This is a genomic window from Fusobacterium varium (assembly GCA_021531615.1).
Classification (GTDB): domain Bacteria; phylum Fusobacteriota; class Fusobacteriia; order Fusobacteriales; family Fusobacteriaceae; genus Fusobacterium_A; species Fusobacterium_A varium_C.
This window is the reverse complement of sequence record JADYUE010000006.1, coordinates 1-57,671: the sequence shown is the minus strand read 5'-3', so window position 1 is coordinate 57,671 and position 57,671 is coordinate 1. Positions and strand designations below refer to the sequence as shown.

The following is a 57,671-nucleotide window of genomic DNA, read 5'->3' as shown; positions in this document are numbered from 1 at the left end:
AGCAGAAAAAGAAGTTGTAGCTGTTGATTCAATAGCTGACTATCTAATATTTGAAATGCAAAAAAATGGAGCTTATCTATTAAAAGATGAAGCAGTTATAGAAAAACTTGTAGGAATGGTATTAACAAATGGATCTCCAAATAGATCTTATGTTGGAAGAGATGCAAAAGTTATCTTAAAAGACTTAGGAATTGAAGTTGGAGATGAAATAAAAGTTATAATAGCTGAAACTACAAAAGAACATCCATTTGCACAAAAAGAATTATTAATGCCAATATTACCAATAGTTAGAGTAAAAAATGCTCTAGAGGGAATAGAAGTTTCTAAAGAGTTAGAACATGGATTAAGACATACAGCTATGATTCATTCTAAAAATATAGATATTCTTAGCAAATATGCAAGAGAAATGGAAACAACAATTCTTGTAAAAAATGGACCTTCATATGCAGGAATCGGTGTAGGTGGAGAGGGACATACTACATTTACAATAGCAGGACCTACTGGAGAAGGATTAACTTCTGCAAGAAGTTTTGCAAGAAACAGAAGATGCGTTCTAGTTGGAGCTTTGTCTATAAAATAAAAGTATTTTAGTATGGGTGACTTTTTTTAAAGTCACCTATATTAAAAAATACCAGTATATACAATTTTAAAAAAGTTTTGAAATTATATATACTGGTATTAAGAAGGGAGGAGAAGATGAAAAAATCACTTGTTTTATTAGAATTAAAAAATATAAGTACAGGATTTTTAGTTTTTGATGAGATAACTAAAAACTTTAATGTAGATATAGAAGTATCAAAACTTCTCTGCCCAGGTAGATATATGATAATATGTAGTGGAAATCAAGGGGAAATTGAGAGTTTAAGAAGGCATATTCTCTTTTTAAAAGAGCAAGAGGAGTACAAATATATCACTGAAAGACTTGTAAGTGGAGTAGATGCAGATCTTGTAAAAAAATTAAATAAAACAATAAAATTCCCAGAAAGAGTAAGAAGTTTAGGAATGTTAGAGTTTTCTAATACAGTTCAAGCAATAGAAACTGCTGACTTTATAGAAGACGAAAGTCCAGTGGAGGTTTTAACAATAAAGATAGGTATAGGAATGTGTAACAAGGGAGTAGTTTTATTTGAAGGGGATACTTCAGCAGTAAAAAATACAGTTGTAAAAGTACAAAATTTAAAAATTAAAGAGCTTATAGCTGCAACAAATATAAATTCACCAAATGAAGATTTTTTAAGCAATTTTCATTTATAATTAAAAGGGGCTGAAAAAATGGACTTAGAAAAAGTAAATGAATATATAAAAAGATTTGATGAAACAATAGAAAATCCAGTTTTAGATTTTGATAAAGAGGAGTACTATGTGGGAGTTGACTTAGGAACTGCCAATATAGTAATGAGTATAGTAGACAAAGAGGGAAATCCAATTGGTGGAGCAACTTATCAATCATCAGTAGTTAAAGATGGAATTGTAGTTGATTTTAGAGGAGCTATTGATATTGTAAGAGGAATGAAAGAGAAGCTTGAAGAGGAACTTGGAATAGAGATAACAAAAGGGTTTACAGCTATACCACCTGGGGTAGAAAGTGGAAGTGTAAAGGCAATAGTAAATGTTATAGAGTCGGCTGATATAGATGTTGTAAAAGTAGTTGATGAACCTTCAGCAGCAGCTCATGTTTTAAAAATAAAAGATGGAGCAGTTGTTGACGTTGGAGGGGGAACAACAGGAATAAGTATTTTAAAAGATGGAAAGGTTATATTTACAGCTGATGAACCAACAGGTGGAACTCATATGTCTTTAGTTATTGCAGGAAACTATGGGGTATCTTTTGATGAAGCTGAAAAGATAAAGAAAGATAAAAGTAGAGAGAAAGAGGTTTTCCAAATAGTTAGACCAGTTGTAGAAAAGATGGCTACAATAGTAAAAAGATTTTTAAAAGATTATGATGTTGATGAGGTTTATGTAGTTGGAGGGGCTTGTACTTTTAGTGAGTTTGAAGCAGTTTTCCAAAAGGAATTGAAGAAAAAAGTAATAAAAACTTATAAGCCACTACTTGTAACACCTTTAGGTATAGCATTGACAGGAATAATGGGAGAATAGAAAAAAGCTATTATAGAGCAATTAACGCTTTATAATAGCTTTTTTGTTAATTGAGTAACAAAAAATTACTTATTATTAAAAATATATTTATGTTATAATAGAATAATAAAAAATATTTTTAATATATAATTAAGAGGATGATATATGGTAAAGTTTTTTAAAGAAAATAAAAAAATATTTATAATTCTTTTTATTCTATTACTTTTTATTTCTTGTTTTAGAGTACTACCAATTTATTTCATAGAAAAAATAATTGATATAGCTAATACAAGTTTTAATCAAGAAAATATTTATACTATTATTAAAATAGGATTATTTTTTATTCTTGCAAATATTTTTAAAAGTTTTTTATTTGCACTTACAAAATGGTTTTCTGAAAGTAATCAAGCTAGAATATCAACTAATTTAAAGATTTTAATATTTGAAAAATTTTCAAAAATTAAATTTGAGTATTTAAATAAAATTAATATTTCATCTCTTTCTTTATCTATTATAGAAGATTCGGAAAAAATAGGAGAAAATATAATAACTTTATATTCAGAGATAATATTATCTTTTTTTACTTTTTTATTTGGAATTTATTTTTTTAGTAGAATAAATTTTTTATTAATTATTTATGTATTTCCTCCAGTATTAATATTAATTTTAATAGTTAATAAAATATCTCAAAATATTAAATCGATTATTTTTTTGTCAAAAGCAAAATTGATAAATATTTTAGGACTATTTAACGATGGAATATTAGGAATAAAAACTTTAAAAGTTCATCAAATTGAAAAAGAATTTTTAGAAAATATAAAAAAAGATTCTTTTTCATTACAAGAAATCAAAATAAAACAAACAAAATTAAAAAGTATAAATTTCTTTTTTTCAGATATAACTTTTATTATCTCTTTTGGTATTACTTTAATAGTAACTTCTATTTTTGTGAAAAAAAATTATTTAACAATTGGAGAATTAACAGCTATTTTGATGTATAATCATTTATTGACAGACCCTATTTTAAAATTAATAGAGCTTTATCCTAAAGTTATAGAGATTTTAAACTGTTTAAAAAGAATAGAAGAAATCAGAGCTTTTCCAGAAGAGGAGAAAAAGATATATGGAAAAGTTGATAAAATAGAATTAAAAGAGATAACTATTAAATTTGAAAAAAATATAGTACAGTCTAATATTGACTTAGTTATAGATTCATCATTTGGTATTTTTGGAGAAAGTGGAAAAGGTAAAAGTTCACTATTAAATATAATTTCAGGTTTAATTAAGCCTCAAATAGGTAATGTTTATTATTATTTTAATGATAAAAAAGTAAATTATTTTCCTAAAATTTCATATATGATGCAAGATGATTTTATTTTTAATATGAGTCTAAAAGATAATATATTACTTGGAAATAAGAATCTTATTGAAAATGAATATAGAGAAATTTTAAAAATTTGTAATTTAGAATATTTAGATTCAAGATATAAAGAGAAAAATATAGGGAAAAATGGTGGAACTTTATCTGGTGGAGAAAAAACAAGAATAAAAATAGCAAGAGCTTTAGCAAATAAAGAGGCTGATATATATTTGTTTGATGAAATTTCTTCTGGAATAGACAGTGATAATTTGTGTAATATTTTTAATAATATTGAAAATTTTTTAAAAAAGCAAAACAAAATAAGAATCTATGTTGATCATAGCAATTATATTAGAGAGCAACTACAAAATTATATTTTTATTAATTAAAGGTTTAAGTTATATTCAAGTAATATTATTTTAAAAATTAAAAAGAATATTACTTGAACTTTTTTGCTAATTGATATTAAAATAAAGATGCTAACAATGGTAATAAGATAGGAACAATAAATGTTAGTATAGTTCCAGTCAATAAAGTTACCATTCCTAATCTAGCTCCAACAAATTTAGTTACAGGCATTAACATAGTATCCATATTTCCTGCTCCTCCACCAGCGATAGGACTTCCAAGACTTATTTTTATCAGAATAGGCATCAATAAAATGGTAAAGACTTCTCTAAGTATATTAACAATAAAACCATATGTTCCTACTTCTAGTCCATATGTATTAGTCATAAAAGCTCCTGTAATACTATAATAACACATTCCACTAGCAGAAATTACAGATATGTTTAAAGGAATATTTAATAATTTTCCTGCGATGAATCCACCTGTTATACTTCCTATAAGAATTGCAAAAGATAACCAAATTATCTTAATTCCTAATAATTTTAAATAATTAAAAATATCTTTGTCACTACCTTGAGAAATACCTACACAAATATAAAGAATTGTTAAAAAAATAGAAAAACTTATATCTATAAATTTAGATGAAATATTACTTTGAAATAATAAACCTAATAGAAGTCCAAATATTAAACTTCCAGGCATAATCCAAACAAGTTTAGAATCACTATCTAATACTTCATTTGTTTCTTCTTGGTTTTCAACTGAATTAGTAGAGAAAGTAATATTTTTTTTCTCAAGTTCTTCATCAAGTTGTTTAAGAGGAAGAACAGTTTTTTCACATATTATAGTAAAAATAACACTAAAGATAATAGCTGAAAGAGAAATAACTATACAGTTAAATCCTATTTTAAAAAAGTTTTCCATTATTGAATTATCAATTCCAATTCCCAATCCTATAGAAATCATTAATAAAGAAAGAGCAATTGTTGATAATTTTCCAGAGTAAATAATGAAATATTTATTTTTAATAAAAATTCCTAATAAGATTCCAATGCTTAAACAGATGAAAGGCAGAATGGGCATTTTAACCTCCTATAATAATACTATTTTATATTTTTTCAGTTTTTAAGGAAGAACAGTTTTATAGTAAAGTTGTAAAAAATTGAAAAGTATTTTTTATTTCTCGTATAATTTATAATAACATGATTTAAAGTTGAAAATCAACACTTTGGATATAATATGTAATAAAAAATGTACCTAAAATCTTGGTTATTTTCTAAGATATTAGGTACATTTTATTTTAAAGATAAGTTTCGCCAGAATAAGTCTTAATATTAAATCTCTTCATCTTTCTATATAGAGTTGTAAGCCCTATATTCATTTTTTTAGCTATTAACTTCTTCCCTTCAGTATCTTCTCCATATTTAATAAGAGCTTTTTCAATATACTCTTTTTCAATCTTTTCAAAATCTTCAAGTTCAGTATTATCAATCTTTAAATCTAAATTTTTAAAGTAAGATTTAGAACTAGGAACTTGATTTAAAATATTATCAGGTAGAAGATCAGCAGTTAAAACATCGTTGTTTTCACACATATTAATCATAAGTTCAATAACATTTTCAAGCTCTCTTACATTTCCAGGCCAATCATAATTTAGTAGAGCAGTTTTTACATTCTCATCAAAAGAGTGGACATATTTAGCTGAAAGAACATTATATTTCTTCATCAAATTATTAACAATTGGGATAATATCCTCTTTTCTCTCTCTCAATGGTAAAAGTTTTATAGGGATTACATTTAATCTATAATATAAGTCTCTTCTAAATTTCTGCTCTGTTATTTTTTTCTCCAGATCAACATTAGTTGCAGCAATTATTTTAATATCTAAATCTATACTTTTATTAGATCCAATCCTCTCTATTTTTTTCTCCTGTATAACTCTTAAAATTTTTGCTTGTAGGTATAGAGGCATATCTCCTATCTCATCAAGGAAGATAACCCCACTATTAGCAAGTTCAAACTTTCCTATACGTCCATTTTGATTAGCTCCAGTGAAAGCTCCCTTTACATATCCAAAAAGTTCACTCTCTAATAGGGTATCAGGAATAGCTGAACAGTTGATAACTACAAAAGGTTTATCTCTTCTATCCCCTTGAGAGTGAAGAGAACGGGCAACTAACTCTTTTCCAGTTCCACTCTCTCCAGTAATCAATACAGTTGAATTGGTAGTAGCAATCTTTTTAATATCCTCTTTTAAAGTTTTAGTAGCATTGGAACATCCTATTATACTATCAAGGGTGATAATGTTGTTATTTCCAGTAAATTCTACTATATTTTTACTTATTTTTTTTACATCTTCAAAGATAAAAGCATTGCTTTTTACCTTGTTAAAAGATTTTAGAGGGATGATTTTTCCAGCAACATTATATTCATTGTTATTAATTTTAAGAGTGAAAATCTCCTCGTTCATCAGAGAATCATTTTGGCTAATAAGCTCCATAGACTCTCCTAGGATATTTGAATTTATCTTTAACTTTCTAGATGCTATACTATTTATCCTTGTAATTTTATTGTGACAATCACTGATTATTACCCCTTTACTCATATTATCAATAATAGTATTTAAAGTTAGCTCTCTATCTTTTTGCATTAGATTTTCTTGATATTCATAAAATTTAATTCCAATAAATTCGGCAATCTGTTTTGTTAAATTCAGGTAAGCATCAATATCCTTGAGAATCTTTTCTTTTTGCTCATCGTTAAAGCAAACAAGTCCAATAACTCCAACAATCTCTTCATTACAATATATAGGAGTTGCAATTTCAAGCTTTTCACAACATCTATTTTTATCTAAACACTCACTACATAGAGCATGGTAACGAGGATTCTCAATAATATTAGTTTTTCCAGTTAAAAGAGTATTTTTATACACACTTCCTAAGGCTGATACACCTTCTATATTCTTGTATAACCCTGTTCCAGTAACTCTTACCATATTTTTATCCACAACACCTACATCAACGTTTACAAGGCTAGATATAGCTCCAGCATATTTTTTAACATGATCTTTTATATCTAATAGAGAAATATCCATCTCTTCCTCCATTCTATTCAAAATAAAGTGTAAATATTAAAAATAAAGTTAAAGCAGTACAGATAATATCAAGTATAAGATAAAATATTTTTATATTTCTAAGAGGATTTTTGTCAAACCAGTGAATTAAAGAATCAGGGGCTATTATTAGAGATCTATCTTTTATATAAAGTTTTATTGTAGCTTTAGTAAGGATAAAATAAAAAGCTAAACTTAAAAATAAAGTAAATATAAGTAAAATAATTAACAAGTTAAAAGACACAAAAAACTCCTCCTTGGATAAAAAAATATTGAATTTCTCTGTATTATATTATAAAGTAAAGAACAAAAAAAAGCAAAAATAAAAAAATTTTAAAAATAAAAAAAGAAAATGAAAATTCTTTTAGAACAATGTATTTAAGAAATTAGAGAGGTGACTAATATGAAAGAGATAGAATTTTTAAAACTCTATAAAGAGAAGAGAGGACTAAAAAATTTAAATGATGCTAAAAAAAGAATGGATATTTTTTGGGACACTTTTTTTGAGGCTTTAGAGTTAGAAGGAGAGTTAAAGTTTAAAGATTGGGGAGTTTTTGAAGTAAAAGATGTAGCTGCTAGAAAGGTAGTATCTCCAAAAGGTGGGCTTTCTTATACTGAACCTAAGAAAAAATTAAAATTTAAAACAGGGTTAAAATTTAGAGATGAAATAAATGGAAAGAGGGATATAGATGAATAAAAGAGGATTTGGAAAATTATATCAAAAAAACTTTGATGAAAAGATATCAGTAAATGAGGCTATAAAAGAGATTGAGTGTTTTTTAGAGACAATATCAGAGGCTGTAATTAAAGATAATAAGGTAAAATTTATGAATAGAGGAACTTTTGAAATTCTAGATAAAAAACCTAGAAGAATAGCTGATCCAGTTACTAAAGAGCCAAAAATAATATATCCAAGAAAAGATGTAAGATTTAAATTGTCTGAAAATGCCAAAAAAAGCTTATGGGAAACTCGTTAATTGAGTTTCCCATTTTTTAACTAATTAAATTTATTATATCCATATTTTAAAATCCAATTAGCAAAATCACTACCATAAATAATAGAAATATTTTTTTGAAATTTTTCTTTAAGATTATCTAATTCATTATAAAAATTATCACTTACTTGTGTTGCAGTAGTCATAATAACACCAGTAGTAATGCTAGGATCATAATTAAAAATATTTTCTAAATCTTTAATTGCTTGAGTACTATCAATAGTTTCTACATATGATTTAACTTGAATAGCAACTTTCTCATTTCTTTCAAAAGATAAAAGATCACCTAATTCATTTCTATACTCAAATATAATATCCCCACCTTTATCAGATACTCCAGATTTTATTTGAACATTTTTTATATTGGGAATAGTTTTTAAAATATTTGCAATTAACCCTTCTAAATGTTTTCCATTATGTGCTTTTTGTAATTCTTCACAAATTTTACTTAAATATGGTTTTACATTTGAATTGATACAAGTAGTTAGTCTACTTTCGACAGTAGCATTTTTTCCACTTAAATTTCCATTTTTGAGATCATCTAGTAATTTAAAAAATTCGTTTTCTAAATAAATTTTCCAGTATTTTCCTTGTAATTTAAACCTTCTTGATAAATTAGAAGAAATTCCTTCATCATTTCTATTAAAAGTTTGTATAGAATCTTTATCTATATATAAGCAGTGACTTCCATCCATTTTATATCTATTCCAACCCCAAAAATATTTTTCAGTAACTTTGGCAATAGTACATTTTCCATAATTAGGAACATTGATATAAACAATATAATCATCAGGATTTATATCTAGCATAAAATTAGCTTTCCAACATTCTTTTTGGTCATCATTTAAACTATTCCATCCTTCATTGTTTATTTGTTTCTTGATAGATAAAAGATTACCATCTTCTATGTAAGACCAAGTAAAACGTGCTATTCCTTCTTCTTTTAATGATTTAAAAATAACATCTCTCATATCTTCAGAAACTTTTAATGCGAATATACTCATGATAAATCCTCCTATTATTTTAAATTTTTTTACTTCAATATTACCTTAAACGTAATGAAATAGAGTTTTAAGCTATCTTAATCTTCTTCAGGATTTACATGAACCATGCAATGTTTAACTTTAGGGAAATGTTTTTCAATAGAGTCGTGAACATTGTGAGCAATATCATGAGCCTCTCTTAAAGAGATATCTCCATTTACTTGAATCTCAACATCTACATATATTTTATCTCCAAAAAGTCTTGTTTTTAGTTGATCGATTTTTATAACTCCTTTTTGGTTTAAAATTATATTTTTAATCTCCTTTATAACCTCTTCATCACAAGCAGCATCAGTCATTTTATTAATAGAATCCATAAAAATTTCAAAGGCTGCTTTTAAGATAAACCCACAAATAATAACACTGGCAATAGGATCAAGTATAGGATATCCCATTCTAGCTCCAAGAATACCAGCAAAACTTCCCACAGATGATAGAGCATCTGAACGATGGTGCCAAGCATCAGCCATTAAAGCTCCAGAATCAATTTTTTTTGCAGCAGCTCTTGTATACCAAAACATTCCCTCTTTAATAAGAATAGATATAACAGCTGCAATTAGGGCAAGAAGCCCAGGTACAGTAAGATGGCTATAATCTCCTCCCATAATGATAAGAATTCCTTTATAACCTATACCAAGCCCTGTAATGAATAGTATAACAGCAAGTATAATAGCAGCTACACACTCCATTCTTTCATGCCCATAGGGGTGTGAATCATCAGACTCTCTATTAGCTATTTTTACACCTATAATAACAATAAAGGTACTTAAAACATCAGAAGCTGAATGAATAGCATCTGATATCATAGCTCCAGAATGAGCAAAGATACCAGCAAAAAGTTTAAAGAATGAAAGAATAACATTCCATAAAATAGAGACAGCAGAAACTCTCATAGCAATTTGTTCATTTGAAGAATTTTTCATTTTTTCCTCCTCTAAGATTTTATAAAAAAAACATCTATGGAACTTTTTCTGTCCCACAGATGTTGAAATTCAAAATTCATCTGCTGCTGTATACAGCCCGGAATAGATTTTTAAATCTATCTCCTGTCAGATTGTACTGTAGATATTTATTCTTAATTTAAGAATATTGTGCAGTGCAAAGAGATCTAAAAATATTATAAAATATTTAAGCAGAACTTGTCAAGAAATAAAGAAAAAACCTGTGTTTAGGGACACAGGCTTTCTCATTATATGAAATTAAAACGTTTTTGAGGCTAATTAATTATTTTGATAATTTGTCATTATCACAAAACTTTTCAATTATATCTAAATTAGTTAAATCATTATTTTCTAAGTTTTTATCAACTTTGAAGTTGATGTTATCTTTCATTACTTTTTTAGTGATATTTTCAATTATATCAAGATTACTTTTTTCTACAGTTTTGTTACTCATAATACTCCTCCAAGATTATTTCAAAGTGAAACATATAAATAAAATATGTACTGAAAAAAGTTTTTTAAGTAGAGGATTATGTTTTTATTTTTTCTCTTTCTTCTGTATAAATGTATTATATTAGAATATTGTAAAAAAGTAAAACAGTTTTTTATATATGTCATTACAAGTATAAACTTGTATAAGAAAGATCTTTATGATATATTATAATAGAAAGTCTAATATAGGGGGTATATGGATGACACCTAGTTTAAAAATGTTTTTGGTTGTAGCAGAAGAGATGAGTATAAGTAAAGCAGCAGCTCGTTCTTTCGTTACTCAACAGTGTGTAAGTGATCATATAAAGCGGCTAGAAGATGAATATGGTGTTGTTCTCTTTAAAAGAAGACCTCGATTGTCTTTAACACAAGAAGGAAAGGTTATGCTAAAGGTTGTTAAAGAGATGGAAAATTTAGAGGAAAAGTTAAAGATGCAACTTGAAAATATAAAGGAAAATAGGATAGAAAAGCTTGTGATAGGGATAAATGCTACAAGAATAAATATACTTTTACCAAAGTTGCTTCCAATTTATCATAAACTATATCCAAATGTTATAATATCTTTTGTTAGACATGAAACAAGAGAATTAGAGCAGATGCTATTAAAAGGTGGAATTGATATGTTTGTAGGAGTTAATACCCATACAAATCCTCAGTTTAGAACAGTAGCATTGGGAAATGATAAACTACATATTTTACTTTCAGCAAAAATGGTAGAAAAATATTTTTCATTAGATGAAGAAACTATAAGAAATATGAGAAAAGGATTGAATTTTTCACAGCTGAAAGATATTCCTTTTGTAGGAAATTTTGAGGGGAGTACTCTAAATGAACTTGTAAACTATTATACAGAAAAAAGTGGAATAGAATTAAATAATCTATATTATACAGGAGATTATGATACACAAATTGCTCTATGTTCAGCAAATTTGGCAGCAGTAGCATGTCCAACAATGATATTAAATAAGGTTTTAGAATATAATAAAAAAGTACCGAAAGATGAAAAAATATATATTTTCCCTTTAAATAACCAAAGTGAAGAGCTAAAAATTGAGTTAATCAGCAATAGAGAGGTAGAAACTACACCTCATGGAGAGAAATTTGCAGAGCTTTTAAAAGATGAGATAGAAGATAATATTGACACATTAAAAGAATATCTAGATTCTTTATAAATTAGATACTCTATAAATGTAAAATAAAAAATAATATTCGTTTAGAAATGGAAATAAAAGATATTTTTTATTGACAGAACAGGTTTAAAAAGTTAAAATAAACTATCAAATAAAATGATAAAAAAGAAAAAAAACATAATTTTAAGAAATAATAAACAAAGGGAAATAACAAATTTTAAATAAGGGAGATTAAAATGGGAGAAAAAGAATTTTTGAAATATTATATGGAAAAGAGAGGGCTAAACTCAACTAAAGAAGCTAAAGAAAAAATAGATCTATTCTGGGAAACAATGTTTGCTGCCTTAGAGGAAGATCAAAAAGTTAAAATTAAAGGTTGGGGAAGCTTTGCTATAAAAGAAGTTAGAGAAAGAGATATTGTTGAATTAAGAACAAAAAAACTTACTAAGATCCCAGCAGGAACAAAATTAAAATTTAAAGCAGGTAAAGAGCTTTTGGCAATTATTAATCATGAAGTTGTAGCTAACGAAGTAGAGGTAGATGAATAATGGATAAAAAAAGTTTTATAAATTTATATTCTAAATTATCAGAGAAAAAAATGTACAAACAAGAAGCAAGCAAAGATGTTGAAGTTTTCTTAGAAACTGTAACTGAATTATTAGAAAAAGGAGAAACAGTAAAATTTCTTAATGTTGGAAGTTTTTCAGTTTTAGAAAGAAAACCTAGAGTTATAAGTAACCCAGCAACAAGAGAGAGAATGGAGATCTATCCAAAGAAAACAGTTAAATTTATCCCTAGTAAAAAAGTTCAAGAAAAATTAAAATAAACAATTAAACTACACCTAAAATCTTATAATATTAGATGGATGGTGTAGTTTTTTATTTTTAAAGATTTCATAAAATATGAATGAAAAAATATAAAGACTTCTTGAGAAATTAGATAAATTATTAAAGAGTATGAACAAGATTGTAGATAATTTGGTAAATGGAAAAAAGCTGTTAATATGATAGAATATCTGTGTATAACTATAAAATAATATTAATCAAGAGAGGGAGAAATGATAAAAAAAGTTCTTATATCAACTATAACAGCAGCATTTATTTTAAATGGATGTAGTAATATTTCAACAGTGCCAACAATTTCTAAGGAAGATAAGCAACCAAAAGCTGTAAAAGAGTTTGTTCAAGCAGATATATTAGAGTATGGAAATTTTAGTTTTTATGCTATTGATTTAAAAAGTAGAGAAAGTATAGCTAACTATAAAGGTAAAGTTCCTTTGATTCCAGCCTCTGTAATGAAAATAGTAACTTCAGCAACAGCTTATGAAGTTTTAGGAGAGGATTTTAAATTAGAAACAAAACTACTTTATCAAGGTAAAATATCAGATAAAGGAGTATTAAATGGAGATCTTTTTATTCAAGGTGGTGGAGATCCAACTTTAGGTTCTAATGGCATAGCTAAAAAGCAGGATGAATTTTTAAAAGAGTGGATTTTAGCAGTAAAAAAAGCTGGAATAAAAGAGGTAAAAGGTGATATAGTTGTTTTAGATGATCTGTTTGGCTATGAGGGAATATCAGGAAAATGGTTATGGGAAGATATGGGAACTGATTATGCACCTATTACAAATGGAATAAGTATTTTTGATAATCTGTATAAAATATATCTGAAATCAGATAATAAAAAAGTTGCAATTGAAAAAATTGTTCCTAATGTAAAAGGAATAACTTTTGATAATAAAGTAGAAGTTTCAGAAGATGGAAAAAAGGATATCTATGTAAGAGGAATTCCATTTGATAATGCTAGAATATTAAGAGGAGTTATACCTAAGAATAAAAGTATTATCATAGATAGTGATATTCCAGATCCAGGAATGTTTTTAGGTGAATACTTCAAGGAAAATTTAATAAAAGATGGAGTAAAAGTATCAGGTAAAGTGGTTACTTCAAGAATTAGCAATAAACAACTAAAGAATGGAGAAATTTTGGCAGTTACACAATCAGCACCACTATCAGAGATATTAAAAGTTTTATTAACAAGAAGTGACAATCATTATGCAGAACATATTTTTGAAATATTGAAATTAAAAGATATAGATATCATTGAATTTTGGAAAAATAAAGGAATTAATATAGGTTCTCTTGTAATGTATGATGGAAGTGGACTTTCTTGTGCAGATAGATTATCAACAAAATTTTTAACAGAAGTTTTAATGTATATGGATAAAACAAATAAAGGATTTGCTAATCTTTTACCAATAGCAGGTAAAGAAGGAACTGTAGCTAAATTTTTAGTAGAAACTCCACTATCAGGAAATGCAAAAATAAAAAGTGGAAGTATGAGTGGAGTTCAATCTTATGCTGGATATTTAGATAAAGATGGGAAAAAAATAGCTTTTGCTCTTGTTGTGAATCATTGGAATGGAACACGTCAACAATTAAGAGCAGAGATGGAAAAACTTTTAAATGGAATGATTAAATAAGATAAAAAAGGTTGGCTTAGATATTAAAGACTCTATTGTCAGCCTTTTATTCTAATATTGTAAATAATAGAGGAGGTTACTATGATAGGAGAAAGATTGAGAAAAGGTGCAACAATTGGAATGATAGCCCCTGCAAGTTGTACTTCACTAGAAAATTTAGAGAGTGCAAAAAAGAATTTAGAAGATATGGGATTTAAAGTAGTTTTAGGTGAGAGTACAAAAAGTCAATGGTTTTCTTATGCAGGAACAGATGAATTGAGAGCAAGAGATATTAATGATTTTTTTGCAAATCCAGAAATAGATGCAATCATATGTATGAGAGGTGGATATGGTTGTAATAGATTAATAGAGTTAGTTGATTTTGAAATTATAAAAAATAACCCTAAAGTTTTTATTGGATATAGTGATATTACAACACTACATATGGCAATTCAAAGAAAAACAGGATTGATAACTTTTCATGGACCAATGGCAGTAAGCAATTTTTCTGGTGAATATAATTTAGATACATATGAAAATTTTGTAGATGTTTTAATGGTTGAACATGAAAATTATGAATTAAAAAACTTTTCTAAAGAATTAGTAGTATTGAGTGAAGGAGAAGCTACTGGAGAGATAGTTGGAGGAAACTTAGCAACTCTTATAGCTACTTTGGGAACAGAGTATGATTTAGATTATGAGGAGAAAATACTATTTTTAGAAGAGATTGGAGAGCCAACATATAAGATAGATAGAATGTTAAATCAACTGAAGAAATTTAAAGTTTTTGAAAAAGTTAGTGGGGTAATTTTAGGAGACTTTAGAAACTGTCCGCCAGCATCTGAAGAAGATATGTCTCTATTGGATGTTTTTAAAGATTATCTTTCAGGAATAAATAAACCAGTAGTATATAATTTTGAGTCTGGACATAGTGAACCTATGCTTACTTTACCTTTAGGAGCAAAGGCAAGATTAAATACTTTAGAAAAGAGAATAACAATTGTTGAAAGAGTAGTAAAATAAAATTTAATTAAATTGTAGGAGAAAAATATGGATATTACTAATATAAAAAAACTTGTTGAGGATGAAAAACAATGGCTTATTGATGTAAGAAGAGATTTTCACTCTCACCCTGAATTGGGGCAACAAGAGTTTAGAACAATGAATAAAATATGTGAATATTTAGATGAGATGGGAATAACATATAAAAAAGAGGTTTTTAAAACTGGAGTAATTGCAGAGATAGAGGGAGAGAATAAAGATTATACAATAGCTCTTAGAGCTGATATTGATGCACTTCCAATAGAAGATAAAAAAACTTGTGATTATTCATCGAAAAATCAAGGAGTTTGTCATGCTTGTGGACATGATGCACATACAACAATAGCTTTGGGAGTAGCAAAATATTTTGCTAAAAATAAAATTGTTCCCCCATGTAATTTAAGATTTTTCTTTCAACCAGCTGAAGAGACAGTTGGGGGAGCAAAACCTATGATAAAAGAGGGAGCTTTAGAAAATGTAGACTGTGTTTTTGGTTTACATGTAGATGAATATCTTCCTACTGGAGAGATAGGTATAAAATATGGAGCTATGAATGCTTCTTCAGATACTTTAAAAATAAATATCTATGGGAAGTCTTGTCATGGAGCTTACCCTAGTGATGGTGTAGATGCTATTCTTGTAGCCTCTCATGTGATGATAGCTCTTCAATCAATAGTAAGTAGAAATTGTGATGCTAGAGATAGTGCAGTTGTAACTATTGGAACAATAAATGGGGGAACTCAAGGGAATATTATAGCTGATAAAGTGCAATTAGTAGGAACTTTAAGAACTTTAAATCCAGAAGTTAGAGCCATGGCATTGAAAAGAATAGAGGAGATAGTCACTAATATTCCAAAAGGATTTGGTGGAAGTGGAGAGTTTATAAGAGAAGAGGGATACACTGCCTTGATAAACCATGATAAAGAGGTAGATATAATTAAGGAAAACGCAACTAAACTTTTAGGAGAAGATAAGATATATGAGAAAAAAGTTGCTAATATGGGAGTAGAAGATTTTGCCTATTTTATAGAAAATACTCCAGGAGCTTTCTTTACTTTAGGAGTTAAAAATCAAAGTAAAGGAATAGATAGTCCAGCTCACAATGGACTTTTCGATATAGATGAAGATGCTCTACCTATTGGAGTAGAGATGCAAATAATGAATATCTATTCTGCTTATAATAAGAAATAAATATTTATCATTCTAATAGTTAAAGTAAAAATATATTATCTCTAACATCAAGTTGACGTAATTTGGAAGTGAATATTAGAAGCCCTCAGTGAAATGCAGTTAAGAAAATGCAACGTGTTTGAGACGAAGTCGAGTTTTGCATTTTCAACGGAATGAGCAATAGGGATTCTTTATTCACTGACATGGAGTCAAATTGATGTTAAAAAAGAAATAGTGATAACTTAAATTGAATAGTAATCGCTAGAAGCAAAGGTACTTTGCTATAAAACTAACGATATATTAGAAAACCTAGCTTAGCTAGATAAATATAAGTTTTGAAAACTGAACTTTAGACTAGTTAACCTTATATAAAATTTAAGTAACTACTCACCTATTGAATATAAAATATATAAAAATCAAAATTTTATCCCAATATCAACTAAAGCCGTAATTTCCAAAAGTAAAGGAGTGTAGACGACTATTACTTTTGAGACACAGGCGAAGTCCTGTGCTACATTAATTTTTTAGAATCCCTCAGCGAAATGAAGTTAAGAAAATGCAACGTGTTTGAGACGAAGTTGAGTTCCAAAAATAGAGGAGCTTTAGTGACTGCTATAAGCTAGCTAATTTTTTATAGAATTTGATCAGCTGAGCAGATACAAATTTAATTAGCTGAATGAAAAAATACCCCTAAAATCTTATATTTAAAATTTTAGGGGTATTTTATATCTACTATTTTACAGCTACAACTTCAATTTCAACTTTAACATCTTTAGGTAGTCTTGCAACCTCTACACAAGCTCTAGCAGGCTTAGCATCTCCTAGATACTCATTGTAGATCTCATTTATAAGAGCAAAATCTTCCATATTTTTAATAAAAACAGTAGCTTTAACAACATTATTTAAACTATATCCAGCAGCTGAAAGGATAGCTTTTACATTTTCTAAAGATTGTTTAGTTTGATCTTGTACATCTTCAGAAATAAGCTCCATTGTCTCAGGAACAAAGGGAATTTGTCCAGAAACATAAAGTATTCCATTTACCTCAATTCCTTGTGAATAAGGTCCTAAAGCAGCAGGTGCTTTTTCAGTATGAATAATTCTTTTCATTAATCTCCTCCTATTGATTGGCTAATAAACTTTGAAGTTTTTCTTTTAAAGCTTTAGATTTTTTAGGTTCTCCTTTAGCAGAGATTCCAATAGTGTAATCTTCAATTTCTAATACACTGGCAAATCTACAATTCATATGGATTTTAGAGGTAATATTATTGACTAAAATTCCCCTTTCCTCACATAGATTGACAATTTTTTTATTAAATTCACTATTATCTGTTGCAGCAACAACAAGAAATTTATTATTGAGCATACTCTCTTCAAAGGGGTGAAAATTTAATTTGATATTTTTTAGTAGGTTAAATTTCTCTTCTGCTATCTCAAGAGTAACTACTTCAATATCTGCTCCTTGCTCAAGAAGAGTTGTAACCTTTCTATAAGCAATTTTTCCAGCACCTATAACTAAAACTTTCTTTCTATTTAGATCAACAAAGAGAGGGAAAAAGTTTTTATTTTCCACTGTTTTTTTCTCCAATAGCAATAAATGCTTTCTCTATAATTTCAAGAGTTTTGTCCATATCCTCTTTTGTATGAGCCATTGATACAAAATGAGCTTCAAATTGAGAAGGTGGGCAAACAATTCCATTTTCTAGCATAGTATTAAAGTAGATAGCAAAGTTTTCAGTATTTGAAGAAAGAGCATCTTCAAGATTATTTACTTCAGGTCTATCAGTAAAGAATATTGTAAATAGAGAACCTATAGAGTTTACACATACAGGAACACCATGTTTTTTAGCTAGTTCTCTAATATTTGATACTAAGTATTGAGTTTTTTCAGAAAGCTCTTTATATAGAGTTTCTCTGTTGTTGTATAGGTAACTTACAGTTTCATAACCAGCTCTTACAGATACAGGGTTTCCAGAAAGAGTTCCAGCATGGTAAACTCTTCCAACAGGAGCAACTAGATCCATTATTTCAACTTTTCCACCAAAAGCTCCAACAGGATATCCTCCACCTATAATTTTTCCTAAAGTTGTCATATCAGGAGTAATTCCAAAGTATTCTTGAGCTCCTCCTAAAGCAAGTCTAAATCCAGAGATTACTTCGTCAAAAATAAGAATAGTTCCTGTTGAAGAACAACTCTCTCTCATAGCTTTTAAAAACTCTACATCTGGAGATATCATACCCATGTTAGCAGGTACAGGTTCCATAATTAAACAAGCTATCTCTTTAGTTTCTAGAACTTTTTTAACAGCTTCTAAATCTCCAAAAGGAACTGTCATTGTATCTTTTAAAACTCCCTCTGTAATTCCATTACTATCTTGGTAACCATCTGTAAGTAATCCAGATCCAGATTTTACAAGAAGAGAATCAGAGTGTCCATGATAACAACCTTCAAATTTTAATATTTTATTTCTTCCTGTATAAGCTCTAGCAAGTCTAACAGCAGACATTGTAGCCTCAGTTCCTGAAGTAGTAAGTCTTACTTTCTCAATTGAAGGGCAACATTTTGTAATAAGTTTAGCAAGTTCAACTTCCATTTTAGTAGGTAGTCCAAAAGAACTTCCCATCTCAATAGCTTCTCTTACTCCTTTTATTACATTTTCAGGATTGTGTCCTAAAATTAGAGGACCCCAAGAGCAGATATAGTCTATATACTCATTTCCATCTTCATCCCAAATTCTAGCTCCTTTTCCTTTACAAGCAAAAATAGGTGCTTTTCTATTTACAGATTTAAATGCTCTTACAGGGCTATTAACTCCACCAGGTATATATTTTTCAGCTTTTTGAAAGATCTCTGTTGAAATTTTATGTTCCATTTTTTTTCCTCCACTAAAATTCTACTTCTTTATTTTTATACCATTTAGCTATATCTTTAGCATGGTAAGTAATTATAATATCAACACCAGCTCTTTTCATAGCAAACATATTTTCCATTACAATTCCTTTTTCATTTATCCAACCATTTTGAGCAGCGGCTTTAACCATTGAATACTCTCCACTTACATTGTAAGCTACGACTGGAAGATCAATATTTGAGATAGCTTGAACTACATCAAGATAAGCAAGAGCAGGTTTAACCATTATAAAGTCAGCACCCTCTGCAATATCAGCTTCAACCTCTCTAAAATACTCTTTTGAACTTCTAAAATCCATTTGATATGTTTTTCTGTCTCCAAAACTAGGAGCAGAATCAGCAGCTTCTCTAAAAGGACCATAATAGTTAGATGAGTATTTAGCACTATATGCCATTATAGGAGTATTTACATATCCATTTTCATCTAAGATATTTCTGATAGCTAAGATTCTTCCATCCATCATATCTGAAGGAGCAACAATATCAGCTCCAGCTTTAACGTGAGAAAGAGCAGTTTTAGCTATATATTTTAAAGTTTCATCATTGACAACTTCACAACCATCAAGTATTCCACAGTGTCCATGAGAAGTATATTCACACATACAAACATCTGTAACAATTAGAAACTCTGGGAAGTTTTTCTTAATGTATCTAATAGCCTCTTGAACTATTCCATTATCAGCATAAGCTCCAGAACCTACTGGGTCTTTATGAGCAGGGATACCAAAAAGTAAAATAGAAGTGATTCCTAACTCTTTAAGCTCTGTTAACTCCTCTCCAACTCTATCAATAGACCATCTATATTGTCCAGGCATTGAAGAGATCTCCTCTTTTATATTATTTCCCTCTTCAATAAAAAGCGGATAGATAAAATCACTTAATTTTATTGAGACATTTCTAACCATATCTCTCATAGCTTTTGAACTTCTTAATCTTCTAGTTCTTGTAAACATAAATTTTCATCTCCTATTTTAAGGCATCTAAGATACCATTAATATCATAAACTTTTGCTTCATAATCTACTGAGAAACCATATTTTCTCATAGTTTCACTTGTAACAGGACCTATTGAGGCAAATTTTATATTTTTAACACATTCTAAATCTCCATCTATACTTGCATAAAAAGCATCTACTGTAGAAGAACTCAAGAAAGTAACTACTTCAACTTTATTTAAAACCTTAATAACTTCATCTTTTTCTCTGATTATTTTCTTAGTATTATAAGCAACTATTTTATGAAACTCTCTATCATACATAGAGTTAAATTTATCAGTATCACAAGGAGAGATATCAGAAGTTATAATAAGAATCTTTTCTCCAGCTTTTGTATATTCAAGAGAAAGCTCAGCTAATTTTGATACCATATACTCTTCAGGCATAAAGTCAGCTTTTATCTTATACTCTTCTAAAAGCTCCTTTGTTTTACTTCCAACTGCACCAATTTTAAGATGAGCTAGAGATCTAATGTCATCTATTTTTTTCATAAACTCTCTAACTCCATTAGGTGAGTTAAATAGTAGAGCAGAATATTCTTTTAAATCTTCAGAAGTAACTTTAGATAGAACAGATTCTATCTCTATAAAAGGAAGTTCCACTGCAACTCCACCCATTTTTTCTATCTTATTTGAAAACTCTCCAGCTTGATTTTTATCTCTAGTAACAAGAATTTTTTTACCAAATAGATTTTTATCTTCAAACCATTTAAAAGTTTCTCTAAGATTAACTACTTCTCCAATAATAGTTATAGCAGGTGGTACAATTTTTCTCTCTTTAGCTTTTTCAATTATATTTTCTAAAGTACCAACAGTAACTCTTTGATCAGCAGTAGCTCCTTTTTCTATAATAGCAACAGGAGTTTCAGGATTTTTTCCATTTTTAACTAAGTCACTTACAATAATTGGTAAAGTTTTTATTCCCATTAAGAAAACTAATGTTCCTTCAAGTTTTGCAATAGCCTCAAAATTATGCCATGTTCCATCTTCCATAGTATGTCCAGTGAAGACATGGAAAGATCTAGCTACACCTCTATGAGTTACAGGGATTCCAGCATAAGCAGGAACGGATATAGAAGATGTGATTCCAGGGATAACTTCAAAAGAGATTCCATTATCAAAAAGAGATTGAATTTCCTCTCCACCTCTTCCAAATACAAAAGGATCTCCACCTTTAACTCTAGCAACTGTCTTTCCTTCAAGAGCTTTAGTTACAATAGTTCTATTGATTTCATCTTGAATAACTCCACCCTCTGTGTTTCCTTTACCTAGATATATCATCTCAGCATCTTTTTTAGCAAAATCAAGAATACGAGGATTGATAAGTCTGTCGTAAACTATACAATCAGCCTCTTCAATAGCTCTTTTTCCTTTTAATGTAAGAAGTTCAAGATCTCCAGGACCAGCTCCCATTATATAAACTTTTCCTTTATTAGCCATTTATTTTCTCCTTTATCTCTCCAGCTAGTTTTTGAGCAATTTTAATTCCCTCATTGATATTTGCAGTTATAGAGTCACAATAACCTTTGTCCCCATCAAAGAAGATACCATTTAATGTTACTAAATCTCCATTTAATTCACAGTTGCAACCCATAGGAGTGTGACAACCACCATCAAAGATTTTTGAAAATTCTCTTTCAATAGCAACTACTTTAGCAATTTCTTCATTGTGAATAGATTTTAAAATATTTTTAATCTCTTCATCGTTTTCTCTACATTGAATATATAAAACTCCTTGAGCAGGAGCAGGAAGAAATTTATTAGGATCAAGATATTCAGTTATTTCACTTTCTAACCCTACTCTTTTTAAACCAGCAGCTGCAAGAAGAATAGCATCATAATCATCATTTTTCAGTTTATTTAATCTAGTGTGAATATTTCCTCTAAGTTGTTTTATTACAAGATCATCTCTTAAATTTTTAAGATTCATAGTTCTTCTTAAAGAGCTTGTTCCAACAATAGCTCCAGCAGGAAGTTCCATCAAAGTTTTCCCACTTTTAGAAACTAAAACATCTCTATTATCTTCTCTATCAGGAACAGCTCCACAAATTAATCCAGCAGGAGAAACAGCAGGCATATCCTTCATAGAGTGAACTGCTAAATCAATAGTTCCATTTAAAAGTTCAACTTCTATCTCTTTAGTGAAGAAACTTTTAAGAGACTTATCACTGTTATTCCAGTTACTAACTAAGTCAGTATCTCCACTTGTAACAATTTTTTTTATTTCAAATTCTATTTCAGGGAAGTTAGCTTCTAATCTCTTTTTTATCATTTCACTTTGAGCCATAGCCAAAATACTTCCTCTACTACCAATTACAATCTTTTTTGCCATTATTAAATTTTCCTTTCTTCATAATATTGAAACCATTTTTTTAAGTTAACCATCTGTTTATCAATTAAAAAACTATAACTTTCCATAAGTTCATCTCTAGTTTTTAAATTTTTGTTGTACACTTTCCAAATATCATCAAGATTAAATAGATCTATATTTTCTTCTGAAGAAAGTTCAGGATCAATATCTCTAGGCATAGCTAAATCAAGGAAAGTATATTTTTTATCTCTGTTTAAAAGTGGAAGTAACTCCTCTTTAGTTAATACTAGATGAGGTGCTGAAGTAGCACTGATTATTACATCATTTTCAGCAGCAGCAAGATATTTTTTCTCAAAGTTTATTACATTTACATCAAAGACACTTTGAACTTCAAGAGCCTTATGATAAGTTCTATTTGTAATAGTGATATCTTTTACACCCTCTTTTACTAAAAGATAAAGAATAGCTTGAGCTAAATCTCCAACTCCAAGAATTAATATCTTTTTATCATTTAAAAATCCAATAGACTCTTTTATAAATTTAAGAGAGATAGCTTCTAATGATAAAGCATTGTGACATATCATACTTTGAGTTCTGAATTTTTTACCTAAATCAATAGCTTTATTGAAAACAATATTCAATATTTTTGAAGTTGTTTCTTGCTCCATAGCTAAGGCATGAGCTTTTTTTATTTGAGCTAAAATTTGATCTTCTCCCTTTATAACAGAAAAAAAGCCACAACTAACTTTAAAAAGATAATCTGCAGCCTCTTCCCCATGTTTTATAAAAATACCTTTTTTTAAAGAAAATTTATCTAAAAGTTCATCCATAGAAAAATTTTCATTGATATCAAGATAAAATTCTACTCTTAAACAAGTAGAAAGATTAACATATCCATTTAATTTTTTCTCTTGAAATAGTTCATGTATTATAGTTTCAGGCATCTGTTGAATAAAAGCTTCTCTCTCATTGGTATTTAATTCATGATGAGAGATCCCAAAAACTACAAGATCATTTAATTCCATCTTATTCTCCTTAAATATTTTATTTTAACTAACTATCAAAAATTTTCCCCTATACTATATTATATAATATAATAGATGAAAATTTAATAAGATTATTAGTTTTTGAAGGGAAACCACATTCAAATTATAAATTTAAGAAATTAATTATATTGATATATTCAATTTATAGAGAAAAATTTTATTAATCAGAAATAATTTAATTGGGAAGAGTTGTTAAAGATATTATTTATCTTTTTTAGCAAATATAGTAAAATATAAATAAAACCATAGAATAATGAAAGGAAGTTTATGAAAAAATTTATAATAGAACCTGAGTATGATGGATATGAGATAGGAACATATTTAAAGGAGACAAAGGGATATTCAGGAAGAGGATTAAGAAATTTAGAGATATATCTAAATGGAAAAAGAGTAAAAAATAATAGTAAGAAAGTTAGAAAATTAAATAGAGTTTTAATAAAAGAAAAGGATAAAGAAACAGGGATAAAACCTATGGAGATTCCTATCAAAGTTGCTTATGAAGATAAAAATGTGCTTTTGATAGATAAAGATCCATATATAATTGTTCATCCTACTCAAAAGAAAGTTGATAAAACTCTTGCCAATGGAGTTGTAAATTATTTTTTAAAAACAACTGGAAAAATAATGGTACCAAGATTTTTTAACAGATTGGACATGAATACATCTGGGCTTATAATTGTAGCTAAAAACTCTTATGCTCAATCTTTTTTACAAGAAAAGGGAACAGTAAATAAGTTTTATAAAGCAATAGTAAAAGGAATTGTAGAAAAAGATGAATTTTTAATAGATAGACCTATTGGAAAAGTTGGAGATGAATTAAGAAGAAGAGAGCTCACAGTAGAAGAGGGGGGACAAGAGGCACAGACTAAAATAAAAGTTGTAAAGAGATTTGAAGAGGAAAATCTAACTTTAATTGAGGCTGAACTTTTGACAGGAAGAACTCACCAAATAAGAGCACATATGGCACTGGAAGGATATCCACTATTGGGAGATGAACTTTATGGTGGAGAGGATAAGAGAGCTAAAAGACAGATGTTACATTCATATAAAACAGAGTTTACAGATGTTGAAACAGGAAAAATGATAACTGTGGAAATTGACTTACCAGAAGATATGAAAGAATTATTAGAGAAAAGATAAGTTGAATATTAAAAAGAATATTTTTATTAGAAGTTGAGAAGTAAAAAATATAAGAGTAACTAAAGTTTTTAAAAATGTTAGCAAGCTAAAAAAATGAACGTAAAAAGATTAAAATTAGTTCACCCATATTAATTGACAAAGAGGAAAAGTTATTATATAGTTGTATATATAAAATAAAACATAACACAGATTACAGTATAAAATAAAAATTAAAATAAATTAAAATTCAGGAGGGAAACAAATGGCAGTTAAAGTAGCAATTAACGGATTTGGAAGAATTGGAAGATTAGCATTAAGATTAATGGTAGGAAACCCAGAGTTTGATGTAGTAGCAATCAACGACTTAACAGATGCACACATGCTAGCTCACCTATTTAAATATGACTCAGCTCAAGGAAGATTCGATGGAACTATCGAAGTTCAAGAAGATGCTTTCGTAGTAAACGGACACACAATCAAAACTTTCGCACAAGCTGATCCTAAAAACTTACCATGGGGAGATCTAGGAGTAGACGTAGTTCTAGAATGTACTGGATTCTTCACTAAAAAAGAAAAAGCAGAAGCTCACATTGAAGCAGGAGCTAAAAAAGTTGTTATTTCTGCACCAGCAACTGGAGATCTTAAAACAATAGTTTACAATGTAAACGACAACATCCTAGATGGAACTGAAACAGTTATTTCAGGAGCTTCTTGTACAACTAACTGTTTAGCACCTATGGCTAAAGCATTACAAGATAACTTTGGAATCGTAGAAGGATTAATGACTACTATCCACGCATATACAAATGACCAAAACACACTAGATGGTCCACACAGAAAAGGAGATTTCAGAAGAGCTAGAGCTGCTGCTGCAAACATCGTTCCTAACACAACTGGAGCTGCAAAAGCAATCGGACTTGTTATCCCTGAATTAAAAGGAAAATTAGATGGAGCTGCTCAAAGAGTACCAGTAATCACTGGATCAATCACTGAATTAGTAACAGTTCTTGAAAAACCAGTAACTGTAGAAGAAGTTAACGCTGCTATGAAAGCTGCTGCAACTGAATCTTTCGGATACACTGAAGAACCATTAGTATCAAGCGATATCATCGGAATCAACTATGGATCACTATTTGATGCTACTCAAACTAAAGTTATGACAGTAGGAGACAAACAACTAGTTAAAACTGTTGCTTGGTATGACAACGAAATGTCTTACACTTCTCAATTAATCAGAACTCTTAAAAAATTCGTAGAATTATCTAAATAATTACTAGAATATTGAGAATAACTAAATAGAAAATGAATAGCGGAGCTTGTTAAGTTCCGCTATTTTTAAAAATGACAATTGGAGGATTGAAATAAATGGCTAAAAAAATAGTTACAGATTTAGACGTTAAAGGAAAAAAAGTTCTAATGAGAGTTGACTTTAACGTACCTATGAAAGATGGAAAAATCACTGATGAAAATAGAATAGTTGCAGCATTACCAACTATAAAATATGTATTAGAAAACGGAGGAAGAGTAATAGCTTTCTCTCACTTAGGAAAAGTTAAAACTGAAGAAGATTTAGCTAAAAAATCTTTAAAAGTTGTTGCTGAAAGATTAGCAGAGCACCTAGGACAAACAGTTAAATTTGTTCCAGCTACAAGAGGAGCAGAATTAGAAGCTGCAGTAGCAGAACTTAAAGATGGAGAAATCATGATGTTCGAAAACACAAGATTCGAAGATCTAGATGGTAAAAAAGAATCTAAAAATGATCCTGAATTAGGAAAATACTGGGCATCTTTAGGAGATCTATTTGTTAATGATGCATTTGGAACAGCTCATAGAGCTCACGCTTCAAACGTTGGAATCGCAGCTAACATCGGAGAAGGAAAAACTGCGGCAGGATTCCTAATGGAAAAAGAAATTAAATTCATCGGAGGAGCAGTTGACTCTCCAGAAAGACCTCTAGTAGCAATCTTAGGAGGAGCAAAAGTTTCTGATAAAATAGGAGTTATAGAAAACCTATTAGTAAAAGCTGATAAAGTTCTAGTTGGAGGAGCTATGATGTTCACTTTCCTTAGAGCTTTAGGAAAAAATACAGGAACTTCATTAGTTGAAGAAGATAAAATTGATTTAGCTAAGGATCTATTAGCAAAAGCTAATGGAAAATTAGTTCTTCCAATAGATGCTGTTGTAGCAAAAGAATTTAACAACGATGCACCACACAAAACTGTATCAGTAGATGAAATTCCTGCTGACGAAATGGGACTAGACGTTGGAGCTGGAACTGTTGAACTATTTGCAAAAGAAATCAACGGAGCAAAAACTGTAGTATGGAATGGACCTATGGGAGTATTTGAAATGCCTAACTACGCTAAAGGAACTATCGGAGTATGTGAAGCTATTGCAAATCTTCAAAATGCAACAACTATAATCGGAGGAGGAGACTCTGCAGCTGCAGCTATAAGCTTAGGATATGCAGATAAATTCACTCACATCTCTACTGGTGGAGGAGCATCTCTAGAATACCTAGAAGGTAAAAAACTTCCAGGAGTAGAATCTATTTCTGATAAATAATTAACCAACAATCACACTTAATATATGAAAACAGCCTGATAAATATCAGGCTGTTTTTAATAATAAAGTTTTTATATAGTGAAAAAAATGAAAAAAATTTTCATAAAACAGTTGACAAGATAACTGACAAGTAATATAATAAGACATCAATTAAATAGTAGTGTACGAAGATAGAGGTTGCATAATCTAAGAGTATTTGAAAACAAGATTTGTGTATCGTTTTCAAAGAAAGGAGAGGTTGCCGAAGGGTTTTTACAGACACAACTGTAAATATTCTGGGACAATATATAATATGTATTGGACTGTCACAATCTGTGGAGAGCTATCATAGTAAATTATAATATTTTTCTATCTTGTGAAAATATAATTACCATGAGTTAATTTTTGTGTATCTTCAAGAATTAATTCGTGGCTTTTTTATTTGTACTACTAGAATATTTTACAAAATGGGGGCATTTTTTATGAGAAACAGATTTTTAAGAGCAACATCAATGGTAGGGGGATTATTCCTCATGTTTTCAACTGGGTTATTTGCTGAAGAGGCAGCATATCAACCAGCATTATATTCAACTTTCTGGTCGTTAGTACCACCAATAGTTGCTATTGTATTGGCATTGATTACAAAAGAGGTGTATAGTTCTCTATTTATAGGGATAGTAGTTGGAGGGCTTTTCTATTCAGGATTTCAATTTGAAACTACTATGACACATATTTTACAAGATGGATTAGTAAAAGTTTTAGCAGACTCATACAATGTTGGGATATTGATATTTTTAGTTATTCTTGGTGGAATGGTTTGTCTTATGAATGCAGCTGGAGGATCAAGGGCATTTGGACAATGGGCAAGTAAAAGAATAAAATCACGTGTAGGGGCACAATTAGCTACAATCCTATTAGGAGTATTAATATTTGTAGATGACTATTTTAACTGTTTAACAGTAGGAAGTGTAATGCGTCCTGTAACAGATAAACACAATGTATCTCGTGCAAAACTTGCTTATATAATTGACTCAACAGCAGCACCAGTATGTATCATTGCTCCAATTTCATCTTGGGCAGCAGCAGTAACAGGATTTGTTCCAGGAGAAGATGGTTTTTCAGTGTTTATCAATGCAATTCCATATAACTTCTATGCACTTTTAACTATAACAATGTTAGTTCTTTTAGTTATATTAGGAGTAGATTATGGTCCAATGAAAAAACATGAAGCCAATGCAGCAAATGGGGATCTATTTACAACAGCAGATCGTTCATTTGTTACAAAAGATGCTGAGGGAAATTTAAATGGAACAGTATATGATTTAGTTGTTCCAGTTATATTATTAATTATCTGTTGTGTAACTGGAATGATATATAGTGGTGGATTCTTCAGTGGATCTAGCTTTGTAGAAGCTTTCTCTAATAGTGATGCTTCTGTAGGGTTAGCTTTAGGAAGTATAGTTGCTTTAATAATAACAATAGCTTTTTATTCAGTAAGAAAAGTTCTTTCATTCACAACTTGTATGAACTGTATTCCAGAAGGATTTAAAGCAATGGTACCAGCTATTATGATACTAACATTTGCATGGACACTAAAAGCTATGACAGATAGCTTAGGAGCAGCTCCATATGTAGCAGGAATGATGCAAACTTCAGCAGCAGGATTGATGAATATGTTACCAGCTATTATATTTGTTGTAGGTTGTGGACTTGCATTTGCAACTGGAACATCATGGGGAACATTTGGAATCTTAATTCCTATTGTTGTTGCAGTATTTGAAAGTGATCCTCAAATGATGATTATAGCTATTTCAGCATGTATGGCAGGAGCTGTTTGTGGAGATCACTGCTCACCTATCTCTGATACAACAATTATGGCATCAGCAGGGGCACAAAGTAACCATGTAAACCATGTTTATACTCAGTTGCCTTATGCTTTAACAGTAGCAGGGATTTCATTTATATCTTACATAATAGTAGGATATACAAGAAGTTTACTATTAGCACTTCCAGCTGGAATAATTATGGTATTTGCTGTACTGTTCTTCTTTAAAATGAGAAGTAAAAATAATTAGGCAAATAGATGATTAAAAATAACTCTTCTATCTTAGTTTAATGAGGTAGAGGAGTTTTTTTTATTATTGCTAAATATAAGAAAATATTCTATACTGAGGCTAAGGGGTGATAAAATGATAAAAAAATTTGATGGAACAATTGAAATGTTAGAAGATGTTATGATTATTGACAATGAATCTTTTAAAGATATTGATTGTGATGTAGAGACTCTTTGTAAACGGTTAGAAAAAAACAGACAGTATGAATTATATGTAAAGTATAAAAGAGATATTCCAATAGGCTATCTAGGGCTATTATTTGTGGCAAATCTGCATTATGATGGGGTTTGGGTAGATTTAATAGCTGTGAGAAAAGAGTGGCAAAATAAAGGGATAGGGCAGGAGCTATTAAAATTTGCTCAAGATATAGCCAAAGAAAATGGTATAGATACAATAACAGGACTTGTAAAGAGAGAAAATCTATCATCATCAGCTATGTTTAAAAAGGAAAAATTTAATTGTGATGAAACAGGATTTCTTCTTTATATAAAAGGGTTAGAAAAATAGGGTGTAGATATGGAGAGAAATAGAAAAATAGAGGTTATAGCTTCTATAGTATTAGCAGTGGTAGCATTAGTTTGGGGGACAACTTATGCAGTGATAAAAGATACATTAAGCATTATTCAACCTTTTTCCCTTATGATGTTTAGATTTGGGTTTTCAGCACTTATTTTAAGTTTGATGTATTTAAAAAAATTTAAAACAATAAAAGGTGTAGATTTGAAAAGGGGAATAATAATAGGAATATTTATGTTTTTAGCTTTTTATTTCTTAATAGTAAGTATAAGATTTACAACAGCTTCAAAATTCTCCTTTATAGTAGGGGCATATGTATTGATAGTTCCTTTTTTATCTTGGATTATTAATAAAACAAAGTTAGATAGATATGCAATAGTAGGAGCTATTTTAGCAACTATCGGATTAGCTTTTTTAACAATGGAAAAGGGAGCAGTATTTAATCTTTGGGATCTTGTAGCAGGTTGTTGTTCTTTTTTCTTTGCAGCTCATATGATAGCTATTGAAAAATACAGTGGAGATTCAGATCCTATACTTCTTACAATTATTCAATTTATAACAACAGCAGTTTTATTTATAATTTTAACTGGAGTAAAAGAGGGATATAATTTTACAGTACTACCAGAAATAAAATGGACTTTAGGGTATTTAGTAATCATAAGTACAATAATTCCATTTGCTATACAGAATATTGTTCAAAGATATATTTCCTCTACAAGTACAGCATTAATTTTAACTTTGCAATCAGCTTTTGGATCAATTTTTGCAGTTTATTATTTAGATGAGAGAATGACAAAGCAGATGATAATAGGATGTTTATTAATTTTTATAGCAATTGTGTTTCAAGAAACAAAATTAAAATTTTTAAAAAGATAAATTTTTCCTAATAAAGTCACAAAATTTTCACAATTATTTGTTATATTTGTATCATAAATCTTTCCCCAAGATGTTTTAATATATAGAAAATAAGAAAAGATCCCTCTTCCCCAAAAGGGATTTTTTCTATTTTTTGTTGAAATATAATATAAGAAAAATATGTCTTAGAAAGTTCACACTAAAGTCACAATTTATTGTTATCATAACAGTATAAAATCTTTCCCCAAGATGTTTTAATATATAGTTAAGAAAATCCCCCTTATCTCTAAGGGGGATTTTTCTTTTTAGGGAAATAGGTTATAGGAAGTTAGTTGTTCCAAAACCTATAGGTAAATTTAGTGATAACCAAATAACAAAGAAAATTATACTAGAAACAAGTATAGTTATAGCATGTGGAATCATATATGTTATAAGATCTCCTAAACCAAATCTTTTATTGTATTTTCCACAGTAAAGTAATATTAAAGCAAAATAACTCATTAGAGGAGATATTACATTTGTAGAAGAATCTCCAAGTCTATAAGCTAATTGAGCAAGTTCAGGAGAGATTCCCATTTTGTACAACATAGGTAAGAAAATAGGAGCTAAAAGAACATATTTACTTGTCATAGATCCTATAAATAAGTTAGCAAAAGCACAGAAGAAAATAAATGCAATAACTAAAGGAATACCTTTTAAACCTATTCTAGCTAAAAATTTTCCACCTTCAGCAGCAATTATTGTACCAAGTTGAGTATAAGCAAACCAAGATATAAATATTGAAGAGAAGAAACAAAGTACTATAAATGCTCCAAATCCATCTAAAGCTTTAAATAATAAACTCATAAGATCTTTATCGTTTTTAATTTTTCCAGCACCTATTCCATAGAAAAGTCCAGGGATAAAGAAAATAAAGCAGATAACAGGAACAATAGCTGCTAGTAATGGACTCCAACCTAATAGTAATTTTCCAGTATCAGGATTTCTTAAAGGTCCCCAAGAAGGTACAGAAAGTAATCCAATTATAGCAAAAGAAACTATAAAACCAATTCCAGCATATTTTAAACCTTTATTTTCTTCAGGAGTAATATTTGTTTCATCTTCAGTAGAGTTTTCTATATCTTCAATAGTATCATTGAAGAAAAGATTTAATTTAGGTTCAATAAATTTATCATTAACAAAAGCAATAATAAAAGTTACAAAGAAAGTAAAGAAGAACATAAATATAGAGTTAGCTAGAGGAGTTACTATATAAGTAGGGTCTACAATGCTAATAGCAGCAGTAGAAAGCCCTCCAAGTAGAGCATCTATTGAAACTAAACAAGCAGCAAATCCTGCAGAAGTTGAACTAAATCCCAATAGGATACCAGCAATAGGATTTCTTTTTAATTGTTTATATAAAATTCCAGCAATCGGAATAACAAGAACATATCCAATATCTCCAGCAAATGAAGAGTTTACTCCAAGGAAAGCTATAAAGTAAGAAACATATTTTCCATTTATTTTTTTCATAGCTTTTTTTAAGAAACTAGGGAAAAGTCCCACTTCATTTAGAAAGTTAAAGAATAGAGAGAAGAATAAAACTATTCCTAAAGGCTCAAATAAGATAAAATTTTTAACTGCTGATTCAAAAATCCATCTAATTCCTTCAGCATCAAGTAGATTTTTTACTGCGAAAGTTTGAAGTTCTATCTGTTTTGTAGAACGATTGATAGCTTCAATTTCAACAGAAACTCCCATTTTAGATAAAATTACTGATAAAATAGCAATAACGATAGAAAAAATAATGAAAATAGTAACTGGATGTGGTAATTTATTAGCAATTATTGCAACTTTTCCTAAAAAACCACTAGTTTGTTTAGAATTTCCTTCTGACATAATAGAACACTCTCCTTAATGTTTTAATATAGTTTTCACTAAAAAATATTATAGTGTAGTTAATACTACTAATATAATTTATTTTGTAGTAAAAGTCAAATAAATTTTTGAATAATAATAGTACATATAATTTTAAAAACGACATAAAAAACAATAAAATAGCACAAAATAACAAAAAATAATAAAAACTATTGAAAAAATTTGATAATTACTTTAAAATATAATGAGTGATATTTTAAAAGATGAGGGTGAAAAGATGGAAATTGAAAAAATAAGAAAATATTGTGTAATTGGGTTTATTATTGTAGGGTTAGCATGTATTTTTGTTGAAAAAGCTAACGGACCTAAACTATATACAGGTGTAGGAGATGGGTTTGACAGCGAAATTACAGTAGAAATTATGGCTAAGAAAAACAGTAAAGGAGAATTAAGAATCTCTGATATAAAATACACTCATGGGGATACTGAAGCTATAGCTGGACCAGCATTAGATGAACTTGTAACAAAAGTAAAAAATACTCAAAGTATAGATGTTGATGTAGTAGCAGGAGCTACTTACTCTTCAGAAGGATTTATTCAAGCATTAAATGATGCATGCTCAAAAATAAAATAATGATTTTAACTGCACTTATAACTAAGTGCAGTTTTTTATAAAGGTGATATTATGAAAATAGGAGTAGTTTTAGAAGGTGGGGGAATGAGAGGTATCTATACAGTAGGAGTATTAGATGCCTTTGAAAAAAATAATTTTATGCCTGATTATCTTATAGGAGTTTCAGCGGGAGCTTCTAATGGAGTTTCTTTTATATCTAGGCAAAAAGGTAGATCATTGAGAATAAATACTAATTATATTAATGATAAAAGATATTTGAGTTTATATAATCTTTTAACTCAAGGATCACTTTTTGGAATGGATTTTATTTTTAATGAAGTTCCAGCAACTGATGAACCTTTTGATTACAAAGCATTTTTTGAAAATCCTTGTGATTTTAAAGTAGGAGTTACAGATGCTTTAACAGGAAAAGCAGTTTTTTATGGAAAAGACTCCTTAAATGATGGAGCTACAGTATTAAAAGCTTCAGCTTCAATTCCTCTTGTATCTAAAGCTGTTGTTTATAGAGGAAGAGAGTATTTTGATGGAGGGACTTCAAGTCCTATTCCAGTAGATGAAGCACTAAAAGATGGATGTGATAAGCTTATAGTAGTTTTAACTAGAGATAGAAATTTTATTAAACCACCATTAAAAATGCAAGGTTTTTGTTCATTGATTATGAGAAAATATCCAGCTATGGTAGAACTTCTAAAAAGACATCATGAGGTTTATTTAGAAAATCAAGAGAGAATAAAAGAACTAGAAAAAGAGGGAAAAGCCTTTGTAATAGCTCCTAAAACTCCTCTATTAATAGATAGATTTGAAAGAAAAAAAGAGAAATTATTAAAAGAGTATCACCATGGATTTAATGATGGAGAAGAGTTTTTACAAAATCATTTAAAAAATTTTATCACTAAATAAAAAATTCCAGCATATAGCTGGAACTTTTTTTATTATTGCATAGGTAATATTTCAATTTCAACTCTTCTATTTTGAGCTCTTCCACTTGCAGTACTGTTAGTAGCTCTAGGATATTCTTCTCCATATCCTATAGAAGATATTCTTCTGCTTGAAACTCCTTGTTGGATAAGGTAATTTCTAACACTAGCAGCTCTTTTTTCAGAAAGAGTTAGATTGTATTCATCAGAACCTGTATTATCTGTATATCCATTTACAATAACTCTAGTTTCAGGATAGTTTACTAAAACAGTTGCAATAGAGTTTAATGGTCCATAGAAGCTAGGAACAATTTTAGCACTGTCAGTAGCAAAAGTTACTCCACCAGGAAGAGAAAGATTTAGATTTTCACCTTTTTGGTTAACTTCTACTTCAGTATTTTTTAGACGTTCTCTTAGTTCTTGTTCTTGACGATCTCTATAAGCTCCCCAACCAAGACCAGCTAAAGCACCAATTCCAGCCCCAATAAGAGTTCCTTTAGTATCTTTACCTATAATTTGTCCAAGAAGTGCTCCAGCAGCAGCTCCACCAGCAGTTCCTTTAGTTTTGCTATTTACAGATCCAGTTTCATCAAGAAAAGGTGAAGATGTACAACCAGCAAGAGTTAAAGCAAGTAAAAGACCAGATATTATTTTTTTGTTGTTCATAGTGAAACCTCCTTTTAAAATTTTATTTAAAAAAATAAGATTTTAGTTGTATTTTCTAAAAAAAAGATAAAAATCCTTCTTTATAGTTATATTATATATTAAATTTTTTAAAAAACAATCACAATTTTATATAGAAATAAAGAACGTTTTGAATTATTAAAAAATAAAATTTAAAATTTTTTAAAAAAAATAAAAAAAAGTGTTGACACAAAGTGGGATAAATGATATAATCATTCTTGTCTTGAGAGAAAAGGCGTCGGAATATAGCGCAGTCCGGTAGCGCATCTGCCTTGGGAGCAGAGGGCCGCAAGTTCGAATCTTGCTATTCCGACCATTATGCGGGAATAGCTCAGTTGGTAGAGCGTCAGCCTTCCAAGCTGAATGTCGCGAGTTCGAACCTCGTTTCCCGCTCCAAAAGACTTTTACTGAGTGTGTCTGTAGCTCAGCTGGATAGAGCAACGCCCTTCTAAGGCGTGGGTCAGGGGTTCGAATCCCTTCAGACACGCCACTATCTAAAATTACAGAGATATGGTGACTGTAGTTCAGTTGGTAGAGCGCCAGTTTGTGGCACTGGTTGTCGCGAGTTCGAGCCTCGTCAGTCACCCCATAAAATTTAATAATGCGTCATTAGCTCAGTTGGTAGAGCACACGACTTTTAATCGTGTTGCCACAGGTTCAAATCCTGTATGACGCACCATCGTGCGAGGATGGCGGAATTGGCAGACGCGCTAGACTTAGGATCTAGTGTCCCAGACGTGAGAGTTCAAGTCTCTCTCTTCGCACCAATAAGCTAACAAGAGATTCTACAGAATCTCTTTTTTTTATATTCATGTATAGAGAATGTGAGGAAAAATGAGAAATATAAAGATAACATATAGATATGATGGCAGTATGTTTTATGGATCTCAAAGACAGCCAGAAAAAAGAACAGTTCAAGGAGAGATAGAAAAACTTCTAAATATCTTATTAAAAGAGGAGATAAATATGGTATCTTCAGGTAGAACAGATAGAGGGGTACATGCTTTAATACAAGTTTCAAATTTCTTTACCTCTTCACCAATACCTTTAGATAGAATGAGATATGCTTTAAATAGAGGACTACCTTTAGATATAGAGTTATTAGATATAGAAGAGGTAGATTTAGAATTTAATTCAAGATTTTTACCTAAGAGTAGAGCATATAGATATATTATGACTTGGAAAAGAAATCCTTTTGAAAGTAGATATACAACATATGTAAATAAAAAAATAGAAAAAGATAGATTTTTTGAGATTATGAAACCTTTAATAGGAGTACATGATTTTAATAATTTTAGAATGAGTGATTGTGGAAGTAAAACCTCTATAAGAGAGATATATAGTATAGAGCTTTTTGAAGAAGATCAAAAATTAATTGTTGAGATAAGAGGAAACTCTTTTTTAAAGTCTCAAATTAGAATAATGATAGGAACAGCTTTAGAAATTTATTTTGGTAACAGAGATAAAAACTATCTAATAGATATGTTAAATAATCCAGAAAAAAAATATATAAAAAAGGTTGCAGATCCCTTTGGACTATATCTATCAGAAGTAAATTATTGATTGATATTTTGGAGGAAAAAATGGATTTTAAAGAATTAAACAGGGCAGATTTACCATTGATAAAGGAAATAGTTGAATTAGAAGAGGAAGCTTTTGGAGGAAAAGGTGGAGTTGATCTTTGGATTTTAAAAGCTCTTTTAAGATATGGAAAAGTTTTTGTATTGGAAGAAGATAATAAAATAATATCTATTATTGAATATATGCAATGTTTTGATAAGAAAGAAGTTTTTTTATATGGAATTTGTACTTTGAAAAAATATAGAAATCAAGGAAATGCCAATAGAATAATGGCAGAGAGTGAAAAATATTTAAAAAATAAAGGATATAATGAAATATATCTTACTGTTGATCCAGAAAATGAAATTGCTATTAATATGTATAAACATTTTGGATACTCAATAGTAGAATACCAAGAAAATGAGTATGGAGAAGGTATACATAGATATCTTATGAAAAAAACTATATAATTAATAAAAAACTAACTTGACATAATTTGAAATTCATTATATTATTAAATATATAATCATTACAATTTTGAATTTAGAAACAAGGAGGTTGAAAATGAGCTTAGAGATAATGGATATAGGTGAATATTTAAAAGAACATTCTATAAAGCCTTCATATCAAAGAATGAAAGTATTTCAATATTTACAAAAAAATAAAAATCATCCAACAGTGGATATGATATATAAAGCTCTATGTACAGAGATTCCTACTTTATCTAAAACAACAGTTTATAATACATTAAATTTATTCATAGAGAAAAAAATAGCTAATATCTTAGTAATAGAAGAAAATGAAACAAGATATGATGCTACAATGAATGTCCATGGGCATTTTAAATGTGAAAAGTGTGGAAAGATTTTCGATATAGATGTAGATAAAAGATTGCTAGATACAAAGAATCTTGAAAATTTTGAGATAAAGGAACAACACCTTTATTTTAAAGGAATTTGTCAAGACTGCTTGAATAAATAGTGTATAGCAAATATAACATGGAGGTGCTTTTATGAACAAAAATGATCTTTTAAAATGTAAAGAGTGTGGAATGATAATGGAAATTGTATCACTTGGTAAAGAGTGTGGAGTAGCAAAACCAGAAGTTGAAGTATTAGAGGCAAAAACTCAAGATGCAGCAACTGAAAAACATGTTCCTTATGTTGAAGAAAGAGAAAATGGTTACTTAGTAAAAGTTGGTAAAGAGGCAAAACATCCAATGCTTGAAGCACACTATATTGAATTTATAGAACTTATAATAGATGGAGATAAACTTTATAGAAAATATTTAAACCCTGGAGATGAACCTGAAGCTTTCTTTGAAATTGCTAAAGGAAAAGATGTTGTAGCAAGAGAATATTGTAATATTCATGGTTTATGGAAAAACAGATAGGAGGCAATTTCAATGAGAAAATATGAATGCGAAGTTTGTGGATATATATATGATCCAGAAATCGGAGATCCAGATAATGGAATAGCAGCAGGAACAGCGTTTGAAGATTTACCAGAAGATTGGGTATGTCCACTATGTTCTGCAGGAAAAGATGATTTTTTAGCAAAATAGCAAATTAAAAATAAATTTTATACCAAAACAGGAGGAAAATTAAGATGAAAAAATATGAATGTAAAGTATGCGGATATGTATATGATCCAGAAATCGGAGATCCAGATAACGGAGTAGCAGCAGGAACAGCATTTGAAGATTTACCAGAAGATTGGGTATGTCCTCTATGCTCTGTTGGAACAGATGAATTCGAAGCTATCTAATAGAAAAAGTAGAAGTTAACGTACTGTAAAAAGACACACTTAAAATAGTGTGTCTTTTTTTAACGTAATTGCAAAAAAATATTGACAATCTAAAAAAAATAGTGTACTATTAGTAATCATATGCCTAGATAGCTCAGTTGGCTAGAGCATACGGTTCATACCCGTACGGTCGAAGGTTCGAATCCTTTTCTAGGCACCATATTCCAAATAATTTTTTTAAACCCCACTTTTTAGATTCATATGTTGTAGTCTAACCCTAAATATTTTTATGGAAAAAGATGAACTTGGCCGGTTCATCTTTTTCTATTTTTTGTAAAATTAAAGGATTTATTTATATAGGAAAATCCCATGATTTTTGATATAATTATAATATTGAGATGAAAAATAGGGAGGAAGTTGGATGAAACTATCAGCTGCAATAATGACTTTTAATGAAGAGAAAAATTTAGATAGAACTTTAAAAGCTTTAGAGGATATATGTGATGAGATTGTAATAGTTGATAGTGGATCAACAGATAGAACAAAAGAGATAGCAGATAAATATAAGGCTAAATTTATTAATCAAAAATGGTTAGGTTATGGAAAGCAAAGAAATGTTGCAATAGATAATTGTAGCGGAAAGTGGATATTGGCAGTTGATGCTGATGAGGAGCTATCTCCACAGTTAAAAGAAAAGATAAAAGAGATAATAGAAAGCAATGATGAAAGTAAAAAAGTTTATGAGATAAATAGATTATCAGTATGTTTTGGAAAAAAAATAAAACATGGTGGTTGGGGAACTTCATATGCTGTAAGATTGTTCTTAAAGGGAGCAGGAAAATTTAATGATAATACAGTACATGAAAGTTTTGTAACAGATGAAAAAGTATATCAGATAAAAGAGGATATATATCATCATAGCTATTTGACTTTAGAAGATTATTTTAGTAAATTCAATAGATATACAACTGAAGGAGCATTAGAATATTATAAAAAAGGAAAAAAGGCTAGTATATTTCAAATAGCTTTTAACCCATTATATAAATTTATTAGAATGTATATAATAAGACTGGGATTTTTAGATGGAGTAGAAGGATTTCTATTAGCTTCAACAAGTTCGTTATATTCAATGGTAAAATATTTTAAATTGAGAGAGATCTATAGAAATGGAAGTTATATAGATGATAAAAAGGGAGCAAAGAATGGAGATTAAAAGAATAATAGTATCGAGAACAGATAAAATAGGGGATTTGATACTTTCTATTCCAAGTTTTTTTATGGTAAAAAAGATGTATCCACAAGCTGAATTAGTAGTATTAGTAAGAAAATATAACTATGAGATTGTAAAGAATTTACCATATGTAGATAGGATAATTAAGATAGATGATTACTCACAAAATGAGTTAATAGACAAGATAGCTTATTTTAAAGCAGATGTGTTTATAGCACTGTATAATGATTCGTTTGTGGCAAAATTAGCAAGAGCGAGTAAAGCTAAGATAAAGATAGGACCATTGTCTAAATTATCATCTTTTTTCACTTACAATAAAGGTGTTTGGCAAAAGAGATCTAAATCAGAAAAAAATGAGGGAAAATATAATTTAGATTTAATCAAACAATTAGATCCAAATCTATTTCAAAAAGAGTATGAATTAGAGACAAAAATCTATATAGAGGATAAGCATAGACAAGCAGTAGAAATGTTCTTTAAAACTAATAACATAAAGGGACAAAGTATAGTAATAAATCCTTTTATAGGTGGATCTGCTAAAAATATTAAAGATGAAGAGTATGCTAGACTTATAAAGAATTTTAAGAAGAGAAATAGAGATGTGAATGTAATTATAACTTGCCACATATCTGATGAGGAGAGAGGATTAAAACTAATAAAAGAGGCTAACTCAATGGGAGTATATCTATACGCTAATGGTGGGGATCTTTTAAATATAGCTGCTATTATAGATAGATGTGATGTATATTTAGGAGCATCAACAGGACCAACACATATGGCAGGAGCATTAAAAAAGAGAATAGTTGCTATCTATCCTAATAAGAAAACTCAAAGCATTACAAGATGGGGAGTTTTAGGAGATGATAAAGTTTATTATTTAGTTCCAGATAAAGATAATCCAAAAGAAGATTATAAAAACCCTTATTTTGATACTTATGATAGAGATATGGAGTTAGATTTGATACTTGCTTTAGAAAGAGCTTTAAAGCTTGAAGAGGGTGGTAAAAATTAGGATATTAGTTATACATACAGCATTTATAGGGGATATAGTTTTATCAACTCCTTTGTTAAGAAAGATAAAAGATGTATATCCAAATAGTGATATTACCTATGTTACAACTCCAGCAGGAGCAGCAATTTTAAGAAATAACCCAAACATAAGTGAGATTATTGAGTATGATAAGAGAGGAAAGCATAAGGGGATATTAGGAATATATCAATTAGGAAAAAGATTGAAGTATGAAAATTTTAATTTGGTTATAACACCACATAGATATATGAGAAGTTCAATTCTCTCATGGCTTACAGGTTCCCCAGTGAGAAAAGGATATAAAACTGCTGATCTATCATTTCTTTATACAGAGAAGATTGAGTATGATAAGAAAAAGCATGAGGTTGAAAAACTTCTATCTTTTATCTCTAAAGATACAGATAAAAGATATGAGATAGAATTATATCCAAATATTAAAGATATTGAAAAAGTTGATGAGATGTTAAAAGGGTATGGAGATAAAAAGATAGTTGTTATAGCTCCAGGAAGTAAATGGTTTACTAAAAAATGGCCTTTAGAATATTTCAACGAAGTATTAAAAGAACTAAAAAATAGAGAAGATATTATCTTAGCTGTTGTAGGAGGAAATGAAGAGAGAGCCTTAAATATAGAAACTGGAGGAAATATAGTTGATTTTAGAGGGAAAACAACACTTTTAGAATTAGCTGAATTAATAAGAAGAGCAGAGTTAATAGTAACTAATGATTCTTCTCCAATCCATATAGCATCAGCATGGAAAAATGTAAAAATTCTTGCTATATTTGGTCCAACTGTAAAAGAGTTAGGATTTTTCCCTTGGTCAAAAAATAGTGTAGTTTTTCAAAGGGAAGAGTTAAAGTGTAGACCATGTTCGCTACATGGTGGGGATAAGTGTCCAGAGAAACATTTTAAATGTATGGTAGATATAAAGCCAGAACTTATTTTAGATGAGATTTATAAAACTATTGGAAGAGAATAGATATGAAAAAAGTAAGAAGAGGAAATACATATTTATATTTTAATGATGAAAAAAGTTTAGAATTTTTTGATTTAATTGAAAATAATAGATATAAACTGCTAAAAGTTTTAAAAGATGATCAGAGAAGTTATGTAGCACTAATAGAAATTCAAGGGGAAAAATATATTTATAAAAGACCGATAGAGAAAAATAGTAGAAAATGGCAGAGGTTTTTATCTATTTTTAGAGGTAGTGAAAGTAAGAGAGAATTTGAAAATATAGAAAAGATTAGAGAAGTAGGACTTAATGGAGCAGTTCCATATTTAGCTGTGGAGAAGAAAAAAGGCTTAGTAGTATATGATTCTTATCTGATCTATGGGTATATAGATGGTAGAGAGAGTAGCTTTAAAGATATAAAATTAATAATGTCAGAGTTAAAAAAGATACATAGCTTAGGTTATCTGCATGGAGACTCACATATGAATAATTTCCTTATAAAAGGAGAAAAGGTATATCTTATTGATACAAAACTTCTTTGGAATAAATATGGAGGATTTGGAAGAGCTTTTGAATTTATGTATCTAGAGGAGAGCTGCCCTCAAGAGATAGATTATGATAAAGAGAGCATATATTATAAGGGAGCAAAGGGATTAAGAAACTATTTAACTTTTTTAGCTAAAATAAAAAGTATTAGGAGAAAAAAGAAGTGAAAATATTAGTTATAAGGCTTAGTTCAATAGGGGATATAATATTGACTACACCTGTATTAAAAGCTTTTAAGGAAAAGTATCCAGAGGCAACTATAGATTTTCTTGTATTGGATAAATTTAAAGCTGCAATAGAGGGATTACCATATATAGATAATCTAATTCTTTTTAATAAAAAAGAGAATGATGGATTAAAAAATATGAAGATCTTTGCAGAAAAATTAAGAGAAAATGGATATGATTATGTTTTTGATCTTCATTCAAAGCTGAGATCAAAGGTTATATCTAAACATTTAGGGATTAAATGTTATAGATATAAAAAAAGAAGTTGGTGGAAAACACTTTTAGTTAAATTAAGATTGATAAAATATGAAGTAGATGATACTATAGTAAAAAATTATTTTGGTGCATTTAAAGATTTTGGATTGGAGTATAAAGGGGAAGATCTAACTTTTTCTTTTCCTAATGGAATAGAAGAGAAGTTTAATGAATATGTTGATCTACCAGTAATGGCTCCTGGAGCATCAAAAAATACAAAAAAATGGACTCCTGAAGGGTTTGGAACTCTAGCTAAACTTATTTTTGAAAAATATGGAAAGGAAACTGTTCTCATAGGTGGAAAAGAGGATATAGAAGTTTGTAATAAGATCAATGAGATCAGTGGTGGGCACACAATAAATTTAGCTGGAAAGTTATCACTTAAAGAGAGTGGGGCTTTATTAAGTAGAGCTAAATTTTTAGTCACTAATGATTCAGGACCGTTTCATATAGCTAGAGGGGTTAAATGTAAAACCTTTGTTATATTTGGACCTACAAGTCCAGGAATGTTTGACTTTGGAGAAGATGATACATTAATTTATAGTGGTGAAAGTTGTGCTCCTTGCAGTTTACATGGAGATAAAGTTTGCCCTAAACATCACTTTAATTGTATGAAGAATATAAAAGGTGAGATGATTTTAAAAGAGATAGAGAAAAAAATAAAATTATAAAAGTGAGGGTGGTAGAAGAATGGCAAAAGCAAAAGAAAAAAATGAGATAAACGAGAAAGAAAAAGCACTTGAACTTGCAATGAAACAGATAAGAAAAGATTTTGGTGATGGGTCTATAATGAAATTAGGAGATAACCAAAATATGAATGTAGAGGTAATCTCTACTGGAAGTATAAATCTTGATGCAGCTTTAGGACAAGGAGGAGTACCTAGAGGAAGAATAGTTGAGATCTATGGAGCAGAGAGTTCAGGTAAAACAACAATAGCTCTTCATATAGCAGCAGAGGCACAAAAAGAGGGAGGAATAGTTGCATTTATAGATGCGGAACATGCTCTTGACCCTGTGTATGCTAAAGCTTTAGGTGTTGATATAGATGAACTTTTAATATCTCAACCAGATTATGGGGAACAAGCTATGGAGATAGCTGATATGTTAGTGAGATCTGGAGCAGTAGATCTTATTGTAGTTGACTCAGTAGCAGCTCTTGTACCTAAGACAGAGATAGATGGAGAGATGTCAGATCAACAGATGGGACTTCAAGCTAGACTTATGTCAAAGGCTCTTAGAAAATTAACAGCAACTTTAAATAAATCAAAGACAACTATGATATTTATAAACCAAATCAGAGATAAGATAGGTGGATTTGGTTTCGGTCCTCAAACAACAACTACTGGAGGAAAAGCTCTGAAATTCTATGCATCTGTTAGAATGGAAGTAAAAAGAGTTGGACAAGTAAAACAAGGTGATGAAGTTATAGGAAATGAAACTTTAGTAAAAATCACTAAAAATAAGATAGCTCCACCATTTAAAGAGGCATCTTTCCAAATTATGTATGGTAAGGGAATCTCAAGAGTTGGAGAGATCTTAGATATGGCTTTAGATAATGATATAGTATCTAAATCAGGAGCTTGGTTTAGTTTTGGAGACATTAGACTTGGACAAGGAAAAGAAAATGTAAAAGCTAGACTTGAAAATGAACCAGAATTATTAGAAAAGATTGAAGAGGAAGTAAGAAAAATTTTAAATAAAGGTAAGGAAGAAGAATCTACAGAAGAGATCTTGGAAGTAAAAGAGGGAGTTTTAGATTTTGATGAGGAGATATAGTCTAAAAGGAAATAAAATATATTTTGATGAAGAATTTTTTATTGACTTGAACAAGCAGACTATAGCAGAATATGAGCTTCAAAAGAGAAATGAGATCTCAGAAGAAGAGTATTACGAAATTATAAGAAGAAGGGTTTTAAGTATGGGATATTTCCTATTGAGCAAAAAGGATTATCCTATTAAAGAGTTTACAACAAAACTTATTACAAAATATCGTGAAAAAGAGATAGTAGAAGAGATAATAGATGAATTTATAGAAAAAGGTTATTTAGATGATATGGAATATGGAAGATGCTATATAAAAACTCACAATTATGGGAGAAAAAAAATGGAGTTTATGCTTTTCCAAAAGGGGTTATCTTCAGATATCATAAGGGAATTATTAAATGATAATTCTGATAATGAATTAGAAGAGATAAAAAGATTATGGTTAAGACTTGGAGAGAAGGAAAAGGATAAAAAAATAGTTTCTCTTATGAGAAAAGGGTTTCAATATAGGGATATAAAAAAAGCAATTTCAGAATTAGAATAGTAGTGGAGGAAAGATGTTAGGTTTAATTTTAGCTTCATTAACAGGATTTTTTTTATTCTCTTTTATAAGTATAGCTTATCTTCCTAAGATTAAAACAATGGAAGAAAGAGCAGGAGTAGAGTATGCAAGAGAAAAATTAAAGTGGCTATCTAAACATATTTTAAAAAGTTTAGATGTAAAATTAGATATAAAATATAAGAATAGAGATGCTATAGATTCTCTAGATAAAAAAGAGGGAATTATTTTTGTATGCAACCATCAAAGTAATTTAGATATTCCTGCTATTGTAACAGCTCTTCATATGGATGTTGGATTTGTAGCTAAACATGAGATGAAGAGATGGCCTTTTTTTGGAACTTGGATGAAAAAAAGTAACTGTGTATTTTTAAATAGAGAAAACCCAAGAGAGGGAATAAAGGATATAAAAAAAGCAGTTGAACTTATAAAAAAAGGTTATCCTACTGTAATTTTTCCAGAGGGAGAAAGAAGTTTGACTGGGAAAATATTGAATTTTAAAAAAGGTAGTTTTAAATTGGCAACTGAAACTAATGGGATTATAGTTCCTTTAACATTAAAGGGTACTTATGATATTCAGCCAAGAGGGACATTGAAAATGGCAAGGGGGAAAAAGGTAACCCTTGTAGTAGATGAACCTATCTTTGTAAAAAATCTTTCAAAAGATGAGGAAAAGGTCCTAGCTACTATTGTTAGAGATAAAATAGTAGAAAATTTTGAGAAGATATAATAAATTTTAGTTGACACATATTTTATAAAATGATATTCTTTAATTAGTTATACGACTGACGGAAGTGGAATAAACCACATGAAGTATAATGTAATTAATGCCGACCGTCTGGGCAATAAGCCTAGTCTGTCGGCTTTTTTTATACCTATAAATAAGTTTTTAAAAATATTTGAATGTTAAAATATAATTATTGACATAATTAGTAAAGAATGGTAAACTAATATTGCTTTAGTAGTCAGTAACTGGTAGATCAGTTTTAAATATTAAATATTATCAGGAGGTTAAAATGAAATATTGGAATGGTTTTGTAGGGGAACTTTGGAAAAATGAGATCAATGTAAGAGATTTTATTCAATGTAACTATACTCCATATACTGGAGATGACTCTTTCTTAGAAGATGCAACAGAAAATACTAAAAAAGTATGGAACAAACTTACAGAGATGTTCAAAGTTGAAAGAGAAAAGGGAATTTATGATGCAGAAACAAAAATTCCTCAAGCTATTGATGCTTATGGACCAGGATATATTGATAAAGATGCTGAAGTTATAGTTGGACTTCAAACAGATGCACCTTTAAAAAGAGGAATTTTCCCTAAAGGTGGATTAAGAATGGTAAAAAACTCTTTAGAAGCTTTTGGATATGAGATTGATCCTTTAACTGAAGAGATATTTACAAAATATAGAAAAACTCACAATGAGGGAGTATTCTCAGCTTATACTGATGAGATGAAAGCTTGTAGAAAATCAGGAATTATTACTGGACTTCCAGATGCTTATGGAAGAGGAAGAATAATAGGTGACTATAGAAGAGTACCTCTTTATGGAGTAGATAGACTGATAGAAGATAAACAACAACAAATGAAAGTTCTTGAAGTTGCAGAGATGGATGATGAAACTATCAGAAGAAGAGAAGAAATTTTTGAACAGATAAAAGCTTTAAAAAGTTTTGTAAAAATGGGACAAGCTTACGGATTTGATCTTTCAAGACCAGCTGAAAATGCAAAAGAAGCAGTACAATATCTATACTTTGGATATTTAGCAGCTGTAAAAGATCAAGATGGAGCAGCTATGTCACTAGGAAGAACATCTACTTTCTTAGATATCTATATTCAAAGAGATCTAGAAAATGGAGTTATTACAGAAAAAGAAGCTCAAGAGCTAATTGATCAATTTATTATAAAATTAAGAATAGTTAGATTCTTAAGAACTCCTGAATATGATGCACTATTCTCTGGAGATCCAACTTGGACAACAGAATCTCTTGGAGGACAAGGAGTAGACGGAAGAACTTTAGTAACAAAAACATCATTTAGATATTTACATACTCTATATAACTTAGGACCAGCACCAGAACCAAATATGACAGTTCTATGGTCAGTAAGCTCTCCAGAAAATTGGAAAAACTTCTGTGCAAAAGTATCTATTGATACATCAGCAGTTCAATATGAAAATGATGATCTAATGAGACCAGAATTTGGTGATGATTATGGAATCGCTTGTTGTGTATCTCCTATGAAAATAGGAAAAGGAATGCAATTCTTTGGAGCTAGAGCAAACTTACCAAAAACTTTACTATATGCTTTAAACGGTGGAAGAGATGAGAAAAGTGGAGTTCAAGTTGCACCAAAATTTGCTCCAGTAACAGGAGATTACCTAGAGTTTAAAGATGTAATGGAAAAATTTGAGCAAATGATGAAGTGGCTTGCTGGAGTTTATGTAAATGCACTAAAAATAATTCACTATATGCATGATAAATATGCTTACGAAGCTTTTGAAATGGCTCTTCATGATTTAGATATTGAAAGAACTCAAGCAACTGGAATAGCTGGACTTTCAATAGTAGCAGACTCATTAGCGGCTATAAGAGATAGCAAAGTAAAAGTTATAAGAAATGAAAGTGGACTTATTGTTGACTTTGAAAGAGAAGGAGAATATGTTCCATTTGGAAATAATGAAGATTCTACAGATGATCTTGCTGTAATGGTAACAGAAAAATTCATGAACTACCTAAGAACTCATGAAACATATAGACACTCAAGAGCTACTCAATCAATTCTTACAATAACATCAAATGTTGTATATGGTAAGAAAACAGGAAATACTCCTGATGGAAGAAGAGCAGGAGCTCCATTCTCTCCAGGAGCTAACCCAATGAATGGAAGAGATACAAGAGGAGCAATAGCATCTCTAGCATCAGTAGCTAAACTTCCATTCCACCATGCAAATGATGGAATATCTTATACATTTGCAATAGCTCCAAATGCACTAGGAAAAACAGCTGAAGACAGAATAGAAAATCTTGTTTCTATGATGGATGGATATTTCACTCCACAAGGGGGACAACATCTAAATGTCAATGTATTTAATAGAGAGCTACTTGAAGATGCAATGGAAAATCCTGAAAAATATCCTCAATTAACTATTAGAGTTTCTGGATATGCAGTAAACTTTGTAAGATTAACTAGGGAACAACAATTAGATGTTCTTTCAAGAACAATTAATAGTAAAATGTAATAAAATAGCAAACTACAAAAAGGGGCAACTACATGCCCCTTTTTGAAATTTAATGAAGGGGGAAATATGGAAAATAAAAATATTATTGGTAATATACATTCATATGAGAGTTTTGGAACTGTTGATGGACCAGGAATAAGATTTGTTCTTTTTTTACAAGGTTGTCCTTTGAGATGTAAATTTTGTCACAACCCAGATACTTGGAATTTAACAGGGGGGAAGATAAAAGAATCTGCAAAAGAAACCTTTGAGAAGATAAAAAAATATAAGGGGTATTTTGGAAAAAAAGGAGGAGTTACTGTAACAGGTGGAGAGCCTCTTCTTCAAGCTGAATTTATTTTAGAACTTTTTAAATTATGCAAAGAAGAGGGGATACATACTGCTATTGATACTTCAGGATATATTTTTAATGATAAAGTTAAAGAGGTTTTAGAATATACAGATCTTGTTTTACTAGATATAAAGGCAATTGATGAAAAGATATATAAGGAATTGACAAGAGTAGAATTAAAAAATACCCTTGAGTTTGCTAAATATCTAAAAGAGATTGGAAAGAAAGTTTGGATTAGACATGTAGTAGTACCAAATATTACAGATGATGATGAGCTTTTAGATAGACTTGCACAATATGTATCTACTTTAGATAATGTTGAAAGAGTAGAGATATTACCTTATCATAGATTGGGAGAGTTTAAATATAAAGAATTAGGAATGAAGTATACTCTTGAAGGGGTAGAAGAACTTTCAAAAGAGAGAACTGAAAATGCTAAGGCTATATTTGAAAGATATAATTTAAAAGTTAATTAGAAAAAACAGATTTTTTCCTTAAAAAATGATATAATACTCAAGAGAGTGTAATAAGAAAAAGGAGGAAATTTATGATTATTTTAGGAATTGAAAGTTCATGTGATGAAACTTCCATAGCAGTCTTAAAAGATGGTAAAGAGATATTATCAAATAAAATTTCATCTCAAATAGCAATTCATAAAGAGTATGGAGGAGTAGTTCCAGAAATTGCTTCAAGACAACATATTAAAAATATTGCAGCTATTTTAGATGAAGCATTAACAGAAGCTCAAATAACATTAGATGATGTAGATTATATTGCAGTAACATATGCACCAGGACTTATAGGAGCATTATTAGTTGGAGTTTCTTTTGCAAAGGGATTATCATATGCTCATAATATACCAATAATTCCAGTACATCATATTAAAGGACATATATATGCTAACTTTTTAGAGCATGATATAAAACTTCCGTGTATAGCATTAGTAGTTTCAGGGGGGCATACTAATATTGTATTTATGGGTGAAGATCATAAATTTGTAAATTTAGGTGGAACTTTAGATGATGCAGTTGGAGAAAGTTGTGATAAAGTTGCAAGAGTATTGGGAATAGGATATCCTGGAGGTCCTGTAATAGATAGAATGTACTATGAAGGGGATAGAGATTTTCTTCAAATACCAGAGCCTAAAGTTGGAGAGTATGACTTTAGTTTTTCAGGAATTAAAACTGCTGTAATAAATTTTGTAAATAAGATGAAGATGAAGGGTGAAGAGTTTAAACAAGAGGATTTAGCAGCTTCATTTTTAGGAAAAGTAGTGGATATTTTATGTAAGAAAACATTGAAAGCAGCTAAGGACAAAAATGTTAAGACTATTATTTTAGCTGGAGGGGTTGCAGCTAACTCATTGTTGAGAAGTCAATTAACAGAAGAGGCTAAAAAGCTAGGAATAAGTGTTTATTATCCATCTATGAAACTATGTACAGATAATGCAGCTATGATAGCTGAGGCAGCTTATTATAAGATAAAATGTGTAAAAAATCCTGAAGATTGTTTTGCAGGACTAGAACTTAATGGAATAGCATCATTAGAAGTTACAAAAGATATGTATTAAAACTAAAAAATAAAAATATATAAAATTAAGGGGTATGGAATATGAAATATTTTTTACAGGGAATCACTATGGGGCTAGCTTATGTTGCTCCAATAGGGCTACAAAATCTTTTTGTAATTAATACAGCTCTAACTCAAAAGAGAAGTAGAGCATATCTTACAGCACTAATAGTTATTTTTTTTGATGTAACTTTAGCTTTAGCTTGTTTTTTTGGGGTAGGAACAATAATGGAAAAATCAAAGTTACTAGAATTGGCAATACTATTAGTGGGAAGTATTATAGTTATCTGGATTGGAATAGGACTTTTAAGATCTAAAGGAAGTATGGATAGTTCAACAGATGTGAATGTACCTATATTAAAAGTAATAACTACTGCTTGTGTAGTAACTTGGTTTAATCCTCAAGCTATAATTGATGGAAGTATGATGTTAGGGGCATTTAGAGCATCTCTTCCTAAAGAGGAAGGATTAAAATTTATTGCTGGTGTTACATCTGCATCATGTTTATGGTTTACAGGAATAACAACTTTTATTTCAGTTTTTAGTAGCAAATTTACTGATAAGATACTACGTGGAATAAATATTGTATGTGGAGCAGTAATTGTATTTTATGGTTTAAAACTATTGTATACATTTATTCAATTAGTAACTAATAGATAAAAATAAGAGGTTACCTTTCTAATTTGATTAGAGAAGTAACCTCTTTTAATTTGAGTTATATTTTATTTTTCTTCTAAGATTAGATTAAAATTACTGATATTTTTATCAAGCCTAAATAGATCTGTTTTTAATCTTTTATATTTGGGATCGTTTACAGAGATAAAAACCTCTTTATCCCCTTCAATGTTTGTAAATTCATAATATCCATTTTCATCTGAAGTAACAGAAGTTATTTTATTAATATCTTCATCATGTATAGTAATTAAAATTTTAGGAAGAGCTTTTACTCCATCAGTAACAATTCCTTGAATATTAAATTTAGTTTTAGTTAAAACAATTTCTAAATTCGGAATAGATGAATCACTCTCTATTTTTCTAACACTACCATTTGTAAAAAATCCTGGCTTAGTACAAATTAAAGTTACTATTCCTGAGCTAACCTCTTTTTTAAATTTTCCATATTCGTCAGTTTTTAAGTAGAAAGTTTCAGCACCATTTTTTATAGTTACTTGAGCATTGATAATAGGATTTCTCTTTTCATCAATTACACGACCTTCAACAAAACTAGGTATTTTATCTAAATTTATGGTTAAATTATAGGGTTTCGCTGAAGATGTAAATTCATAAACTAAAGGATTATTTTTTTTAGTTGTATATCCAAATTTATTAACATTGACTTTATAATTTCCCTTAGGAAGTTTTATTTGAAAATTACCTAGATAATCTGAGGTAGTTGAGTAACCTCTATTTAAGTTATCAATAAATTGTATCTCACTTCCCCCAACATTATTATCATTAGATTTTACAACTCCATTGATGATAACATCTTCTTTTTTAGAAAATTCAATATAAATCTCATTAGGAGTCTTTTTTACATCTATCTCTTTTATAATAGGTGCATACTCCCTATTGAAAAATAGAAATGTATAGATCTCTTCGTCGAGGTTAAAAGCTGCTTTTGAATTATAAAAATCAAAGGTTTTAAAAGTTTTATCATTAGTTTTATAATATCTAATATTTCCACTAGGGATATTAAAATGTATTGTAAATTCTTTTGAAAAAGATAAAATTGACAAAATAAAGAAAAGTAAAGTTATCTTAATTTTATACATAAGTTCCTCCATGAAGTTAAAATAAATTAATAAAAATATTATAACACTTTTTTAATAATAAAAAAATTAAAAAGATATAGAGAAAATTTTTCGTGAATAAATTTAAGATATGTTTTTACTTTTATATGAATCATATGATATAATTCAAGTTAAATGCAAAAGAAACTGTCGAGGAGGAATAATATGAATGATAACATTATTGATAAACCTAATGCGGCAAAATTGAATTTTTTAAAAGCAACAGCTGAAAGAAGTTTTTATCTTGATGAATTTAAAGAAAATATTATACTTGCATTGACAGATAAACAAATAATGTCTGGAATTATCTATCAAGAAGTAATAGTTGAGATGAAAAAAGAAACAACAGCAAGGGTTAAAATGAGAAGGGATATTCCTTTAAAATCTTTACAACCATACATAATGGCTGCTGAAAAAATAGGATTACAATATACTTTAGTAGATGCTTTAGATACTCAAGGAGATATTGGACTTGTAGTAGTTTCAAAAGAAGCATTTGATGATGATAAGAGACAGATAGTGGTAGAAGATTTAGAAGAAAAATTTGAAAAAGTAGGCTTGAATAAAGAGTATATAAGAAAGTTGGGAGCTAAACTTTGCAAGAAGCATTATAAATTACTTGTAGAGAAGATGCCAACATATAAAGATCAATTTGAAGAGCTTACATTATTTGATAGATTATTTGGAAAAGAGTGTCCAATATGTAAAGTAGAAAGGGAGAAAAACTAATGGTAGAAGCATTTAAGGTAACAGGTGGAAAAGAGATTTCAGGAGTATTAGAGGTAGAGGGAGCAAAAAATGCAGCCTTACCAATAATGATTGCAACTCTTATTGAAAAGGGAACTTATATTTTAAAGAATGTTCCTAATTTGATGGATATAAGAACTTTAGTAAAGTTATTAGAAAGTTTAGGATTAAAAATAGAAAAATTAGATAATCACACATATAAAATTGTAAATGAGGGATTGACTAATTTAGTAGCAGGATATGAGCTTGTAAAAAAGATGAGAGCATCATTTTTAGTTATGGGAGCTATGTTAGCCCATGAAAAGAGAGCTAAAGTTTCTTTACCAGGAGGGTGTGCAATAGGAGCGAGACCTGTTGACTTACATTTAAAGGGATTTGAGTCTTTAGGGGTAAAATTAAATATAGATCATGGTTATGTAGATGCAGTTGCAGATGAGCTTAAAGGTGGAATAATTATTTTAGATTTTCCAAGTGTTGGAGCTACTGAAAATATAGTAATGGCAGCAGTAAAAGCTAAAGGAACTACTATTCTTGAAAATGCTGCAAGAGAACCAGAGATAGAAGATCTATGTAATTTCTTAAATGATATGGGAGCTAAAATCTCAGGGGTAGGAACAAGTAAATTAGTAATAGAGGGAGTAGAAAAACTATATCCATGTGAACATACAATTATTCCAGATAGAATTGTTGCAGGAACTTTTATTATAGCATCTGTTATGTTTGATGGAAAAATTGAGGTTAGAGGGGTAATTAAAGAGCATATAGGAAGTTTCTTAATGAAACTAGATGAAATGGGAGTAAAATTCCAAATAGATGGAAATAATCTAAAAGTTTTATCTAAGCTTTCAGATCTGAAACCTGTTAAAGTAACAACAATGCCTCACCCTGGATTCCCAACAGATTTACAATCACCAATAATGACTTTAATGTGCTTAATTAATGGAACAAGTGAAGTAAAGGAAACTGTTTTTGAAAATAGATTTATGCATGTGCCAGAACTAAATAGAATGGGAGCTAAGATAGATATTAATAGTAACTCAGCTACAATTAATGGTGTAGAGAATTTCTCATCAGCTGAAGTAATGGCAAGTGATTTAAGAGCTGGAGCATGTTTAATTTTAGCTGCTTTAAAAGCTGAAGGAGTAAGTATTGTAAATAGAATTTATCATGTTGATAGAGGATATGAAAATTTAGAGTTAAAATTAAAAGAACTTGGTGCAGATATAGAAAGAATAAAAACTGAAATTTAATGGAGGTAAAATGGAGAGAATTATAGGGGTAAATCCTGTAATAGAAGTATTACAAAATAAAGAAAAAAATATAGAGAAAATAGAGATATTTAAAGGGAATAAAGATGAAAAACTTAATAAGATAAGAAGATTGGCATCTGAAAGAAATATTAAAATATTCTATACTGAAAAGAGAATAGAAAACTCTCAAGGAGTAGCAGCATATATAAGTGAGTATGATTATTATGTAGATTTTGGAGAATTTTTAGAGAAGATTGCTCCTATGGAAAATTCAATAGTATTAGTTTTAGATGAGATTCAAGATCCTAGAAATTTTGGAGCATTAATAAGAAGTGCTGAAGTTTTTGGAGTTAAAGGTATAATTATTCCTGAAAGAAATGCAGTAAGAATAAATGAAACAGTAGTAAAGACTTCTACTGGAGCTATTGAATATGTTGATATAGTAAAAGTAACTAATATCTCTGAAGCTTTAAATAAACTTAAAAAATTAGATTATTGGGTTTATGGAGCAGAGGGAGAAGGAAGTAAAGATTATTCTAAAGAGAAATATCCAAGCAGAACAGCTCTTGTACTAGGTAGTGAAGGAAATGGAATAAGAAAGAAAGTTAAAGAAACTTGTGATGTTCTTATAAAAATACCTATGTATGGAAAGATAAACTCTTTAAATGTATCAGTTGCTGGAGGGATAATTCTTTCTGAAATAGTTAAATCATTTAACTAAGATCTTATAAGAAAGTGAGCATTGATATGGCTATGGAATTAGTAACTGATGAAGTGATAAATAAAGCACAATCAGGAGATCAAGAGGCGATTAACCTTATTTTACAAGAGTATAAAAACTATATTTATCTAAATGTAAAAAACTATTTTATAGTTGGAGCAGAGCAAGAAGATCTTTTACAAGAGGGAACTATTGGACTTTTAAAAGCATTAAAAGCATATAAGAAAGGAAAATCTTCTTTTAAAACTTTTGCAATGATATGTATTAGAAGTCAGATAATAACAGCTATTAAAGCTTCAAATACACAGAAAAATACAGCTCTTAATCTAGCATCAGGAAATTGTATAGAAAATGATGGTGGGAAAGAGATTGAATATAATAAGGGACTTAAATCATATGTTAACTATGATCCTGAAGAGATTTTTTTAACAAAAGAGAAATTAAATGATTTTAAAACTTTTGTGAACAAGAATTTTAGTACCTTAGAAAAAGAGGTTTTTAAATATATGATAAAGGGATATTCGTATAGAGAGATTGCTCAGGAGTTACAAAAATCTCCAAAAACTATTGATAATAGTTTTCAAAGAATAAAAAGAAAAAGCGAAGTTTGGATAAATGAGTATCAAGAAAATAAAATATAGTAGTTTGTCTATTGTTATAGATAGTTAAATGTGATATATTGAGAAATATAATTGAAAATGATAGAGGTGAGATTTTTGAGAGAGTACGATTTTAAAGAAGTAGAAGCCAAGTGGCAAGGTAAATGGGAAAATGAAAATATATTCAAGACAGAAAATAAAGTTGATGGGAAAGAAAACTATTATGTTCTTGAAATGTTGCCATATCCTTCTGGAAAACTTCATGTAGGTCATGCTAGAAACTATACTATAGGTGACGTTATAGCTAGATATAAAAGAATGAAAGGATATAATGTTCTTCATCCAATGGGATGGGACTCTTTTGGACTGCCAGCAGAAAATGCTGCTATTCAACATGGAGCACACCCTGTTATCTGGACAAAATCAAATATAGAAAATATGAAAAGACAATTAAAAAAACTAGGATTTTCATATGATTGGGAAAGAGAGATAGCTTCATACACTCCAGAATATTACAGATGGAACCAATGGATATTTAAAAGACTTTATGAAAAAGGATTAATATATAAAAAGAAATCATTAGTAAACTGGTGTCCAGAATGTAATACAGTTCTTGCTAATGAACAAGTTGAAGATGGAATGTGCTGGAGACATAGTAAAACTCCAGTAATTCAAAAAGAGCTAGAACAATGGTTCTTTAAAATAACTGATTATGCAGATGAATTATTAGAAGGGCATAAAGAGATTAAAGATGGATGGCCAGAAAAAGTTCTTACAATGCAAAAGAACTGGATAGGAAAATCTTATGGAACAGAGATAGTATTTACAGTTGCTGAAACTGGTGAAGATTTACCTATGTTTACAACAAGAATAGATACTATATTTGGAGTTTCATACTGTGTTGTTGCACCAGAGCATCCAATTGTTGATGAGATTTTAAAAGTAAATCCAGAAATTAAAACAGCAGTACAAGAGATGAAAAATACTGACTTGATAGAAAGATCAGCAGAGGGAAGAGAAAAGAGAGGGGTATTTACAGGTTGGCATGTAATTAATCCAGTTACAAAAGAAAAAGTTCAATTATGGATAGCTGACTATGTACTTATGAACTATGGTACTGGAGCAGTAATGGCAGTTCCTACACATGATGATAGAGACTTTGCTTTTGCTAAAAAATATAACCTACCATTAAAAGTTGTAATTAATCCATTAGATAAAGAAACTAAACAAGAAATAGCTTTAAATCCAGCAGAGATGACAGCAGCTTTCACAGAGGTTGGAGTAATGACAAACTCTGGGGAATTCAATGGAATCTCATCTAAAAAGGCTCTTACAGATATAGCTGTATATGTTGAAGAGCATGGATATGGAAAAAGAACTGTAAAATATAGATTAAAAGATTGGGGAGTTTCAAGACAAAGATATTGGGGAACTCCAATTCCAGCACTATATTGTGAAAAATGTGGAACAGTAATGGAAAAAGATGAAAACTTACCAGTAATGTTACCAGAAGATGTACAATTCTCAGGAAATGGAAATCCGATAGAAACTTCAGAAAAATTCAAACATGCAGTTTGTCCAGTTTGTGGAGGACCAGCAAGAAGAGATACAGATACTATGGATACATTTGTTGACTCATCTTGGTATTTCTTAAGATATTGTGATCCTAAAAATACAGATCTACCATTTGCAAAAGAAGCAGTAGATGCATGGGCACCAGTAGATCAATATATTGGAGGAATAGAACATGCTGTAATGCATCTTCTATATGCTAGATTCTTCCATAAAGTGCTAAGAGATTTAGGACTTCATTCTTCAAATGAACCATTTAAAAGATTATTAACTCAAGGAATGGTATTAGGACCATCATATTACTCAGCTAATGAAAACAGATTCCTTTTTGCTGAAGATGTAGAGATAAAAGGAGAAAAGGCATACTCTAAAGCAACAGGAGAAGAATTAGCAGTAAAAGTAGAAAAAATGTCTAAATCTAAAAATAATGGAGTAGATCCAGAAGAGATGATAGATAAATATGGAGCTGATACAACAAGATTATTTATAATGTTTGCAGCACCACCTGAAAAAGAACTTGAATGGAATGAAAATGGACTTGCAGGAGCTTACAGATTCTTAACTAAAATCTGGAGACTTGTAGTTGAACATAAAGAAAATATGGAGTTTGGAGAAATTGATCTAAATGCTGTAAGTAGAGAGGATAAAGCATTAATAATCAAACTTAACCAAACTATTAAAAAAGTAACAGAATCAATAGAAGATGACTACCACTTTAATACTTCAATAGCTGCTACAATGGAGCTTATCAATGAAACTCAAGATTTCAAAGTTAATGTATTAGAGGGAGGAAAAGCAACTTCTGAATCTAGAAAAATATTTGGAGAAGTAGTTAAAAATATAGTAGTTATGCTATCACCATTTACTCCTCACTTCTGTGATGAATTATGGGAAGAGATGGGAAATACTGGATATCTATTCAATGAAGCATGGCCAGAATACAAAGAGGAATTAACTAAATCTTCTGATGTTGTAATTGCTGTTCAAGTTAATGGAAAAGTTAGAGGAACAGTTGAAGTTCCAAGAGGAACAGCTATTGAGTTAGTTGAAAAAGCTGCTCTTGAAATAGAAAATGTTAAGAAACATATGGAAGGAAAAACTTTAATGAAAGTTATAGTTGTTCCTGAAAAAATAGTAAATATAGTAGTTAAATAATTTTATGAGGTTGCTTAAAATTTAGGCAACCTCTTTTAAATTTTAATATAAACTATAAAAAAATAAAATTCAATAAAATTTAAAAAAAGTTGTTGACAGAAAATATTATTTGTGGTAATATAAATCTTGTCCGCGAGAGAAAAGGACAA

59 protein-coding genes and 7 tRNA genes (1 of these 66 running past the window's edge) are annotated in these 57,671 nt (G+C 29.5%); 50 read left to right on the top strand and 16 right to left on the bottom strand.

Annotated features, from left to right (window positions below; translation table 11 throughout):
- From I6E31_04135 to I6E31_04120, 4 genes are all read left to right on the top strand, one after another.
- Positions 1–580, top strand: partial view of an aldehyde dehydrogenase EutE gene (locus I6E31_04135; protein MCF2639157.1) — the end only. 830 nt of this gene lie to the left of the window's left edge; 580 of the gene's 1,410 nt are visible here — the last part of the coding sequence; the start codon falls outside the window, past its left edge; its stop codon occupies positions 578–580.
- A 116-nt stretch (positions 581–696) separates the two neighbouring features.
- Positions 697–1,254 carry a BMC domain-containing protein gene (locus tag I6E31_04130; protein MCF2639156.1) on the top strand — a complete coding sequence of 186 codons (558 nt, stop codon included), beginning with the start codon at positions 697–699 and terminating at the stop codon, positions 1,252–1,254.
- Between the two features lie 18 nt (positions 1,255–1,272).
- Positions 1,273–2,100, top strand: coding sequence for an ethanolamine utilization protein EutJ (eutJ, locus tag I6E31_04125; GenBank protein ID MCF2639155.1), 828 nt, complete (start codon positions 1,273–1,275; stop codon positions 2,098–2,100).
- Between the two features lie 144 nt (positions 2,101–2,244).
- Positions 2,245–3,828: an ABC transporter ATP-binding protein gene (locus tag I6E31_04120; GenBank protein ID MCF2639154.1), complete on the top strand. Its 1,584-nt coding sequence runs from the start codon at positions 2,245–2,247 to the stop codon at positions 3,826–3,828.
- A gap of 76 nt (positions 3,829–3,904) precedes the next feature.
- Here the strand turns inward: I6E31_04120 and I6E31_04115 are convergent, their stop codons facing one another.
- The 3 genes from I6E31_04115 to I6E31_04105 all read right to left on the bottom strand — a co-directional run bounded on the left by I6E31_04115 (position 3,905) and on the right by I6E31_04105 (position 7,143).
- Positions 3,905–4,870, bottom strand: a complete 966-nt coding sequence (locus I6E31_04115) for a lysine exporter LysO family protein (GenBank protein ID MCF2639153.1) — start codon at positions 4,868–4,870, stop codon at positions 3,905–3,907.
- A 217-nt stretch (positions 4,871–5,087) separates the two neighbouring features.
- Complete coding sequence (locus I6E31_04110) at positions 5,088–6,881, bottom strand: sigma 54-interacting transcriptional regulator (GenBank protein MCF2639152.1); 1,794 nt, start codon at positions 6,879–6,881, stop codon at positions 5,088–5,090.
- A gap of 13 nt (positions 6,882–6,894) precedes the next feature.
- Positions 6,895–7,143, bottom strand: a complete 249-nt coding sequence (locus I6E31_04105) for a hypothetical protein (protein ID MCF2639151.1) — start codon at positions 7,141–7,143, stop codon at positions 6,895–6,897.
- Between the two features lie 159 nt (positions 7,144–7,302).
- On the opposite strand from I6E31_04105, the gene I6E31_04100 reads away from it, so the two are divergent.
- Positions 7,303–7,596 carry an HU family DNA-binding protein gene (locus I6E31_04100; protein MCF2639150.1) on the top strand — a complete coding sequence of 98 codons (294 nt, stop codon included), beginning with the start codon at positions 7,303–7,305 and terminating at the stop codon, positions 7,594–7,596.
- A complete protein-coding gene (locus I6E31_04095) occupies positions 7,589–7,876 on the top strand; it encodes an HU family DNA-binding protein (protein ID MCF2639149.1) in 288 nt (95 codons plus the stop codon). The genes I6E31_04100 and I6E31_04095 overlap by 8 nt, the downstream gene beginning before the upstream one ends.
- A 20-nt stretch (positions 7,877–7,896) precedes the next feature.
- Here I6E31_04095 and I6E31_04090 read toward each other — a convergent pair whose 3' ends face one another.
- The 3 genes from I6E31_04090 to I6E31_04080 all read right to left on the bottom strand — a co-directional run bounded on the left by I6E31_04090 (position 7,897) and on the right by I6E31_04080 (position 10,332).
- Positions 7,897–8,898, bottom strand: coding sequence for a restriction endonuclease (locus I6E31_04090; GenBank protein MCF2639148.1), 1,002 nt, complete (start codon positions 8,896–8,898; stop codon positions 7,897–7,899).
- 77 nt (positions 8,899–8,975) lie between these two features.
- Positions 8,976–9,860, bottom strand: a complete 885-nt coding sequence (locus I6E31_04085) for a cation transporter (GenBank protein ID MCF2639147.1) — start codon at positions 9,858–9,860, stop codon at positions 8,976–8,978.
- Between the two features lie 301 nt (positions 9,861–10,161).
- Positions 10,162–10,332 carry a hypothetical protein gene (locus tag I6E31_04080; protein MCF2639146.1) on the bottom strand — a complete coding sequence of 57 codons (171 nt, stop codon included), beginning with the start codon at positions 10,330–10,332 and terminating at the stop codon, positions 10,162–10,164.
- A 238-nt stretch (positions 10,333–10,570) separates the two neighbouring features.
- On the opposite strand from I6E31_04080, the gene I6E31_04075 reads away from it, so the two are divergent.
- The 6 genes from I6E31_04075 (at position 10,571) to I6E31_04050 (ending at position 16,190) form a co-directional block, all read left to right on the top strand.
- Positions 10,571–11,542, top strand: a complete 972-nt coding sequence (locus I6E31_04075; protein ID MCF2639145.1) for a LysR family transcriptional regulator — start codon at positions 10,571–10,573, stop codon at positions 11,540–11,542.
- Positions 11,543–11,736: 194 nt separating this feature from the next.
- The gene (locus I6E31_04070) at positions 11,737–12,048 is read left to right on the top strand and encodes an HU family DNA-binding protein (GenBank protein MCF2639144.1); all 312 of its coding nucleotides are present in this window, start codon (positions 11,737–11,739) and stop codon (positions 12,046–12,048) included.
- Complete coding sequence (locus I6E31_04065; protein ID MCF2639143.1) at positions 12,048–12,326, top strand: HU family DNA-binding protein; 279 nt, start codon at positions 12,048–12,050, stop codon at positions 12,324–12,326. The genes I6E31_04070 and I6E31_04065 overlap by 1 nt, the downstream gene beginning before the upstream one ends.
- Before the next feature lie 231 nt (positions 12,327–12,557).
- Complete coding sequence (gene dacB, locus I6E31_04060; GenBank protein MCF2639142.1) at positions 12,558–13,979, top strand: D-alanyl-D-alanine carboxypeptidase/D-alanyl-D-alanine-endopeptidase; 1,422 nt, start codon at positions 12,558–12,560, stop codon at positions 13,977–13,979.
- 81 nt (positions 13,980–14,060) lie between these two features.
- Positions 14,061–14,981, top strand: a complete 921-nt coding sequence (locus tag I6E31_04055; GenBank protein MCF2639141.1) for an LD-carboxypeptidase — start codon at positions 14,061–14,063, stop codon at positions 14,979–14,981.
- A gap of 27 nt (positions 14,982–15,008) precedes the next feature.
- Positions 15,009–16,190: an amidohydrolase gene (locus tag I6E31_04050; GenBank protein MCF2639140.1), complete on the top strand. Its 1,182-nt coding sequence runs from the start codon at positions 15,009–15,011 to the stop codon at positions 16,188–16,190.
- Between the two features lie 711 nt (positions 16,191–16,901).
- On the opposite strand, the gene I6E31_04045 is transcribed toward I6E31_04050, so the two are convergent.
- The 7 genes from I6E31_04045 to hemA are packed head-to-tail and all read right to left on the bottom strand — an operon-like array spanning position 16,902 to position 23,409.
- Positions 16,902–17,279, bottom strand: a complete 378-nt coding sequence (locus I6E31_04045; GenBank protein MCF2639139.1) for a RidA family protein — start codon at positions 17,277–17,279, stop codon at positions 16,902–16,904.
- A 10-nt stretch (positions 17,280–17,289) separates the two neighbouring features.
- Entirely contained in the window at positions 17,290–17,742 is a 453-nt protein-coding gene (locus I6E31_04040; protein MCF2639138.1) for a bifunctional precorrin-2 dehydrogenase/sirohydrochlorin ferrochelatase, read from the bottom strand.
- Entirely contained in the window at positions 17,732–19,042 is a 1,311-nt protein-coding gene (hemL, locus tag I6E31_04035) for a glutamate-1-semialdehyde 2,1-aminomutase (GenBank protein ID MCF2639137.1), read from the bottom strand. The genes I6E31_04040 and hemL overlap by 11 nt, the downstream gene beginning before the upstream one ends.
- Positions 19,043–19,055: 13 nt before the next feature.
- Positions 19,056–20,033: a porphobilinogen synthase gene (gene hemB, locus I6E31_04030; GenBank protein MCF2639136.1), complete on the bottom strand. Its 978-nt coding sequence runs from the start codon at positions 20,031–20,033 to the stop codon at positions 19,056–19,058.
- A 13-nt stretch (positions 20,034–20,046) separates the two neighbouring features.
- Positions 20,047–21,513 (bottom strand): uroporphyrinogen-III C-methyltransferase, encoded by a 1,467-nt coding sequence (gene cobA / locus I6E31_04025; GenBank protein MCF2639135.1) that lies wholly within the window; start codon positions 21,511–21,513, stop codon positions 20,047–20,049.
- On the bottom strand, positions 21,506–22,405 hold the full coding sequence (gene hemC, locus I6E31_04020; GenBank protein ID MCF2639134.1) for a hydroxymethylbilane synthase: 900 nt from the start codon (positions 22,403–22,405) through the stop codon (positions 21,506–21,508). Before hemC ends, cobA begins: the two co-directional genes overlap by 8 nt.
- A 2-nt stretch (positions 22,406–22,407) precedes the next feature.
- Positions 22,408–23,409: a glutamyl-tRNA reductase gene (gene hemA, locus I6E31_04015; GenBank protein MCF2639133.1), complete on the bottom strand. Its 1,002-nt coding sequence runs from the start codon at positions 23,407–23,409 to the stop codon at positions 22,408–22,410.
- A gap of 288 nt (positions 23,410–23,697) precedes the next feature.
- Between hemA and I6E31_04010 the strand changes: the two genes are divergently transcribed.
- The 6 genes from I6E31_04010 (at position 23,698) to I6E31_03985 (ending at position 30,599) form a co-directional block, all read left to right on the top strand.
- Positions 23,698–24,570 carry an RluA family pseudouridine synthase gene (locus I6E31_04010; GenBank protein ID MCF2639132.1) on the top strand — a complete coding sequence of 291 codons (873 nt, stop codon included), beginning with the start codon at positions 23,698–23,700 and terminating at the stop codon, positions 24,568–24,570.
- Positions 24,571–24,811: 241 nt separating this feature from the next.
- On the top strand, positions 24,812–25,819 hold the full coding sequence (gene gap / locus I6E31_04005; protein MCF2639131.1) for a type I glyceraldehyde-3-phosphate dehydrogenase: 1,008 nt from the start codon (positions 24,812–24,814) through the stop codon (positions 25,817–25,819).
- A gap of 95 nt (positions 25,820–25,914) precedes the next feature.
- A complete protein-coding gene (locus I6E31_04000; protein ID MCF2639130.1) occupies positions 25,915–27,114 on the top strand; it encodes a phosphoglycerate kinase in 1,200 nt (399 codons plus the stop codon).
- 446 nt (positions 27,115–27,560) lie between these two features.
- Positions 27,561–29,168: a Na+/H+ antiporter NhaC family protein gene (locus I6E31_03995; GenBank protein MCF2639129.1), complete on the top strand. Its 1,608-nt coding sequence runs from the start codon at positions 27,561–27,563 to the stop codon at positions 29,166–29,168.
- Between the two features lie 114 nt (positions 29,169–29,282).
- Positions 29,283–29,714 carry a GNAT family N-acetyltransferase gene (locus I6E31_03990; protein ID MCF2639128.1) on the top strand — a complete coding sequence of 144 codons (432 nt, stop codon included), beginning with the start codon at positions 29,283–29,285 and terminating at the stop codon, positions 29,712–29,714.
- 9 nt (positions 29,715–29,723) lie between these two features.
- Positions 29,724–30,599: a DMT family transporter gene (locus tag I6E31_03985; GenBank protein ID MCF2639127.1), complete on the top strand. Its 876-nt coding sequence runs from the start codon at positions 29,724–29,726 to the stop codon at positions 30,597–30,599.
- Between the two features lie 297 nt (positions 30,600–30,896).
- Here the strand turns inward: I6E31_03985 and I6E31_03980 are convergent, their stop codons facing one another.
- A complete protein-coding gene (locus I6E31_03980) occupies positions 30,897–32,456 on the bottom strand; it encodes an AbgT family transporter (protein MCF2639126.1) in 1,560 nt (519 codons plus the stop codon).
- A gap of 256 nt (positions 32,457–32,712) precedes the next feature.
- On the opposite strand from I6E31_03980, the gene I6E31_03975 reads away from it, so the two are divergent.
- Together I6E31_03975 and I6E31_03970 are read left to right on the top strand one after the other, a co-directional pair.
- Entirely contained in the window at positions 32,713–33,069 is a 357-nt protein-coding gene (locus I6E31_03975) for an FMN-binding protein (GenBank protein MCF2639125.1), read from the top strand.
- Positions 33,070–33,120: 51 nt separating this feature from the next.
- Positions 33,121–33,969 (top strand): patatin family protein, encoded by an 849-nt coding sequence (locus tag I6E31_03970; protein ID MCF2639124.1) that lies wholly within the window; start codon positions 33,121–33,123, stop codon positions 33,967–33,969.
- 32 nt (positions 33,970–34,001) lie between these two features.
- On the opposite strand, the gene I6E31_03965 is transcribed toward I6E31_03970, so the two are convergent.
- Positions 34,002–34,652 (bottom strand): OmpA family protein, encoded by a 651-nt coding sequence (locus tag I6E31_03965; protein ID MCF2639123.1) that lies wholly within the window; start codon positions 34,650–34,652, stop codon positions 34,002–34,004.
- Positions 34,653–34,909: 257 nt separating this feature from the next.
- Here I6E31_03965 and I6E31_03960 point away from each other — a divergent pair.
- The 25 genes from I6E31_03960 to I6E31_03840 all read left to right on the top strand — a co-directional run bounded on the left by I6E31_03960 (position 34,910) and on the right by I6E31_03840 (position 50,348).
- Positions 34,910–34,986: transfer RNA gene (locus I6E31_03960), tRNA-Pro, on the top strand.
- A 4-nt stretch (positions 34,987–34,990) separates the two neighbouring features.
- A tRNA-Gly gene (locus I6E31_03955) sits at positions 34,991–35,066 on the top strand.
- Positions 35,067–35,083: 17 nt separating this feature from the next.
- Positions 35,084–35,160: transfer RNA gene (locus I6E31_03950), tRNA-Arg, on the top strand.
- 23 nt (positions 35,161–35,183) lie between these two features.
- A tRNA-His gene (locus tag I6E31_03945) sits at positions 35,184–35,259 on the top strand.
- Positions 35,260–35,273: 14 nt separating this feature from the next.
- Positions 35,274–35,349: transfer RNA gene (locus I6E31_03940), tRNA-Lys, on the top strand.
- A 4-nt stretch (positions 35,350–35,353) separates the two neighbouring features.
- Positions 35,354–35,437: transfer RNA gene (locus I6E31_03935), tRNA-Leu, on the top strand.
- Positions 35,438–35,504: 67 nt separating this feature from the next.
- The gene (gene truA / locus I6E31_03930; GenBank protein ID MCF2639122.1) at positions 35,505–36,233 is read left to right on the top strand and encodes a tRNA pseudouridine(38-40) synthase TruA; all 729 of its coding nucleotides are present in this window, start codon (positions 35,505–35,507) and stop codon (positions 36,231–36,233) included.
- A gap of 20 nt (positions 36,234–36,253) precedes the next feature.
- Entirely contained in the window at positions 36,254–36,700 is a 447-nt protein-coding gene (locus I6E31_03925; protein ID MCF2639121.1) for a GNAT family N-acetyltransferase, read from the top strand.
- A gap of 94 nt (positions 36,701–36,794) precedes the next feature.
- A complete protein-coding gene (locus I6E31_03920) occupies positions 36,795–37,211 on the top strand; it encodes a transcriptional repressor (GenBank protein MCF2639120.1) in 417 nt (138 codons plus the stop codon).
- A gap of 31 nt (positions 37,212–37,242) precedes the next feature.
- Positions 37,243–37,623 carry a desulfoferrodoxin gene (locus tag I6E31_03915; GenBank protein ID MCF2639119.1) on the top strand — a complete coding sequence of 127 codons (381 nt, stop codon included), beginning with the start codon at positions 37,243–37,245 and terminating at the stop codon, positions 37,621–37,623.
- 12 nt (positions 37,624–37,635) lie between these two features.
- A complete protein-coding gene (locus I6E31_03910) occupies positions 37,636–37,794 on the top strand; it encodes a rubredoxin (GenBank protein MCF2639118.1) in 159 nt (52 codons plus the stop codon).
- 44 nt (positions 37,795–37,838) lie between these two features.
- The gene (locus I6E31_03905; GenBank protein ID MCF2639117.1) at positions 37,839–37,997 is read left to right on the top strand and encodes a rubredoxin; all 159 of its coding nucleotides are present in this window, start codon (positions 37,839–37,841) and stop codon (positions 37,995–37,997) included.
- Between the two features lie 122 nt (positions 37,998–38,119).
- Positions 38,120–38,196: transfer RNA gene (locus I6E31_03900), tRNA-Met, on the top strand.
- A 201-nt stretch (positions 38,197–38,397) separates the two neighbouring features.
- Positions 38,398–39,189, top strand: coding sequence for a glycosyltransferase family 2 protein (locus I6E31_03895; protein MCF2639116.1), 792 nt, complete (start codon positions 38,398–38,400; stop codon positions 39,187–39,189).
- Positions 39,179–40,219: a glycosyltransferase family 9 protein gene (locus tag I6E31_03890; GenBank protein ID MCF2639115.1), complete on the top strand. Its 1,041-nt coding sequence runs from the start codon at positions 39,179–39,181 to the stop codon at positions 40,217–40,219. Before I6E31_03895 ends, I6E31_03890 begins: the two co-directional genes overlap by 11 nt.
- Positions 40,197–41,216, top strand: coding sequence for a glycosyltransferase family 9 protein (locus tag I6E31_03885; protein ID MCF2639114.1), 1,020 nt, complete (start codon positions 40,197–40,199; stop codon positions 41,214–41,216). The genes I6E31_03890 and I6E31_03885 overlap by 23 nt, the downstream gene beginning before the upstream one ends.
- A gap of 2 nt (positions 41,217–41,218) precedes the next feature.
- The gene (locus I6E31_03880) at positions 41,219–41,905 is read left to right on the top strand and encodes a lipopolysaccharide biosynthesis protein (GenBank protein MCF2639113.1); all 687 of its coding nucleotides are present in this window, start codon (positions 41,219–41,221) and stop codon (positions 41,903–41,905) included.
- Positions 41,902–42,891 (top strand): glycosyltransferase family 9 protein, encoded by a 990-nt coding sequence (locus tag I6E31_03875; protein ID MCF2639112.1) that lies wholly within the window; start codon positions 41,902–41,904, stop codon positions 42,889–42,891. The genes I6E31_03880 and I6E31_03875 overlap by 4 nt, the downstream gene beginning before the upstream one ends.
- A gap of 19 nt (positions 42,892–42,910) precedes the next feature.
- Positions 42,911–43,996 carry a recombinase RecA gene (gene recA / locus I6E31_03870; protein ID MCF2639111.1) on the top strand — a complete coding sequence of 362 codons (1,086 nt, stop codon included), beginning with the start codon at positions 42,911–42,913 and terminating at the stop codon, positions 43,994–43,996.
- A complete protein-coding gene (locus I6E31_03865) occupies positions 43,983–44,528 on the top strand; it encodes a RecX family transcriptional regulator (GenBank protein ID MCF2639110.1) in 546 nt (181 codons plus the stop codon). The genes recA and I6E31_03865 overlap by 14 nt, the downstream gene beginning before the upstream one ends.
- Before the next feature lie 13 nt (positions 44,529–44,541).
- Positions 44,542–45,273, top strand: coding sequence for a 1-acyl-sn-glycerol-3-phosphate acyltransferase (locus I6E31_03860; protein MCF2639109.1), 732 nt, complete (start codon positions 44,542–44,544; stop codon positions 45,271–45,273).
- A gap of 286 nt (positions 45,274–45,559) precedes the next feature.
- A complete protein-coding gene (pflB, locus tag I6E31_03855) occupies positions 45,560–47,788 on the top strand; it encodes a formate C-acetyltransferase (GenBank protein MCF2639108.1) in 2,229 nt (742 codons plus the stop codon).
- 66 nt (positions 47,789–47,854) lie between these two features.
- Positions 47,855–48,595: a pyruvate formate lyase-activating protein gene (pflA, locus tag I6E31_03850; protein ID MCF2639107.1), complete on the top strand. Its 741-nt coding sequence runs from the start codon at positions 47,855–47,857 to the stop codon at positions 48,593–48,595.
- 71 nt (positions 48,596–48,666) lie between these two features.
- The gene (gene tsaD, locus I6E31_03845; protein MCF2639106.1) at positions 48,667–49,689 is read left to right on the top strand and encodes a tRNA (adenosine(37)-N6)-threonylcarbamoyltransferase complex transferase subunit TsaD; all 1,023 of its coding nucleotides are present in this window, start codon (positions 48,667–48,669) and stop codon (positions 49,687–49,689) included.
- 41 nt (positions 49,690–49,730) lie between these two features.
- Positions 49,731–50,348: a LysE family transporter gene (locus I6E31_03840; protein MCF2639105.1), complete on the top strand. Its 618-nt coding sequence runs from the start codon at positions 49,731–49,733 to the stop codon at positions 50,346–50,348.
- A 62-nt stretch (positions 50,349–50,410) separates the two neighbouring features.
- On the opposite strand, the gene I6E31_03835 is transcribed toward I6E31_03840, so the two are convergent.
- Positions 50,411–51,460 (bottom strand): carboxypeptidase regulatory-like domain-containing protein, encoded by a 1,050-nt coding sequence (locus I6E31_03835; GenBank protein MCF2639104.1) that lies wholly within the window; start codon positions 51,458–51,460, stop codon positions 50,411–50,413.
- A gap of 183 nt (positions 51,461–51,643) precedes the next feature.
- On the opposite strand from I6E31_03835, the gene I6E31_03830 reads away from it, so the two are divergent.
- The 5 genes from I6E31_03830 to I6E31_03810 all read left to right on the top strand — a co-directional run bounded on the left by I6E31_03830 (position 51,644) and on the right by I6E31_03810 (position 57,522).
- Positions 51,644–52,207, top strand: coding sequence for a DUF1694 domain-containing protein (locus tag I6E31_03830; GenBank protein ID MCF2639103.1), 564 nt, complete (start codon positions 51,644–51,646; stop codon positions 52,205–52,207).
- A complete protein-coding gene (murA, locus tag I6E31_03825; protein ID MCF2639102.1) occupies positions 52,207–53,475 on the top strand; it encodes a UDP-N-acetylglucosamine 1-carboxyvinyltransferase in 1,269 nt (422 codons plus the stop codon). Before I6E31_03830 ends, murA begins: the two co-directional genes overlap by 1 nt.
- A gap of 10 nt (positions 53,476–53,485) precedes the next feature.
- Positions 53,486–54,196, top strand: a complete 711-nt coding sequence (gene rlmB, locus I6E31_03820; GenBank protein ID MCF2639101.1) for a 23S rRNA (guanosine(2251)-2'-O)-methyltransferase RlmB — start codon at positions 53,486–53,488, stop codon at positions 54,194–54,196.
- Between the two features lie 32 nt (positions 54,197–54,228).
- On the top strand, positions 54,229–54,837 hold the full coding sequence (locus I6E31_03815; protein ID MCF2639100.1) for a sigma-70 family RNA polymerase sigma factor: 609 nt from the start codon (positions 54,229–54,231) through the stop codon (positions 54,835–54,837).
- Positions 54,838–54,912: 75 nt separating this feature from the next.
- Positions 54,913–57,522 (top strand): leucine--tRNA ligase, encoded by a 2,610-nt coding sequence (locus I6E31_03810; protein MCF2639099.1) that lies wholly within the window; start codon positions 54,913–54,915, stop codon positions 57,520–57,522.
- The last annotated feature ends 149 nt before the right edge of the window (positions 57,523–57,671 follow it).

Excerpts from the sequence above, each read along its gene's own strand:
- hemA (MCF2639133.1), bottom strand. The coding sequence starts at position 23,409 with ATGGAATTAAATGATCTTGTAGTTTTTGGGATCTCTCATCATGAATTA.
- I6E31_03915 (MCF2639119.1), top strand. The coding sequence starts at position 37,243 with ATGAACAAAAATGATCTTTTAAAATGTAAAGAGTGTGGAATGATAATG.
- I6E31_03860 (MCF2639109.1), top strand. The coding sequence starts at position 44,542 with ATGTTAGGTTTAATTTTAGCTTCATTAACAGGATTTTTTTTATTCTCT.
- I6E31_04050 (MCF2639140.1), top strand. The coding sequence starts at position 15,009 with ATGGATATTACTAATATAAAAAAACTTGTTGAGGATGAAAAACAATGG.
- I6E31_04120 (MCF2639154.1), top strand. The coding sequence starts at position 2,245 with ATGGTAAAGTTTTTTAAAGAAAATAAAAAAATATTTATAATTCTTTTT.
- pflB (MCF2639108.1), top strand. The coding sequence starts at position 45,560 with ATGAAATATTGGAATGGTTTTGTAGGGGAACTTTGGAAAAATGAGATC.
- I6E31_04070 (MCF2639144.1), top strand. The coding sequence starts at position 11,737 with ATGGGAGAAAAAGAATTTTTGAAATATTATATGGAAAAGAGAGGGCTA.
- dacB (MCF2639142.1), top strand. The coding sequence starts at position 12,558 with ATGATAAAAAAAGTTCTTATATCAACTATAACAGCAGCATTTATTTTA.
- I6E31_04085 (MCF2639147.1), bottom strand. The coding sequence starts at position 9,860 with ATGAAAAATTCTTCAAATGAACAAATTGCTATGAGAGTTTCTGCTGTC.
- truA (MCF2639122.1), top strand. The coding sequence starts at position 35,505 with ATGAGAAATATAAAGATAACATATAGATATGATGGCAGTATGTTTTAT.
- hemL (MCF2639137.1), bottom strand. The coding sequence starts at position 19,042 with ATGGAACATAAAATTTCAACAGAGATCTTTCAAAAAGCTGAAAAATAT.
- I6E31_03965 (MCF2639123.1), bottom strand. The coding sequence starts at position 34,652 with ATGAACAACAAAAAAATAATATCTGGTCTTTTACTTGCTTTAACTCTT.
- gap (MCF2639131.1), top strand. The coding sequence starts at position 24,812 with ATGGCAGTTAAAGTAGCAATTAACGGATTTGGAAGAATTGGAAGATTA.
- I6E31_03830 (MCF2639103.1), top strand. The coding sequence starts at position 51,644 with ATGAATGATAACATTATTGATAAACCTAATGCGGCAAAATTGAATTTT.
- I6E31_04130 (MCF2639156.1), top strand. The coding sequence starts at position 697 with ATGAAAAAATCACTTGTTTTATTAGAATTAAAAAATATAAGTACAGGA.
- I6E31_04115 (MCF2639153.1), bottom strand. The coding sequence starts at position 4,870 with ATGCCCATTCTGCCTTTCATCTGTTTAAGCATTGGAATCTTATTAGGA.
- hemB (MCF2639136.1), bottom strand. The coding sequence starts at position 20,033 with ATGTTTACAAGAACTAGAAGATTAAGAAGTTCAAAAGCTATGAGAGAT.
- I6E31_03890 (MCF2639115.1), top strand. The coding sequence starts at position 39,179 with ATGGAGATTAAAAGAATAATAGTATCGAGAACAGATAAAATAGGGGAT.
- I6E31_03925 (MCF2639121.1), top strand. The coding sequence starts at position 36,254 with ATGGATTTTAAAGAATTAAACAGGGCAGATTTACCATTGATAAAGGAA.
- cobA (MCF2639135.1), bottom strand. The coding sequence starts at position 21,513 with ATGGCTAATAAAGGAAAAGTTTATATAATGGGAGCTGGTCCTGGAGAT.
- I6E31_03920 (MCF2639120.1), top strand. The coding sequence starts at position 36,795 with ATGAGCTTAGAGATAATGGATATAGGTGAATATTTAAAAGAACATTCT.
- murA (MCF2639102.1), top strand. The coding sequence starts at position 52,207 with ATGGTAGAAGCATTTAAGGTAACAGGTGGAAAAGAGATTTCAGGAGTA.
- I6E31_03835 (MCF2639104.1), bottom strand. The coding sequence starts at position 51,460 with ATGTATAAAATTAAGATAACTTTACTTTTCTTTATTTTGTCAATTTTA.
- I6E31_03905 (MCF2639117.1), top strand. The coding sequence starts at position 37,839 with ATGAAAAAATATGAATGTAAAGTATGCGGATATGTATATGATCCAGAA.
- I6E31_04045 (MCF2639139.1), bottom strand. The coding sequence starts at position 17,279 with ATGAAAAGAATTATTCATACTGAAAAAGCACCTGCTGCTTTAGGACCT.
- eutJ (MCF2639155.1), top strand. The coding sequence starts at position 1,273 with ATGGACTTAGAAAAAGTAAATGAATATATAAAAAGATTTGATGAAACA.
- I6E31_03975 (MCF2639125.1), top strand. The coding sequence starts at position 32,713 with ATGGAAATTGAAAAAATAAGAAAATATTGTGTAATTGGGTTTATTATT.
- hemC (MCF2639134.1), bottom strand. The coding sequence starts at position 22,405 with ATGGCAAAAAAGATTGTAATTGGTAGTAGAGGAAGTATTTTGGCTATG.
- I6E31_03970 (MCF2639124.1), top strand. The coding sequence starts at position 33,121 with ATGAAAATAGGAGTAGTTTTAGAAGGTGGGGGAATGAGAGGTATCTAT.
- I6E31_04065 (MCF2639143.1), top strand. The coding sequence starts at position 12,048 with ATGGATAAAAAAAGTTTTATAAATTTATATTCTAAATTATCAGAGAAA.
- I6E31_04010 (MCF2639132.1), top strand. The coding sequence starts at position 23,698 with ATGAAAAAATTTATAATAGAACCTGAGTATGATGGATATGAGATAGGA.
- I6E31_04000 (MCF2639130.1), top strand. The coding sequence starts at position 25,915 with ATGGCTAAAAAAATAGTTACAGATTTAGACGTTAAAGGAAAAAAAGTT.
- I6E31_03980 (MCF2639126.1), bottom strand. The coding sequence starts at position 32,456 with ATGTCAGAAGGAAATTCTAAACAAACTAGTGGTTTTTTAGGAAAAGTT.
- recA (MCF2639111.1), top strand. The coding sequence starts at position 42,911 with ATGGCAAAAGCAAAAGAAAAAAATGAGATAAACGAGAAAGAAAAAGCA.
- I6E31_04075 (MCF2639145.1), top strand. The coding sequence starts at position 10,571 with ATGACACCTAGTTTAAAAATGTTTTTGGTTGTAGCAGAAGAGATGAGT.
- I6E31_03895 (MCF2639116.1), top strand. The coding sequence starts at position 38,398 with ATGAAACTATCAGCTGCAATAATGACTTTTAATGAAGAGAAAAATTTA.
- I6E31_03840 (MCF2639105.1), top strand. The coding sequence starts at position 49,731 with ATGAAATATTTTTTACAGGGAATCACTATGGGGCTAGCTTATGTTGCT.
- rlmB (MCF2639101.1), top strand. The coding sequence starts at position 53,486 with ATGGAGAGAATTATAGGGGTAAATCCTGTAATAGAAGTATTACAAAAT.
- I6E31_04080 (MCF2639146.1), bottom strand. The coding sequence starts at position 10,332 with ATGAGTAACAAAACTGTAGAAAAAAGTAATCTTGATATAATTGAAAAT.
- I6E31_04090 (MCF2639148.1), bottom strand. The coding sequence starts at position 8,898 with ATGAGTATATTCGCATTAAAAGTTTCTGAAGATATGAGAGATGTTATT.
- I6E31_04095 (MCF2639149.1), top strand. The coding sequence starts at position 7,589 with ATGAATAAAAGAGGATTTGGAAAATTATATCAAAAAAACTTTGATGAA.
- I6E31_03990 (MCF2639128.1), top strand. The coding sequence starts at position 29,283 with ATGATAAAAAAATTTGATGGAACAATTGAAATGTTAGAAGATGTTATG.
- I6E31_03995 (MCF2639129.1), top strand. The coding sequence starts at position 27,561 with ATGGGGGCATTTTTTATGAGAAACAGATTTTTAAGAGCAACATCAATG.
- I6E31_03880 (MCF2639113.1), top strand. The coding sequence starts at position 41,219 with ATGAAAAAAGTAAGAAGAGGAAATACATATTTATATTTTAATGATGAA.
- I6E31_04100 (MCF2639150.1), top strand. The coding sequence starts at position 7,303 with ATGAAAGAGATAGAATTTTTAAAACTCTATAAAGAGAAGAGAGGACTA.
- tsaD (MCF2639106.1), top strand. The coding sequence starts at position 48,667 with ATGATTATTTTAGGAATTGAAAGTTCATGTGATGAAACTTCCATAGCA.
- I6E31_03865 (MCF2639110.1), top strand. The coding sequence starts at position 43,983 with ATGAGGAGATATAGTCTAAAAGGAAATAAAATATATTTTGATGAAGAA.
- I6E31_03985 (MCF2639127.1), top strand. The coding sequence starts at position 29,724 with ATGGAGAGAAATAGAAAAATAGAGGTTATAGCTTCTATAGTATTAGCA.
- pflA (MCF2639107.1), top strand. The coding sequence starts at position 47,855 with ATGGAAAATAAAAATATTATTGGTAATATACATTCATATGAGAGTTTT.
- I6E31_04055 (MCF2639141.1), top strand. The coding sequence starts at position 14,061 with ATGATAGGAGAAAGATTGAGAAAAGGTGCAACAATTGGAATGATAGCC.
- I6E31_03815 (MCF2639100.1), top strand. The coding sequence starts at position 54,229 with ATGGAATTAGTAACTGATGAAGTGATAAATAAAGCACAATCAGGAGAT.
- I6E31_04110 (MCF2639152.1), bottom strand. The coding sequence starts at position 6,881 with ATGGATATTTCTCTATTAGATATAAAAGATCATGTTAAAAAATATGCT.
- I6E31_03910 (MCF2639118.1), top strand. The coding sequence starts at position 37,636 with ATGAGAAAATATGAATGCGAAGTTTGTGGATATATATATGATCCAGAA.